We start from the raw sequence: 41,081 nt of genomic DNA on the forward strand, positions 1-41,081 counted from the left end.
AGGATTCGGCGGGGCGCCGAAGTTCCCGCCGTCCATGGTGATCGAGTTCCTGCTGCGCCGTCACGCGCGCACCGGCTCCGAGGGCGCGCTCCAGATGGCCGTCGACACCTGCGAACGCATGGCCCGCGGCGGCATCTACGACCAGCTCGGCGGCGGCTTCGCGCGGTATTCCGTCGACCGTGACTGGGTCGTCCCGCACTTCGAGAAGATGCTCTATGACAACGCCCTCCTCTGCCGCGTCTACGCGCACCTGTGGCGGGCCACCGGGTCCGCGGCGGCGCGTCGTGTCGCGCTGGAGACGGCCGACTTCCTGGTGCGGGAACTGCGCACCGCCGAGGGCGGGTTCGCCTCGGCCCTGGACGCCGACAGCGACGACGGGAGCGGCCGGCACGTCGAGGGCGCGTACTACGTGTGGACCCCCGCGCAACTGCGCGAGGTGCTCGGGGAGGCGGACGCCGAACTCGCCGCCCGGTACTTCGGCGTGACCGAGGAAGGCACCTTCGAGGAGGGCGCCTCCGTGCTTCAACTGCCGCAGCAGGAAGCGGTGTTCGACGCCGAGAAGATGGCCTCCGTGCGGGAGCGGCTGCTCGCCGCGCGCGCGGAGCGGCCCGCGCCGGGACGGGACGACAAGGTGGTCGCGGCCTGGAACGGCCTCGCGGTGGCCGCTCTCGCCGAGACCGGCACCTACTTCGACCGCCCCGACCTCGTGGAGGCCGCGATCGGTGCCGCCGACCTCCTCGTACGGCTCCACATGGACGAGCACGCGCGGCTCCGGCGGACCAGCAGGGACGGCCGGGCCGGGGCGAACGCCGGGGTGCTGGAGGACTACGCCGACGTGGCCGAGGGGTTCCTCACCCTGGCCTCCGTCACGGGGGAGGGGGTCTGGCTGGAGTTCGCCGGTTTCCTGCTCGACCACGTCCTGGCGCTGTTCACGGACGCGGAGTCGGGGGCGATGTACGACACGGCCGCGGACGCCGAGCGGTTGATCCGCCGTCCGCAGGACCCCACCGACAACGCCACGCCCTCCGGGTGGAGCGCGGCGGCCGGGGCGCTGCTGTCGTACGCGGCGCAGACCGGTGCCGAGCCGCACCGTGCCGCCGCCGAGAAGGCGTTGGGCGTGGTGAAGGCGCTGGGGCCGCGCGCGCCGCGGTTCATCGGCTGGGGGCTCGCGGTCTGCGAGGCGCTGCTCGACGGCCCCCGGGAGGTCGCGGTCGTGGGTGACGCGGGTGATCCCGCGACGACGGCCCTGCGCCGCACGGCCCTTCTGGGTACCGCGCCCGGCGCGGTGGTGGCGTCCGGGGGGCCGGGGAGCGATGAGTTGCCGCTGCTCGCCGGGCGGCCTCTGGTGGACGGCGGGCCGGCCGCGTACGTCTGCCGGCACTTCGTCTGCGACGCCCCGACGAACGATCCCGAGGTGCTGCGCGCGGCCCTGGGCGGCCGGAACGCCTGACGTACCGGGCGGGTCGCGGCGTCCGGCGGTGGCCGTGGGGCCGCGCGAGCGGGGCGGTCAGCCGCCGAATTCGGCGAGGGCGCGCTCCACGACGGCCTCCAGCCGGTCGTGGTGTGCGCCCTTCCAGTAGGCGCGCCCGCACTCCTGGCACTGGGCGAACACGTCGTAGGACCGCTGGGTGCCGTCGGCCAGCCGGTCCGCGACCTGCTCCTTGGTGGCCTGGGCGAGCAGGCCGTTGCAGGCGGTGCAGCGGGTCCACGGTTTCAGGGTGGGGGCGAACCTGCCCAGTACGTCGCGGAGTTGCTCGTCGGGCCGGGTGCTGTAGACGAAGGCGCCGGCCCACGGTTCGCGGCGGCGCAGCAGTCCCCGGTCCCGGCTGAGCAGGACGCGGCGCTCGGTCGCCGACCGGGTGGCGAGGGCGGCGTCGCCGATGTCGGTGGACTCGTAGGCGGTGTCGACGCCGAGGAGTCTCATGCGGCGGGCCAGGGTGCCGAGGTGGACGTCGAGCAGGAAGCGCAGTGGTGCGCCGGGCACGGGCTGGGGGCGGCGCACGGCCTGGACGAGGACCGACTCGCCGACGGCCGGGACGTGGGAGAAGGGCACGGGGGTGCCGTCGACGAGGAGGGCGCCGACCTCGGTGAGCGGTACGCCGAGCGATTCGACGACGTGTCCGAGACTGGAAGAGCCGTCGGTGGTGGCGGTGGTGGCGCCGCGGCGGCGGTGGTGCGGGACGAACACCCCCAGTTCGGGGGCGAATTCGATGTGGATCTCGGGTCCGTTCACGCGGTCAGGATGGCATGGGGGGCGGGGTGATGGCGTCCGGTTTTCCCGTGGGCGGGCCGTGTTCCAGGACGCCGACGGTCCGGTCGACGAGGTCGGCCGGGTCGTCCCGGTGGCCGGTCTCGGCCCAGTAGAGCGAGGTCTCCGCCAGGGCGCCGGTCAGGCCGTCGCGAAGACGCGGTCCTCCAGGCCGTCGGGGTCGCGGCCGGCGCGCTCGGCGAGGGCCCGGCCGAGCAGGCGCCCGGTGGCCGAGGCGTTCTCCCTCATGCGGGACCGCACCGCGGGGACCTCGGTCAGGAGCCGGGTCCGGAGGCGGGACACGTCGGGGTCGTCGGTGTCGCCGAGGGTGATCGCCGTGCGGAGGACGTGGCGCAGGGAGTCGCGCCAGGGTTCGTCGGCCGGGCGTTGCCGTAGTTCCCGTTCGAGCAGTGGATCATGCGGGTCGGTGAGGACGATGTCCTCTTTGGTGGGGAAGTACCGGAGGACCGTGGAGGGGGAGACCTCGGCCGCCGCGGCGATCTGCTCGACGGTCGTCGCGTCGTAGCCCCGGGTCTCGACGAGGCGGTAGGTCGCCTCGCGGATGGCGGTGCGGGTCCTGGCCTTCTTCCGTTCGCGGAGCCCGGGCCGGGGCTCCGCGTCGGGAGCGGAACGCTGTGCGGTGGCGGCCATGATCCTCATTGTCCGTCATCGGCCGGGGCGGGGCCGCGGTGGTCGCCTCCGCGGAGGCGAGGACAGGGCGGATGGGGTGCGGGGGCGGGGCCGGCCGGGGCCCGGCCGCGGCGCGGTGGTGCCGGGCGCGCCGCCGTGCCGAGGCGGAGCGGAGCGGCGCAGCCGGGGAGGTGGAGGGCCGCGACGGCCGTCTCCGGCTCTCGCCGTCTCCGGCTCTCGCCGTCCCCGGCTCTCGCCGTCCCGGCGGGGGGGGCCCCCCCCCGGGGCCGGGGGGGCCCGGGGCCGTGGGGCGTCGGTGTGGGGGCGAGGGGAGCCGGGAACGCGTGGTGGCCGCGGCTCGGAAGCCGCGGCCACTGCCGGGATGTGGGGTCGGGGCGCCCTGCCGGAGCCCGGGGGTCAGCCGTGCTGGTAGGCCACCAGGGAGATGCCGACGTAGTGCGCGACGAAGGCCGCGAGGGTCAGCGAGTGGAAGACCTCGTGGAATCCGAAGTAGCGCGGCGAGGGGTTCGGGCGCTTGATCCCGTAGATGACCCCGCCCGCGCTGTAGAGCAGTCCGCCCACGATGACCAGGACCAGGACGGCGATTCCACCCGTGCGCATGAAGTCCGGGAGGAAGAAGACGGCGGCCCAGCCCATCGCGATGTAGCAGGGGGTGTAGAGCCAGCGGGGGGCGCCGACCCAGAACACCCGGAAGGCGATGCCCGCCGCGGCGGCGGCCCAGATGCTCCAGAGCAGCCACTGGCCCTTGCTGTCGGGGAGCAGGAGCAGGGTCAGCGGGGTGTAGGTGCCCGCGATGATCAGGAAGATGTTCGCGTGGTCGAGTCTGCGCAGGACGCCGTCCATGCGCGGGCTCCAGTTGCCGCGGTGGTAGAGGGCGCTCACGCCGAACAGCAGGCAGGCCGTCAGGGCGAAGACGCCGCAGGCGATCCGGCCGCGGGACGAGTCCGCCAGCGCGGTGAGGACCAGTCCGGAGACGAGGGCGGCCGGGAACATGCCCAGGTGCAGCCAGCCGCGGAGCTTGGGCTTGATCTCTTCCGAGAGAGTGTGCGCGACGGACGCGTGGCCGGCGGCCGGCGAGTCCGTGGGCGCGTCGGGGACGGACGCAGTCATGGGCCGCATCGTACCTACGGAACCGTAAGTTACGCGTCAGTGCCGCATAAAGAGGCGGTCGGCCGTGCCCATGGCCATGGTCTCACGCGGCTGTCCGGGCGGCGCGGGGTACCCGGGGTGAACCCGGAGTGAGCGGCGGGCAACCCTGCGGCACGTGGCGATGCTCACGCCGCTCAGCTGTGAGGCCCTCTGGACATATGGGCGGTTCAGTCGGATGATCAAATGAGTGCGGTCGGCACCGGATGAGCGCCAGGGGCTCCATCACCGTGAAGCATCCGGGTCGCAGCCCCCACGGGGCACAACAACACACCCTCATTTAGGAGCAATCGTGGCGCGCGACATCGCGGCTCCCGTCCCGACCAACCACAAGGAACTGATCTCGTGGGTCAACGAGATCGCCGAACTGACCCAGCCGGACGACGTGGTCTGGTGCGACGGATCCGAGGCCGAGTACGAGCGACTGAGCGAGGAGCTCGTCCGCAAGGGCACCTTCCGCAGGCTCGACCCGATCAAGCGCCCCAACTCCTACTACGCGGCCTCCGACCCCACCGATGTCGCGCGGGTCGAGGACCGTACCTTCATCTGCTCCGAGAAGGAGCAGGACGCGGGCCCGACGAACCACTGGAAGGCGCCCGCCGAGATGCGGGAGATCTTCGCGGGGGAGAAGGGCGTCTTCCGCGGCTCGATGAAGGGGCGGACGATGTACGTCGTCCCGTTCTGCATGGGCCCGCTCGGCTCGGACCTCTCCGCGATCGGCGTCGAGATCACCGACTCCGCCTACGTCGCCGTCTCCATGCGCACCATGACCCGCATGGGGCAGCCGGTCCTGGACGAACTCGGCACCGACGGCTTCTTCGTGCGCGCCGTGCACACGCTCGGAGCGCCGCTCGCCGAGGGCGAGGCGGACGTGCCGTGGCCGTGCAACTCCACCAAGTACATCTCGCACTTCCCCGAGACGCGTGAGATCTGGTCCTACGGATCGGGCTACGGCGGCAACGCCCTGCTCGGCAAGAAGTGCTACGCCCTGCGCATCGCGTCCGTCATGGCGCGCGACGAGGGCTGGCTCGCCGAGCACATGCTCATCCTCAAGCTGACGCCCCCGCAGGGCGAGTCGAAGTACGTCGCCGCCGCCTTCCCGAGCGCCTGCGGCAAGACGAACCTCGCGATGCTGGAGCCCACCGTCTCCGGCTGGACCGTCGAGACCATCGGCGACGACATCGCCTGGATGCGCTTCGGCGAGGACGGGCGGCTGTACGCCATCAACCCCGAGGCGGGCTTCTTCGGTGTGGCGCCCGGCACCGGCGAGCACACCAACGCCAACGCGATGAAGACGCTGTGGGGCAACTCCGTCTTCACCAACGTCGCGCTCACCGACGACAACGACATCTGGTGGGAGGGCATGACGGAGGAGACGCCGGCCCACCTCACCGACTGGAAGGGCAACGACTGGACGCCCGAGTCCGGTTCGCCCGCCGCGCACCCCAACGCCCGCTTCACGGTGCCCGCCTCGCAGTGCCCGATCATCGCGCCCGAGTGGGAGGACCCCAAGGGCGTGCCGATCTCCGCGATCCTGTTCGGCGGGCGCCGCGCCACGGCCGTGCCGCTGGTGACGGAGTCCTTCGACTGGAACCACGGCGTCTTCCTGGGTGCGAACGTCGCCTCCGAGAAGACCGCCGCCGCCGAGGGCAAGGTCGGCGAGCTGCGCCGCGACCCGTTCGCCATGCTGCCGTTCTGCGGCTACAACATGGGCGACTACATGGGCCACTGGGTCGACGTCGCCAAGGACAAGGACCAGGCGAAGCTCCCGAAGATCTACTACGTGAACTGGTTCCGCAAGAACGACGAGGGCGCGTTCGTGTGGCCCGGCTTCGGCGAGAACAGCCGGGTGCTGAAGTGGATCGTGGAGCGCCTCGACGGCAGGGCGGAGGGCGTCGAGACCCCGATCGGCGTCCTGCCGACCCGGGAGTCGCTCGACACCGAGGGCCTGGAACTGGCCGACGCCGACCTCGACGTCCTGCTGACGGTCGACAAGGAGGTCTGGCGCGAGGAGGCCGCGCTGGTTCCCGAGCACCTCAACACGTTCGGCGAGCACACCCCGACCGAGCTGTGGGACCAGTACCGCGCGCTGGTGGAGCGCCTGGGCTGACGCCCGCCCGCCGCTCCGCGGCCGGTCCCGTTGCCCTGACCTGCGACGTCGTCCGGACCGGCCGCGGTGACAGCACCCGGCCGGGCCCCGCACACCACTGTGCGGGGCCCGGCCCCGCGTGCGGAGTGGGAGGTGCCCGGCGGCCGGAGCGCCGCCGCCCGCGCCCGGCGGCGCTCGGCACGGCCGGTGGCGAGTCCCCGTGGTTCGCGCGTCGCCCGTCGCGCGCCGGCCGCGAGGCGGACGGTCACGGCCGTGCGGACGCCGCGGTGCGGGGGCGGGAGTTCGTGGCACCCGGTCCGCGCGTCACTGCGGGAGCGCGCGGACCGAGGCCGTTCGAGGGGCGCCCGGGGCCGGCGCGGGGGCTCAGTGGGCGGCGAGCTCGTGGGCCCCGGCGGCGGCGTGCGCGTCCATCCGCTCGGCGGAGAGGATCGCCGCGGCCGTGTCGGCGCGGGAGGCGGCGACGAGGAGAGCGCGGCCGGCGAGGTCGTGGGCCCGCCGGTGGAGCGTGGCGAGCCGGGTCTCGCCGAGGGCCCCGGCCGGTGCGCGCACCGGTGTGGAACCGCCGCGCAGCCGGGACACCTGTCCGGTGAGCCGCTCGGCGGCGGCGTCCAGGTCGGCGGACGGCGCCAGCGTGCGGATCTCGTCCGTCACGGCGAGCAGCGCCGCGAGGTGGCCGGCGAGCTGGATGTCCAGCTCCTCCTCCCGCGTCCGGTGGGGGAAGTCGGAGGTGGGGGTGCCGGCCACCGTGTGGACCGACTTGGTGCGGATCGGTTCGTACATGGGAGGGCCTCCTGTGCCTGACAGGAAGCCATCCTAGCTTGGATTTCGTCTAAAGTTGAGTCCGTTCGCGGAACCGGACGGCGTGCGCACGGAGGGTGAGCGGCGCCTCCGCCCGGCCCCGGGTCACGGCTGGCCGTAGCCGTCCAGGAAGTCGCCGATCCGCGTCACGGCGTCCGTCAGGTCCCCGACCGTCGGGAGCGTGACCACCCGGAAGTGGTCCGGCTCGGGCCAGTTGAAGCCCGTCCCCTGCACCACCATGATCTTCTCGCGTCGGAGCAGGTCGAGGACCATCTGCCGGTCGTCCTTGACCTTGAAGACCTTCGGGTCGAGGCGCGGGAAGAGGTACAGCGCCCCCTTCGGCTTCACGCAGGTCACGCCCGGAATCCGGGTCAGCAGCTCGTGCGCGACGTCCCGCTGCTCCTTCAGGCGCCCGCCCGGCAGCACCAGGTCGTCGATCGTCTGCCGGCCGCTGAGCGCCGCGACCACGCCGTGCTGGCCCGGCATGTTCGCGCACAGCCGCATGTTCGCGAGGATCGTGAGCCCCTCGATATAGGAGTCCGCGTGGCCGCGCGGTCCCGAGACCGACATCCAGCCCACGCGGTAGCCGGCCACCCGGTACGCCTTGGACATGCCGTTGAAGGTGAGGGTGAGCAGGTCGGGGGCGATCTTGGCGGTCGCGGTGTGCGTGACCCCGTCGTAGAGGATCTTGTCGTAGATCTCGTCCGAGCAGACCAGCAGGTTGTGGCGGCGGGCGATGTCGGTGAGCCCGCGCAGCACCGCCTCGTCGTACACCGCGCCGGTCGGGTTGTTCGGGTTGATGATCACGATCGCCTTGGTGCGGTCGGTGACCTTCCGCTCCACGTCCGCGAGGTCGGGCATCCAGTCGGACTGCTCGTCGCAGCGGTAGTGCACGGCCGTGCCGCCGGACAGCGAGACGGCGGCCGTCCACAGCGGGTAGTCCGGCGCGGGGACGAGGACCTCGTCCCCGTCGTCCAGCAGGCCCTGCATCGCCATGACGATCAGCTCGGAGACGCCGTTGCCGATGAAGACGTGCTCGACGTCCGTCTCGATGCCCAGGGTCTGGTTGTGCATGACCACCGCCCGCCGGGCGGCGAGCAGGCCCTTGGCGTCGCCGTAGCCGTGCGCCGAGGAGACGTTGCGGAGGATGTCCTCCAGAATCTCCGGCGGACAGTCGAAGCCGAAGGCGGCGGGGTTGCCCGTGTTGAGCTTGAGGATGCGGTGCCCGGCCGCTTCCAGCCGCATCGCCTCCTCGAGAACCGGGCCCCGGATCTCGTAGCAGACGTTGGCGAGCTTCGTGGACTGGATCACCTGCATGCCCGTGAGCTTACGGCCGTGCACCGGGGACCGGGGCGTGTTTTTCACCACGTGAGACGTGTCGGTTCGTGATCCTTTGTCCGCCGGATGCGACGGAAGCGCTGGTGATCCCTAGAATGCGCGGTCATGTCCTGGCAGAACGGTGATCGCGAAGCCCGGCCGACCGTCTACCTCCCGCAGGGGGAGGAGGGGACCCGTCCGGCCTACGAGTCGTACGCGGACCCGGCCGAGGCGCATGGCTGGCGCACCGCCGACGGCGGTGACGACGACACCGCCGTCCTGCCCCCCGTCCCCGGTGGCCGCGCCGCCGGGGGGCGCAGGGGCCGCCGCCGGCCGTCCCCGCTGGCCCGGCCCTGGGTGCTGGCGGGCGGAGCGGCCTGCGCGGTCGCCGTCGGCCTCGCGGTCGCGCTGGTCCCGGGCTCCGGGCCGGACGGCGACGGCACCGGAGCGCCGGAACGGCCGCGGGTGTCCCCGCGTCTGGCGACCGGGGCGCCGGACACCGCCGAGCCGCCGTCGCCCGCCGCCTCCGCGAGCCCGGTGCCGCCGTCGTCCGCGGCCTCCGCCTCGGCCTCGGACACCGGGTCCGGCACGCCCTCGGCCACGGCGGCGCCCGGCGGCGACGGCGCGGGCGGGGGCGGCTCCGAACCCGTCTCCACCCCGTCGGCGTCCGCCTCCTCCACGGACCCCGCCCCCACCACCTCGGCGCCGGGCGTCGGCCACGGCCACGGCCGCGGTACCGGCGGACGGCCCAAGTAGCCTGCCCGCCCGGTAGGTTGGCCCGCCGTGAGGGGAGGCGGGGCGTGGACTTCTCGCTGTTGAACGACGAACCGGTGACCGGCCCGCAGGACGATCTGCTGGGTGCCGGCCGGGCCGCCCGGGAACTGGCCCGGCTGGTGCACGACTCGCGGGCCGCGTCCCCGTTCACCCTCGCGGTGGACGCCGGGTGGGGCATGGGCAAGAGCAGCCTCATGCGGCTGGTGGACGCCGAACTGCGGGCCCGGCAGGGCGTGCACACCGTCTGGTACAACGCCTGGACCTCCACCGGCGCCGACGCGCTGGAAGGGCTGATCACGTCCGTCCTCGAACGGTTCGACCGGCGGGTGCTGCGCCGCGCCCTGCGGCGCGTCTCCGGACGGCCGGCGTTCGCCGGTGTGCTCCGGGCCGCGCTCACCGTCCTGGCCGCGCCGCTCGGTGCCGCCACCCCGGTGGACCGGCTCTGGCAGGACCTGTCCGCCGACGCCCGGTCCCGCAACCGGATGCGCGAGGCGCTTCGCGAGCTGACCGCGGAATGGTCCGCCTCCGCCGCGCACGACACCCGCCGGCTGCTCGTCGTCTTCGTCGACGACCTCGACCGCTGCTCCGAGGAGACCGTGCTCGCGGTGTGCGAGGCGGTGAAGGTGTACCTCGACGTACCGGGGCTCGCCTTCGTCATCGGATGCGACCGCTCGGTCCTCGGCCCGAGCGGTCTGCTGCGCGACCTGTCCCCGGCCGGATCGGCCTTCATGGAGAAGGTCTTCCAGACCGGCTACCGGGTGCCGGTCCCCGCGGCGTCCGAGGTCCGCGCCTACGTCGAGGCGTGCGCGCGCCGCGCCGGCATCCGGGACCTGCTCGGCGACCACCTCGCCGAGGTGATCGCCCAGCGCTCCGCCCGCAACCCGCGCCGGATCAAGCGCCTGATCAACGGCTTCTGCCTGGAGTCCGCGCTCAACCCCGTCTGGCGGTCCTTCGGCCCCGAGGCGGTGCTCCGCGTGCTGCTGCTCCAGCAGCTGTACCCGGACTTCTACCGGGTGCTGCTCGCCCGCGACGGCGCCGACGTGCACGCCGCCCGCGAGTTCCTCCGCTACCGGGCGGCCCGGCGCGCCCTCGCCGTCCCGCCCGTCCGCCCGCCCGGCGAGGACCAAACCGCCGACCTGGACTGGCTGCGCGCCTACGGCCTCGCCGTACCGGGCCCGGACGGTGCCGGGAACCCGGGCGACCTGCTCGCGCGGCTGGAGGAGCAGTTGCCCACGGGCTTCCCGGAACTGGCGCTCGACGCGGACTTCGGCCGGCTCGTGGAGGAGCTGATGGCCCTGGACGGGGCGGACGAGCTGGTGGAGAGGCTGCGGCAGGGCGTTCCGCAGCCGCCCGTCCCGGCCGGGCCCGGCCCCGGCGAGCCCGGCCGCGCCGGGGGCGTCCCGCGGCCGTACGCGGGGATGGAGATCCTCTGGGTCGACGACCATCCCGAGCGCAACGCCCGGTTCGCCGACGTGCTGGAGGAGCGGGGCGCCCGCGTCCGGGTGGCGGCCGACCGGGCCGGCGCCGAGCGGGCGTTCGCGGCCGACCGGATCGACCTGCTCGTCTCCGACGTGCAGCGCGGCCCGGACCGCGGGGCGGGGCTTTCCGATCTGGCCCGGTGGCGCGAGGGCGGGCACTACCGGGGGCCCGCGGTGTTCTTCACCGGCCGGGTCACCCCGAGCCGCGAGGCCAGGGCGCGAGCACTCGGCGCCCGGGTCGCCACGAGCGCGGAGGCCCTCTTCCGCCGGGTCGGCGAGGCGTACGAACAGGCCGCTCCGTAAAGGGTGGTGTTCGGGACACCTCCGGCCGGAAACCGCTTCTTGTCCCCCCGCCTCACCCCCCTCACAATGCGCATGACAAAACAGAAGGCGGCGGGAAGACCTCCTGCCGCCCCACGTCGCAAGAGGGGACCCCCACATGAGAAAGCCTCTCGTCGCCGCACTCTTCGCCCTGGTGATCGCCGGGGCGGGCGCGGCACCCGCGGTCGCGGCACCCGCCCCCGAGGCGGCTCCCGCCCGCACCGCGGCCTCCGCCGGCGCGTCGGGCACCCGGGCGGCGCCGGCGGTGCAGGCCGTCAGCCTCGCCGGGACCGTCGCGCTCAGCAACTGCTCCGGCTCCGTGATCCGCTTCCCCAACTCGGCGGACACCGACCCGGCGCTCGTGCTCTCCAACGGGCACTGCCTGGAGACCGGCTTCCCGGAGCCCGGCGAGGTGATCGTCGGCCAGGCCTCCAACCGGAGCTTCAGCCTGCTCAACTCCCGCGGCAGCAGGGTCGCCACGCTGCGGGCCTCGAAGGTCGCGTACTCCACGATGACCGACACGGACATCACGATCTACCAGCTCACCACCACCTACGCGACCATCCGGAGCGCGTACGGCATCAGCGCCCTGACCGTGCAGAACACCCACCCGACCGCGGGAACGGCCATCACCGTGGCCTCCGGCTACTGGAAGCGGCTCTACAACTGCTCCATCGACGGGTTCGTGTACCGCCTGAAGGAGGGCGACTGGACCTGGAAGGACTCGGTCCGCTATACCTCCGCCTGCAACACCATCGGCGGCACCTCGGGCTCACCGGTGATCGACCAGGCCACCGGCAAGGTGGTGGCCGTGAACAACACCGGTAACGAGGACGGCGAGCGCTGCACGGTGAACAATCCGTGCGAGGTCGACGCGAGCGGCAACGTCACCGTCCGCCAGGGCATCAACTACGCCGAGGAGACCTACCAGATCCCGGCCTGCTTCACGACCGGCAACAAGCTGAACCTGGCCGCGAGCGGCTGCGTCCTGCCCAAGCCGTAGCGCCGGCGGGGCGGGCGGTCACGCCGTGCGGCGGACCGCCCGTCCCGCCAGGACGTCCGTCCTGCGGCCGTCCTCGACCACGAAGCGGCCGTCGATCAGCACGTGCGGGATGCCGGTCGGCAGGGTGCGCGGCGCCTCGAAGGTCGAGCCGGCCGCCACCGTCGCCGGGTCGAACAGCACGAGGTCGGCGCGGTAGCCCTCGCGGACCAGCCCGCGGTCGGGCAGCCGCAGCCGGGCGGCGGGCCGGCCGGTGAGGTGCGCGACGCACTCCTCCAGCGACAGCACGCCCAACTCCCGCACGTAGCGGCCGAGATAGTGCGGAAACGTGCCGTAGGCCCGCGGGTGCGGCTTGGCGCCGCGCAGGATGCCGTCGGACCCGCCGGTGTGCGCCGGGTGCCGCATGATCGCCCGGACGTTCTCCTCGTGGCCGACGTGCTGGAGGATCGTCGGACCGAGGGCGTCCTCCACGAGCAGCCGGCGCGCGGTGACCCACGGAGCCTCGCCGCGCAGGTCGGCGGAGTCCTGGACGGACCGGCCGACGTAGCCGCCGAGGCCCGGGTCGCCCACCCCCGAGATCTCGATCGTGCGCCACTCGACGGGGACCCCGTGACATCCGTCGGAGCCCACGACCTCCAGGTGGTGCCGGATGCGCTCGGCGGTCGCGTCGTCCCGCAACCGGGCGAGGACCGCCTCCGGACCGCCCTCGCCCGCCCAGCTCGGCAGCAGCGCCACCAGCGTGGTGCAGCCGGGCGTGTACGGATAGGTGTCGAGGGTGATGTCGGCGCCGTCCGCGACCGCCCGGTCGAGCAGGGCCAGTAGGTCGGGCGCCCTGCCCGCGTTCACGCCGAAGTTCATGGTGGCGTGCGCGAGGTGCAGCGGGCAGTTCGCCGCCCGGGTGAGGTCCACCATCTCCTCGTACGCGGCGAGGGCACCCGCCCCGTAGGAGCGGTGGTGCGGGCAGTAGTAGCCGCCGAAGTCCGCCACCACCCGGCACAGGGCGGTGAGTTCGGCGTCCGCGGCGTACATCCCGGGGGTGTACGTCAGCCCGGAGGACATGCCGACGGCGCCCTCGCGCAGGCCGTCCGCCACGAGCCGCCGCATCCGTTCCAGCTCCCGGGGGGTGGCCTCGCGGTCCTCCCAGCCGACCGCGAGCATCCGGACGGTGCCCTGCGGGACCAGGTACGCGGCGTTGACCGCGATCCCCTCGCCGCCGAAGCCGTGGTCCAGCCGGTCCAGGTACTCGCCGACCGAGCGCCAGGTGAAGTCGACGTCGTCGCCGGGGCCGTTCCACCCGGTGATCGCGCGGCGGACCTCGGCGAGCGTCCGGTCGTCGACCGGCGCGTACGACAGGCCGTCCTGGCCGATGACTTCGAGCGTCACGCCCTGGGCCGCCTTGGCGCTGTGGTCCGGGTCCCGCAGCAGGGCGAGGTCGCTGTGCGCGTGCATGTCGACGAAGCCGGGGGACAGCACGAGCCCCTCCGCGTCGACCTCCCGCGTCCCGCGCGGCCGCTGACAGCCCGCGGCCGCCGCCTCCTTGACGATCGAGACGATCCGGCCGCCGCGGACGGCCACGTCCGCCCGGTAGGAGGGGGCACCGCTGCCGTCGGCGACGTCCGCGTCCCGGATGACGAGATCGGCGTGATCCATGGAACGCCCCACTCCTCTAGAAGAACGTGCGGACGTAGTCGACGACCGTGCCGTCCGCCTCGACCAGCGGGATCAGCTGCCACTTGTCGAAGGACGTGCACGGGTGCGACAGGCCCAAGCCGATCCAGTCGCCCACCTCCAGATCGGCCTCCGGCCCGGTCCGCAGCCAGGCGTGCTGGTCGGAGAGCCCGGTCACCTCGACGCCCTTGGCCGGGCGCTCGACGCCGTCGCGGCGCACCACCTGGGCGACGGGCAGGTCGAGGTCGTGGGCCGCGTCCCGCTTGCCCGCGTTCGCGAACGCCTGCTCGGCACAGGGGCGGGAGACGACCTGCGCCCAGAGCCGGAACGCCGGGTGCAGCGCGCCCTCGTCGGGGACCCGGGTGAAGGGGGTCAGCCTGCGGTAGTGCCCGTCGTCGTGCGAGACGTACGCGCCGGAGCGCAGCAGCTTCACCACCGGCACGGAGAGTTCGGGCAGTTCCCCGAAGACGTCGGCGACCGCGTCGAACCAGGCGCTGCCGCCCGCGCTGACCACCACCTCGTCGAGGCCCTTGAAGCGCCCGGCGCCGTCGAAGGCCACGGCGAGCGCGGTCAGCCGGCGCAGCCAGGCGCGCACCCGCTCCGGGTCCGCGTCCGGCACCTCGCCCTCGTAGCCCGCGACGCCCACCAGCCGCAGCGTCCCGGTGGCCGCCACCGCGTCCGCGACGGCCGCGCACTCCGCCTCCGTGCGGACCCCGGTGCGGGCGCCCTCGCCGGCGGCCAGCTCGACGACCACGTCCACCGGGCGGACGCCGCCCGCCAGCGCGGCGTCCATCAGCTCCACCCCGCGCACCGAGTCGACGTAGCAGACGAAGCGGAAGCCGGGGTCGGCGGCCAGCTCGGCGGCGATCCAGCGCAGCGCCGCCGCGTCCACCAGCTCGTTCGCGAGGAAGATCCGGTCGATGCCGAACCGCCGTGCCACGCGCACCTGGTGGGGGACCGCGAGGGTGATGCCCCAGGCGCCGTGCTCGATCTGCCGCCGGAACAGCTGCGGGGCCATGGAGGTCTTGCCGTGCGGGGCGAAGGCGAGACCGTGCCGGGCGGCGTAGGTCTCCATCAGGCCGAGGTTGTGCTCCAGGCGCTCGGCGGAGAGGGCGAGCACCGGGGTGGTGAAACCGTCCGTGAACAGGTTCCGGCGCCGGGCGGCCAGCTCGCCCACGGTCAGGCCGTGGGCGTCCGGGGGGAGGCCCTTGAAGCGGTGGTCGACGCGGTCCGCCGCGAGAGCGGCCAGGGATGCGGCGGCGGTGTCGGCGCTCATGGGGCCTCCTTGGTGGGTGTTCCCGGCTGCCGGGCGTACCGTCCCGGCGCGTTGCGTGCTGTGCAACGGTCATTGCGTAGGGTGCACACTGCTGTCTAACATCCCAGCCGACGCAGGGTCAACGGTGCCGTTCGCCGCCGTCGGCCGCCACAGCGAGGAGCCTCCACCATCGTGACCAGCAACGGACCCGCCGACGCCGCGCCCCGCGACGCCGCAGCCCACGACACCGTCGACGTGGCGGCGCTCGGCGAGTCCATGGTCGCCTTCCTGCCCACCCGGGCCGGGCGCCTCGCCGACGTGCCGTCCTTCGAACGCGGCATCGGCGGCGCCGAGTCCAACGTGGCCTGCGTCCTCGCCTGCGCCGGGCACTCCACCCGCTGGGTCGGCCGGGTCGGCGCCGACGGCTTCGGCGACCACCTCGTGGAGGCCGTCACCGCCCACGGCGTCGACACCTCGGCCGTCCGCCGCGACCCCGGCCGCCCCACCGGCGTCTACTTCCGCACGGCCGGCGACCGGGCCGGCGACACGCACGAAGTCGCCTACTACCGCGCCGGATCCGCCGCCTCCGCCATGACCGCCCGGAACACCGACCTCGCGGCCGCCCGGGCCGCCCGGGTCCTGCACCTGTCCGGCATCACCGCCGCCCTCTCCGCCGACTGCCTGGCCCTGATGCGCGAGCTGACCGCCCCGCACCCCGGCCGGCCCCTCGTCTCCTTCGACGTCAACCACCGCCCCGGCCTGTGGCGCGACCACCCCAACGGCCCGCGCGTCCTGCTCGACCTCGCCCGCGGCGCCGACCTCGTCTTCGTCGGCGACGACGAGGCGAGCGAGGCCTGGGGACTGCACGGGGCGCGGGCGATCCGCGACGCGCTGCCCGAGCCGCGGACGCTGGTCGTCAAGCACGGCGGGGACGGGGTCGAGGTCTTCGACGGCGACCGGCCCGCGGGAACCGGCGGCGGGACCGGCACCGGCGCCGCGACCTTCGTCCCCGCCCTGCACGTCGACGTCGTCGCCGCCGTCGGCGCGGGCGACGCCTTCGCCGCCGGCTTCCTCTCCGCCACCCTCCGCGGCCTCCCCGTCCGCGACCGCGCCCGGCACGGCCACCTGACGGCCGCCGCCGCCCTCACCGTCCCCGGCGACCTCGCCCGGCCGCCCGCCCGCGGGCACGCCGACCGGCTGGCCGCCCTCGACGACCGGGCGTGGGAGAGACTGCGACTCGGCCCCGGCTGGACCGAAGCCGACGCACGGGCCGCGGAGGAGGGACGAACGCCATGAGCCAGACCGTCGACCGAGCGCTGAGCATCCTGCCGCTCCTCGCCGAGGGGCCCGCCGACCTCGGGCAGGTCGCCGACCGCCTCGGCGTCCACAAGTCCACCGCGCTCCGCCTGCTGCGCACCCTGCACGAACACGGCCTCGTCCACCGCCAGTCCGACCAGCGCTACCGGCTCGGCGCCCGGCTCTTCGCGCTCGCCCAGGAAGCCGTCGAGAACCTCGACGTCCGCGAGATCGCCCACCCCCACCTCGTCCGGCTCAACGAGAACTGCGGCCACACCGTCCACCTCGCGGTGTACGAGGAGAACGAGGTCCTCTACATCGACAAGGTGGAGAGCCGCTACCCGGTGCGCATGTACTCGCGGATCGGCAAGCCCGTCGCCATCACCGTCGCGGCCGTCGCCAAACTGCTCCTCGCGGACCTGCCCGAGGCCGAGCGGCGCGCCGTCGCCGAGAAGCTCGACTACCCCCTCTACACGTCCCGTTCGACCCCCGGCGCCGCCGCCTTCCTGAAGGAGCTGGCCGCGGTGCGCGAACAGGGCTGGGCCACCGACCTCGGCGGCCACGAGGAGTCCATCAACTGCGTCGCCGCTCCCGTCCGCGGCGCCGACGGCCGGGTGGCCGCCGCGATGTCGGTCTCCGCGCCCAACGTCGTCGTCACCGCCGACGAACTGCTCGCCCTCCTGCCGCTGGTGCGCCGTACGGCGGACGCCATCAGCCGCGACTACTCCGGCAAGGCCCCCGAGAAGGAAACACCGAAGGAATGATCACCGCATGACCGACAAGACCGCGCTCACCCCCTCCACCCACACCACTCCGCCCGCCGCGTTCTCCCACGGCGTGCGGAAGGGGAACATCCTCCAGGTGGCCGGCCAGGTCGGCTTCCTGCCCGCCGAGGACGGCAAGCCCCCCACGCCCGCCGGTCCCACCCTGCGCGAGCAGACCCTCCAGACCCTCGCCAACGTCAAGGCGATCCTCGAAGAGGGCGGCGCCGGCTGGGACGACGCGATGATGATCCGCGTCTACCTTACGGACGTCGACCACTTCGCCGAGATGAACCGCATCTACGACCGGTACTTCGAGGAGCAGGGCCTCGGCGCGCCCCCCGCCGCCCGCACGACGGTCTACGTCGGCCTGCCGGCCGGACTCCTCGTCGAGATCGACGTCCTCGCCGTCCTCGGCTGACCCCGCCCGCGGGCCCCGCCCGCGTCACCCCCCCGCACCCGCACGCCGTCACGGTGCGGCGCTCCCCGATCCGGGGCGGCGCCGCACCGCGATCCCCCCTGCCCGAAAGCACGATGGACCGACCGGAACGAGGCCCTCCACCCATGTCGCCGTACCCGCTCGCCGCCCCGGCACCCGCCACGCCACCCCACACCGGTGGCCTCCTGCTCCTCCTCGACGGCACGGCCGGACTGCTCACGGTCGCCGCCCTCGGCATCGCGCTCCTCCTCTTCCTGATCATCAAGGTCAGGCTCCAGCCCTTCGTCGCCCTGCTCGCCGTGTCCATAGCCGTCGGCCTCGCCGCCGGACTCTCCGTCACCGAACTGTTCGGCACGGTCCAGCGGTCCGACGCCGTCTCGGTCATCGAGTCCGGCATGGGCGGCATCCTCGGCCACGTCGCGATCATCATCGGCCTCGGCACCATGCTCGGCGCGATCCTGGAGGTCAGCGGCGGCGCCGAGGTCCTCGCGACCCGGCTGCTCTCCCTCTTCGGCGAGCGGCGCGGTCCGCTCGCCATGGGCCTGACCGGCCTCATCTTCGGCATCCCGGTCTTCTTCGACGTCGGCATCTTCGTCCTCGCGCCGCTCGTCTACGCCGCCGCCAAGCGCTCCGGCAGGTCCATCCTGCTCTACTGCCTGCCGCTGCTCGCCGGCCTGTCGATGACCCACGCGTTCCTGCCGCCGCACCCCGGGCCGGTCGCCGCGGCCGGGCTCCTGCACGTGCAGCTGGGCTGGGTGCTGCTCATGGGCATCGTCTGCGGAATCCCCTCCGTCCTCGCCGCCTGGGCGTACTCCGCCTGGATCGGCCGCCGCATCTTCGTCGCCGTACCGCAGGACATGGTCGAGACGGCCGAGGAGGCCAGGCGGTCCGTCGTCGAGGAACAGCGCGCGCAGGGCGTCGAGCCGCGCGAGCAGCCCGCCCCGCTCGGCACCGTCCTCGGCATCATCGGAACACCGCTGGTGCTGATCCTCGCCGCCACCTTCTCCTCGATCGTCCTCGACCCCTCCACCGCCCGCTCGGCCATCGAGTTCTTCGGCAGCCCCTTCGTCGCCCTCACCATCGCCCTGCTCCTCGCCTACTACCTGCTGGGCGTCCGGCGCGGCTGGTCGCGCACGTCCCTGGAGAAGGTGTCGACCTCGTCGCTCAAGCCGGTCGGCAACATCCTGCTCGTGGTCGGCGCGGGCGGTGTCTTCGGCGCGGTGCTCAAGGCGAGCGGCGTCGCCCAGGCGCTCTCCGACACCTTCCACGGCGTCGGCCTGCCCGTCATCGTGCTCGCCTACCTGATCTCGCTCGTGCTGCGCGTCGCGCAGGGCTCCGCCACGGTCGCCATCGTCACCACCGCCGGCATCGTGGCCCCGCTGCTCTCCGAGGGCGACCACTCCCAGGCGTTCGTGGCGCTCGTCATCATGGCGATCTCGGCCGGTTCCATCTTCGCCTCGCACGTCAACGACGGCGGGTTCTGGATGGTCGCCAAGTACTTCGGCATCAGCGAGCGCGACACCCTGCGGACCTGGACGGTTCTCGAATCGGTGCTGTCCGTCGCGGGGTTCGCGGTGGCGGCCGTGGTCAGTCTGTTCGTCTGACGGGTCGGGGCCGCGTGTGTAACAGAGGCATAGCCAAAGCGGGGGCGGCTGTGTCCGGCACAGGATCTTCGACCATACTTCGCGCTGTGGAGCAGCGCATAGGTTCGAAGAGCCAGCCCCTGGACGCCGCCGCGGTGAACCCGGCGTACATCCCCGGGCTTACGTCACCCGTGCCCGCGGAGCCGGAGGGCGCCGCCGAGGAGCCCGCGGAGGCGGTCGCGGAGGAGACTCCCTCCGCGACGGCCTCCGCTCCGGCGGCCCCCGGCGACGCGGAGTCCGGCGCGACGGCCGCCGACGCGGTCGAGGAGGCCGGGGCCGCGGAGTCCGCCCCCGACCCGGAGGGCCCCGTCTTCGAGGCGTCCGACCGGCGGGCCTCGATCAGAGCCGACCACGGCGGCGTCCGGCTGCGGCTGGACGACCAGGAGGCGGAGTTCCGCTGGGACGAGATCGGCGCCGTCGAGACGGCGTCCCCGCGCTTCGGCAAGCGGTTCACCGTCACGGTGCACACGCCCGACAGCCGCTGGTACCCGATCGAGATCGAGGCCGCCTCGCGGTCCCGCTTCGCGGAGTGGGAGGAGCAGCTCGACGCCGTCCTCGACCGGTACTTCGAGGACGACGACGCCGAGGCCGGGGCCTCGACCGAGGCCGAGGACGACGGCGGCCGGGACGAGCCGGAGGCGGAAGCGGAGGACACCGCGGCCGGTGAGCCGGCGGCGCCCGAGGAGTCCGCGGACGCGGCGGCGGAGGAACCTGCCGGGCGCTCGGCGCAGCCCCGGGCGGCCGGGACGGCCGAGAGCACGGACGCGGCCGGCGAGGCCGAGGGCCGCTAGCGGCCGGTGCGGCCGGGCCCGACCCGGCCGCACCGGCCCTCTGCCACGCGTCGCGCGCCTCGGGACTTCTCGGCACTCGACGGGACTCTCCGGGTCCGGGTGCGGCTCGAAGCCGGAGTGCCCACGAAACGGTACCCGCGGCCCGCGTCCGCCGGCGCACCGCGTCCCGGCTGCGCGGGATCGCGCGCTCGGCGGCCCCGCGGGACGGGGCGCGACCGCACCCGGTGTAACACGGACGTGCCCCGCTCCCGCGGAGGCGGGAGCGGGGCGTCCGGCGGCCCGGGGAGGGCCGGGGCCGGCGGAGGGGAAGCGGCGGGATCAGGGGTCCGCCGGGTCCGCCGGTGGACCGGTCACATGGCGTGGACGTGCGGGCCGACCGCGTTGGACCAGGCGTTGCCCGCCGTCGCGTCCCAGTTGGTGGACCAGGTCATCGCGCCGCGCAGCCCCGGGTAGGTCTTGGAGGGCTTGAACGAACCGCAGTTGGTGCCCTTGGCGAGGCAGTCGAGGGCGTTGTTCACGACGGTGGGGGAGACGTAGCCGCTGCCCGCGCCGCGGGTGGAGGCGGGGAGGCCGAGGCCGACCTGCGAGGGGGCGAGGCCGCCTTCGAGCTGGATGCAGGCGAGCGCCGTCAGGAAGTCGACCGAGCCCTGCGAGTACACCTTGCCGTCGCAGCCGAGCATCGAACCGCTGTTGTAGTACTGCATGTTGACGACGGTGAGGATGTCCTTGATGTTCAGCGCCGTCTGGAAGTAGGCGTTCGACGTGGACTGCATGTCGATCGTCTGCGGGGCCATCGTGATGACGAGCGAGGAGCCGGCCTTCGCGGACAGCGAGCGCAGGGCCTGGGACATGTAGGTGGCGTTGAGGCCGTTCTCCAGGTCGATGTCGACGCCGTCGAAACCGTACGTCTGCATCAGCGCGTGGACGGAGTTCGCGAAGTTCGCGGCCGAGGCGGAGTCGCTCACCGAGACCGTGCCGTTCTGGCCCCCGATGGAGATGATCACCTTCTTGCCCGCGGCCTGCTTCGCCTTGATGTCGGCCTTGAACTGGTCGACGGTGTAGCCGCCGAGACCGGCCGAGTCGAGGTGGAAGTCCACCGCGCCGGGCGTGGACGTGGCGTCCGCGAAGGCGACCGCGATGATGTCGTACTGCGACTGCACCGCGGAGAGCTTCTGGACGGTCGCGCCGTTGTCGAAGTTCTGCCAGTAGCCGGTCACCGCGTGGGCGGGCACGGTGCCGCCGCCCCCGCCGCCACCCGAGGAGGCTGTCGTCGTGCCGGTGACGGTCGAGGACTTCACCGACTCGCCGGCCGCGTTGGTGGCCGTGACCTGGAAGGTGTACGACGTCGACGCGGCGAGCCCGGAGACGGTGGCGGAGGTGCCGGTCACCGACTGGACCTTGGAGCCGCCCCGGTAGACGTTGTAGCCGGTCGCGCCCGACACGGTGTTCCAGGCGAGCGAGACGGACGAGGAGGTCGTGCCGGACACGCCCAGGCCGCCCGGGGCGGACGGGACCGTCGGGGCCGGGCCGCCGCCCCCGCCGCCGTCCGGGCCGAGCACCGAGAGGTCGTCGGCGAAGTAGGCGGCCTGCCCGTACCAGCCGTGCGTGTAGACCGTCACCGAGGTGGTCGAGGCGCCGGTGGTGAAGGTGGTCGTGAGCTTCTTCCAGGAGGCGGAGTCCGGAGTCCAGGTGGACACGTCCGTGGTGCCGGTGCCCGTCGCGCCGAGGTACGCGTAGCCGCCCTGCACCCACGCGCTCAGCGTGTAGGTCGCGTTGGGCTTCACGGCGACGGACTGGGTGCACCGCGCGTTGTCCTGCCCGGCCGGCGTGGCCTTCAGCGCGGCCGAGCCGCCGTGCACCGGCGAGGAGACGGTCGTGCCGCTGCCCGCCGAGCAGGTCCAGTCGGCCAGTCCGGACTCGAAGCCGCCGTTCCCGGCGTTGTCGACGTCCGCGGCCTGGGCCTGGCCGGCCAGACCGGTGAGGGAGAGGACGGATGCGGTGACGGCTGCGGCGAGGGCCGCCGCCCATCTCCGCCTGGGCATGCTGGTGACGCGGTCCACTGGGTCCTCCGGGGAGAGGTGGGGGAGGGGATCGGAACGGTGGCCACCGCCGGTGGGTACAAGTTGGTCCAGACCAATCCTGTTGTCAAGACCTCCGGCGCTCCCAACCGCCCTTTCGGCGAGCGGAGTTGCCCGGCGGGCGACTCACTCTGTGTTGATCACTTCCGCACCTTCGGTGAGATGATCTCGTCGATTCGGTGTTGGGCGGGCCACACCGTGGATATGGTGCTGATGCAAGAGGACGTCACCGTGACGATCTGAGGCCGTTCGTGGTCGTCCGTGACGCTCCATGGTGATAAAAGGGGCGATCTGAGGCGGTGGTTGACCACTCCGCCGCAGTGAACGGGGTGTGTGCAGCGTGCCGACCGCGATAGCCGTCACCAGTCCCGACCTGGTGCTCCCGCCGCACGACCGGCAGACCCCGCCCGCCGTCGTCCAGCCCCTGGACACCCTGGAGGGCTCCCTCACCGGGATGCACGCCCTCATCGAGCAGCACGGATACGTCATCGCGCTGTACCCGTCCTCCGTCGACGGCGCCGTCGTCCGGCGGCTGCGCACCGTCCGCTCGGTCCTGGAGAGCGACCGCGTCGCGCTGCTCGGGCTCGACCTCCCGCCGCTCGGAATCGCCCTGCTCGCCGAGCAGTTGCGCCAGCTCTCCGTGTGCGACTTCAGCCCCGGCGTGCTGGCCTCCGCCGCCCGGCTGCTGGCCCACTACATCTACGCGGGCGCCCTGCTCGGCTCGGTCGCCAAACTGGACCGCGTCCCCGTCACCCTGACCTCGCACGCCAGGTCCTGGGTGCCCGGCGCCCAGTTCGCGGTCCTCGCCAACCCCCGGCCCGAGATCGTCAGGATCGGGCAACAGGAGCTTTCCGGACCGGAGTTCGGCACCCGGCTGCTGTCCGCCGAGGGGCAGGCGCCCTCCGCCTGGGTCACCGAGACGCTGGCCCCCGCCTGGCGCGTCCAGAGCGCCGCGGCCGTCCCGCTGCCCGCCGAGTCGCCCCGATGGTGGGGAACCTCGCGGCTCGTCGAGTTCGCCGCGGGACTGTACGACGTGTCCGTCCTCTACCAGCTCGTCTCGTCGGTCCGCCGGGACGACTGCCACTGGTGCGGCCTCGAACTCATCGGCGACCGCTGCGGGTTCTGCGCCGCACCGCTGCCACCACCCGCCGCGCAGGAGCTTCCGGCCGCCGTCGTCCGGGCAGCCTCTCCGGTACGTGCCCTGCCCCGAGGCGCCACGTAGGCCACCCGAGCACCACCCGGACCGTCCGCACAGCACCAGGCCCCACCGCACGACCCCGCCGGCCGCGGCGGCCCGAAGCGTCCCGTACCTCCCGGGACGCCCACGGGCCCCGGGCGCATCCGACCGGCCGTCCCCGTCCCCGGCCCCGCTCCACGAGGTGAGATTCAGTGAACTCGCGCCAGCGCCGCGGCGTCATCCTGCTGGTCCTCTCGGTGCTGTGCGCCCTCGGCGCCTTCGCCGGAGTCCTCTCGGTGATCCGCGACGTGAACTCCAAGGTCGGCCCGGAGGTCACGGCGTACCGCCTGAAGGACGACATCGCGCCCTACAAGGAACTGACGGCCGACCAGTTCGAGAAGATCTCGATGCCCGAGCGCTGGCTCTCCTCCACCGCCGTCACCGACCTCGCCCGGATCCGCGGCAAGATCGCCGTCACCCGGCTGGAGAAGGGCTCGCTGCTCCAGACCGACATGATCGTGGACCGGCCCCGGCTCGCCGCCGGGCAGCAGGAGATCGCCATCATGATCGACGCGGCGACCGGCGTCGCGGGCAAGATCAACCCCGGGTCGCGGGTCAACATCTACGCCACCTTCAAGGCCGAGAACGACAAGGGCGCCGACCAGTCCAAGGTGATCGTGCAGAACGCCCGCGTCATCGACGTCGGCCGACTCACCGCCCTCGACCCCGGCCAGTCCAGCTCCGACCGGCGCACCAGCGCCACCCAGGCCGTCCCCATCACCTTCGCCCTCGGCACCGCCGACGCCCAGCGCGTCGCCTACGCGGAGTCGTTCGCCGAACACGTCCGCCTCGCGCTGGTCGCGGGCGGCTCCGACGCGTCCGTCGCGCCCGGCGACCGCACGTACACCCTCGACGAGGACAAGTAGGAGGCCGCGCATGACGTCCATGCCCACGGGGCGCCGCCGAAGCCCCCGCCCGCGGCCCGGCCGGACGGCACCCGGTCCGTGGCCCGCCCCGCCGCGGCAGGGCTCCGCACGGCCCGCCCGGCCCGGCACGCCCCGCGGCGAGACGGAGGGCCGATGACCGTCCGCATCCTGTCCGCCGTCGGCGACATCGACTCGGCCCGCGCGCTCACCACCCTGCTGAGCCAGCTCGCCGACGCCGAGCCCGCCCCTCCGGTCCCGGACTCGACGGCCCTCCTGGACACCCTCGCCCGCCTCGCCGCCGACTCCCTGGACGAACTGCCCGAAGTGGTCCTCATCCACGAACGCATCGGCCCCGTACCGGCGCTGGACCTGATCCGCGACCTCGTGATGCGCTTCCCCGCCGTCGGCGTCGTCCTCATCACCGCCGACACCAGCACCGGCGTGCTGACCGCGGCCATGGACTCCGGCGCCCGCGGCATCATCGGCCTGCCCCTCGGCTACGACGCCCTCGCCGAACGCGTCCAGGCCGCGGCCTCCTGGTCCGCCGGCATGCGCCGCCACCTGCACAGCGGCGCCCCCGCGCCGTACGCGGGCCCCGGCGGCACCGTCGTCACCGTGACCGGCGCGAAGGGCGGGGTCGGCGCCAGCGTCACCGCCGTCCACCTCGCCCTCGCCGCCCAGGCGTCCGGCCGCAAGGTCGCCCTGCTCGACCTCGACCTCCAGTCCGGCGACGTGGCGTCCTACCTCGACGTGCAGTTCCGCCGCTCGGTGGCCGACCTCGCCGCCATCACCGACATCAACCCGCGCGTCCTCCAGGACGCCGTCTACGTCCACGACAGCGGCGTCGGCCTGCTGCTGGCCCCCGCCGAGGGCGAACGCGGCGAGGAGGTCACCGACCGGGTGACCCGCCAGGTGCTCGCGGCGCTCCGCTCCCGGCACGACGTGGTCGTCGTCGACTGCGGCTCCCAGATGAACGCGGCCACCGCCGCGGCCGTCGAACTCGCCGACCAGGCGCTGCTCCTGGTGACCCCCGACGTCGTGGCCGTCCGCGCCGCCAAGCGCATGGTGCGCATGTGGGACCGCCTCCAGATCCGCAAGGCCGAGGAGACCACCACGGTCGTCAACCGGTACGCCCGCGGCACCGAGATCCAGCCGTCCCTCGTCGAACGCGTCACCGGCACCAGGATCGCCCGCGCCACCGTCCCCGCCGCCTTCAAGGAACTCCAGGCGGTCGTCGACGCCGGCCGGCTCCAGGACCTGGACGCCCGCTCCACCGTCAAGCAGGCCCTGTGGACGCTGGCCGGCGAACTGGGACTCGTGGAGCCGCAGGAGGGCGGGGGCGGCGGCCGGCGGCGCAAGGCCCCGGTCGCCGACCGGGGCGCACCGGGCCTGCGCCGGCGCGGCGCCGACCGGGGAGCGGTCACCCTCGAATTCGCCGGGATGTTCCCGCTGCTGCTCGTCGTGATGACGATCCTGTGGCAGTGCGTGCTGTACGGCTACTCGTACTCCCTCGCCGGCAACGCGGCCGACGAGGCGGCCCGCGCCGCGACCGCCGCGTACGCCGTGCGCGGCGACGTCGGCGGCGCCTGCGCGGCGGCGGGCACCCGACACCTCCCCGGCTCGTGGAAGGACGCGGGCATCGCCTGCGCCCCCGCGGGCGCGGTGATGAGGGCCACCGTCGACGTCGACGTACCGCTGTTCTTCCCCGGCTTCGACGCCGGCTTCCACGTGAAGGGCACGGCGGGTGCGGCACTGGAGGGGGACGACGGATGAGCACGATCCCCCGCGTACGGCCACGACGCGCCACCCGCCGCGGACGGGGCACCGCCCCCGGCGCGGCACACCGGTCCCGGCTCGACGACCGGGGCGTGTCCATCCTCGAATTCACCGGATTCCTGCCCATCCTGCTGCTCGTCGGGATGGCCGCGATCCAGCTCGGACTCATCGGATACGGGGCGAACCAGGCCGGTTCCGGCGCCCGCGCAGCCGCCCGGGTCGCCTCCCGGGGCGGCGACGGCGCCGCCGCCGGGCAGGCCGCCGTCAGCGGCTGGCTCGACCCGCGGGTCGCCCCCGCGCGCGGCGCCGACCTCACCACCGCCACGGTCACGGTCCACGTGCCCGGCGTCATCCCCCTCCTCGGCGGCTACGACCTGTCCCGCGAGGCCACCATGCCCACCGACGACTGACCGGGAGGAGCCGACACCATGAGCCTGCGTTCCCGCATGGCGAGCCCTGACGAGCAAGGACCCTCCCGGGAGGACGGGCACCTCGTCGCCGTCTACCGCGCCAAGCTCCTGGAGGAGATCGACCTCGCGGAGATGTCCGGCCTGGCCGCCGCCGAACGCCGGGCCCGCCTCGAACGCGTCCTCGGCCACATCATCAGCCGCGAGGGCCCGGTCCTCTCCTCCGCCGAACGGTCCCAGCTCATCCGCCGTGTCGTCGACGAAGCCCTCGGACTCGGCGTCCTGGAACCCCTCCTCGCCGACGCCTCGATCACCGAGATCATGGTCAACGGCCCGGACTCGATCTTCGTGGAGAGGTCCGGGCGCGTCGAGCAGCTGCCGCTGCGCTTCGCGTCCGTCGAACAGCTCATGCAGACGATCGAGCGCATCGTCTCGACCGTCAACCGCCGCGTCGACGAGTCCAACCCGATGGTGGACGCCCGCCTGCCCACCGGCGAACGCGTCAACGTCATCATCCCGCCGCTCGCCCTGACCGGCCCCACCCTCACCATCCGCCGCTTCCCGCGCGCCTACACGCTGCCCGAGCTGATCGGGCTCGGCTCCCTCGACGAACAGATGCTCATGCTGCTCGCCGCCTTCGTCCGCGCGCGCTTCAACGTCATCGTCAGCGGCGGCACCGGCAGCGGGAAGACCACCCTCCTCAACGCCCTGTCCGGGCTGATCCCGCCGCACGAGCGCATCATCACCATCGAGGACTCCGCCGAACTCCAGCTCCAGCAGGAGCACGTCATCCGGCTCGAATCACGGCCCCCGAACGTGGAGGGCAAGGGCCAGATCACCATCCGCGACCTGGTCCGCAACTCGCTGCGCATGCGCCCCGACCGCATCATCGTCGGCGAGGTCCGCGGCGGCGAGACGCTCGACATGCTCCAGGCCATGTCGACCGGCCACGACGGCTCGCTCGCCACCGTCCACGCGAACTCGGCCGAGGACGCCCTCATGCGCCTCCAGACCCTCGGCTCCATGTCCGAGGTGCAGATCCCCTTCGAGGCGCTCAAGGACCAGATCAACTCCGCCGTCGACGTCGTCGTCCAGCTCTCCCGGCACGCCGACGGCTCCCGCAAGATCACCGAGATCGCGCTGCTCGTGTCGCACGGCCGCGAACAGTTCCGCGTCGCCCCCGTCACCCGCTTCGTGCCCCGCCCGGTCGGCCCGGACCGGGTCGTCCGTGGCCACTTCGAGCACCTGCCGCTGCCGCGCCAGGTCGCCGAGAAGCTGTACGTCGCCAACGAACCGCTGCCGCCCGCCTTCGGCGTCGCCGAGGCCATCGACCCCCTCACCACCCGGCAGGCCATCGGATGACCCCGCCCACCCCCGAAGGGAGGCCGCGATGAACGACCCGGCCCTGCTCGCCCTCGGCGGGACCGTCCTCGGCGGCGTGCTCGCCGTCGCCGGCGTGCACGCCTACGCCTCCGGACGCGCCCAGCGCCAGGCCCTCGTCGACCGGCTCTCCGGCACCGGGCCGGCGCACACCGCCCCCGGCCGGGCACGCCGCTTCGCCGCCGTCGACCGCCGGCTGCGCCGCACCCGGCTCGGCCGCACGATCCACCTGCGCCTGTCGGCCACCGGACTCGACCTCAGCGCGGGCGAGTTCTTCAGCTACGTCGCCGCCCTGGTCGTCGCCCTCTGGCTGATCGCCGCCGCCACCCTCGCGCCGTTCTTCGGCCCGATCGCCGCCGTCCTCGGCGTGTGGAGCGCGGCCGTCTTCCTCAACTGGCAGCGGCAGAAACGCATCGAGGCGTTCATCAACCAACTGCCCGACGTGGCCCGGCTGCTGGCCAACGCCACCGCGGCGGGCCTCGCCCTGCGCACCGCGCTCGCGATGGCAGCGGAGGAGCTCGAAGCCCCCGCCGGCGAGGAACTCGCCCACGTGGCGGACCAGCTGATGCTGGGCCGCACCATCGACGACGCCCTCGGCGAGCTGTCCGAACGGCTGCCGTCCCGCGAGCTGATCGTCCTCGTCACCACCCTCGTCCTCGCCAACAAGGCGGGCGGCTCCGTGGTCAATTCCCTGCGCAACCTGACCCAGACCCTGGAGGACCGCAAGGAGACCCGCCGCGAGGTCCGCACCATGCTCTCCGAGGTCAACGCCACCGCCTTCACCGTCCCGTTCCTCGGCATCGGCTCGCTGGTGCTGATCAACTCCTCGAACGAGGGCGCCCTCGCCCGCGTCACCGGCTCCCCGCTCGGCCAGGGCCTCGTCCTGCTGTCCCTCGGCCTCTACACCGTGGGCTTCTTCGTCATCCGCCGGCTCGGCAAGATCGAAGTGTGAAGGGAGGGACCACCATGCTGCCGCTGCTGCTCGCCGTCCTGATGGGCGCGGCCGTCGCCGGCGTCCTCCTCGGCGTCCGGATGATCCGCGCCGGCGCCAAGCTCCCGACCGACCTCCAGCTCGCCCTGGAGGTCGGCGCCACCCGCGTGTCCACCGCGGAGTCGGCCGTCGACCGCCTCGGCATGCGCTTCGCGCCGACCGTGCTGCGCCTGATGGGCCCGCGCAGGGTGGACGCCAAGCGCCGCCGCATCGACATGGCCGGGAACCCCGGCGGCCTGACCCTCAACCGGTACGCGGCCCGCCGCGCGGTCTACGGGATCTTCGGCGTCGTCCTCGGGCTGGTCTTCCTGACCAACGGCCAACTCCTGTTCGCCGTCCTCACCCTGGCCTTCGGACTGGTCGCCGCGGACGCGCTCATCTGGCAGGCCGTCCGCGAGCGCAAGGACGTCATCGACCGGACCCTGCCCGACTTCCTCGACGTCCTCGCCGTCGTCGTCTCCGCGGGCCTCGGCTTCCGCCAGGCACTGGACCGCGTCGCCGAGAAGTACGAGGGCCCGTGGGCCGACGAACTGCGCATCACCCTGCGCCAGATGGACATGGGGGTGAGCCGCCGGCAGGCCTTCGACGAACTGCGCAGGCGCAACTCCTCCGAGCAGGTCGCCCAGTTCGTCTCCGCCCTCCAGCAGGGCGAGGAACTCGGCTCGCCGATCGCCGAGACCCTCATCCAGCTCGCCACCGACATGCGCCGCACCGACGCGCAGAACGCGCGCCGCCGGGCCGCCAAGACCATCCCCAAGGCGACCATGGTGACCCTCGTCTTCATGCTCCCGGCGACGATGATCCTCATCGCGACGGGCATGTTCCTCGGCTCGGGCACGAACTTCGGCTCGATCCTGGGGCGCTGATGGGCGGCATCCCGCACAGCCTCGGCGGACGCGCCGGCCCGGCGGCCCGGAAGCGGCCCGCCCCGCTCACCCCGCCCGGCCGCGAACGCGGCACCGGCTACCTCGCCGACGACGTCCCCGCTCCCGGCGGCGTCCGGCTCCAGCTGAACGCCCTCCAGGCGCTGTGCCGGCAGGCCTTCGGCGTCCGCCTCGCCGCCCTCGCCGTCGGCGCCCCCCTCGCCATGGCCAACGCCGCCGACGGCCCGCCGCGCTACGCCGTCCTCGCCGCCGCCGTCCTCGGCGTGATGGGCTCCTACGCGATGCTGCGGGACTGGGACCGCCTCGGCCCCCGCCTCCTCGCCCACCCGAGCCTGATGGCCCTCGACCTCGGCTTCGGCGCCGTCCTGCTCCTCACCGCCTCCCCGGCCTCCCCGCTGGCCTACGCCACCGTCTGCACCCCGCTGCTGTCCGGCCTGCTCTACGGCTGGCGCGGCGCCGGCGTCTTCACCGGTCTCCAGTTCGTCGTGCTCCTCACGGTGTTCCGGGCCTGGGAGCACCGGCCCGGCGCCGGCGCCAACACCCTCCTCGTCGCGGGCTTCTGCGTCGGCGCCGGCATCATCGGCGTCACCCTGCGCAACCTCATGTTCCGCTTCGGCACCGCCAGCCAGGCCCTCTCGGAGGCCACCAGCAGACTCGCCGTCGCCGAGGCCGTCGAATCCGAACGCGCCCGCCTCGCACGCGAGATGCACGACTCCGTCGCCAAGACCCTGCACGGCCTCGCCCTCGCCGCGGACGCCCTCGCCGCCTCGGCGGACACCGCGGCCCCGGCGACCCTCCGCCGCCAGGCGACCACGGTGGCGGACGCCGCCCGCCGCGCCGCCGCAGAGTCCCGGGTCCTGCTGTCGGACCTGCGCCGGCACACCGACCTCGGCGCCACCGACGTCGACCTGCTCCCCGAACTCCGGTGCCTGGCAGCGGACTTCCAGGCGCGCACGGGTACCCCCGCACCGGTACGGCACCGGGGCGCGCCCCCCGTCCTACCCCGGCCGGCGGCCCGGCACGTCCTCGCGATCGCGTCCGAGGCCCTGGAGAACATCCACCGGCACGCCGGGGCGACCCGGGCCGCCGTCGAACTCACCGTCACGGAGACCGAGTTCTCGCTCCGGGTCCAGGACGACGGTGCCGGCCTCCCGGAGGCCGGCACCCCGGAACCGCTCGGCACCTGGACGAGTTCCGGCCATTTCGGCCTGCTCGGTCTCACCGAGCGGGCCGCCTGCCTCGGCGGACGGCTCGACCTGGGCCGGGCCCCGCAGGGCGGCGCCGAGGTCCGCCTCACCGTTCCCCTCCACGGAGCCGCCCCCGCCGTTCCCCCCTCCGACCAAGAGGAGGCCGCACATGCCTGACCAGGCACCTTCCGGCCCGCCCCTCCGCGTCCTGGTGGCCGACGACAACCCGGTCGTACGGGCCGGCCTGACCGCACTGCTGGAGGCGCACCCCGACATCGTGGTGGTCGGCGCGGCCCGTGACGGCGAGGAGGCCGTGGCCTGCGCCCTGCGCCACCGGCCCGACGTGGTCCTCCTCGACGTCCGGATGCCCGGCACCGACGGGCTCACCGCGCTGCCCGACCTCACCCGGCTCGCCCCGGTCATGATGGTCACCTACAGCCGCGAACCCGAGGTCGTGGCCCGGGCCCGGCGCGAGGGCTCCTGCGGATACCTCGTCCACGGCGAGTTCACCGCGGCCGAACTGATCGCCGCCGTCCGGGACGTCCGCGACGGCCGCCCGGCTGTCCCGGATTCGCTCGGAGCTTCCTACCAACCGCGGCCTTTCTCTTCGCACCTGCAATCCTCTGTGTCACATTCGTCGGAGGCTCGGCCCGCGTCACCGGCGCAGGCTCCCCGCCGCGCCCCCAACCGCCGTGGTTTCGGACTGAGTTCAAGGGAGGTGGAGGTCATGGACCTCATCGCCGCCGGCATGAGCAACCGCCAGATCGCCGCCACCTGCTTCATCACCGAGAAGACGGTGAAGAACCACATCAACCGCATCTTCGCGAAGCTGCACAGCACGTCCCGCAGCGAGGCGATCGCGCACTGGCTGGGCACGGCCCCCGAGGGGTGGGACCGATGACCCCCCGACGACGAAGTTGGGCCCCTGGGCCCACCCGGAGTAGGCGGCACATCACGTACGGTGCACGGGTCGCAAGTGGCGTCGGGTGGGAGGGCAGTGCTGATGGACAGGTTCGCCATGTGGACACGAACCGTGATCTCCCGCATGCGGGACACCGACCGGGACGCGGGAGCGGGCTTCGTGGAGTACGCGGGGCTGATGATCATCATCGCGGGGATCTTCACGTTGATCGACCAGATCGGGCTCGACGGACTGATCTCGGGCGCGATCAGGACGGCCGTCACCTCGGTGACGGGCGGCTGAGCCGCCCGCTTCGCGGCGACCGAGGGCAGACCCTCCCCCTCTACATCTGGCTGACGGGGATTCTGCTCTTCGCCGCGTTCGCCTTCTTCGCGTTCGCCCAGGCAGCGTCCGCCCGGAATGGAGCACAATCCGCGGCGGACGCTGCTGCGTTGGCTGCGGCACAGGAGGCCCGCGGTGAGCTGATCGAGGGTCTGACCGCCGCCATCGGCACGGACGACGCCTGGCTGAGCTGGCTGGACGGAGCTCAGCTCTCCGGGCGAGGAGCATCGGCCGCCGCCGGCCGGTTGGCCGCCGAGAACGACTCGACCCTCCAAGGCGGCGCCCAGCCCACTGTTGTCGACGGATACCCCGGCTATCACGTCGCGATCGAGACCCGCTACACGGTCGGACGCTCGATCATCCCGGGTACGGAGTCCCGGCATGCGAAGGCCGGGGCGACGGCGGTCATCGAACCGCGCTGCTCGTTCGCCGCCGACGCGGATCCCGCGAAGCTCGTGCAGTTGAACTGCGGTGGGCGTCTTGTGGACATCGATCCCGAAGATTTCGATTCGGACGACCTTCCCGACCCGTCCGTGCTGTTCTCTGTGCATCTGGCCGAGTGAGAGGAAGCGCTACCGATGGATCTCCGGCATACCCTGAAGGGCCACTGGACCGTGGCCGTGGTGGCGATCACGACTGGGCTGCTCCTCACGGTGTCCGGATGCGGCGGTGGAGACGGCGATGGCGACTCGAAGGCTTCCGCACCCCCTGTCTCGTCAACTCGGGGCGGAGGGGCCGGTGATCGGAAGGAGTCGCCGTCGGAGAGCCCCGATCAGGTACTGGCCGAGGTCAAGGGTGATGACGTGACGCTGACCATTGCCTCCGCCGTCCGCGACGACGGCGGATTCGTGACCGTCAGCGGCCGGGTCACCAACAACGGCGGCCAATTCTGGATCGCCTCCAACTGGCGCGGTGACGAAAGGGAGCTGAGCAGGAACGGCGCCTCCCTGGCCGGCGCCGCGCTGGTCGACAGCAAGGGCAAGAAGAAGTATCTGGTCCTGCGCGACACGCAAGGCCGCTGTCTGTGCACCAAGTTCGACGGTGGCGGCGTGGACGTGGGGAAGTCGGCGGACTGGTTCGCCCAGTTCCCCGCACCCCCCGCCGACACCGGCACCGTCGACTTCCAGGTGGGCTCCATGCCACCCGCCTCCATCGAGATCTCCGAGGGCTGAGCCATGGCCCTCGCCCCCCGTGCAGCCGCCACGACGTTCACGGCCCTGGCCGTGCTGGTGACCCTCGGCCTCCCGACCCCCGCCCACGCCGACGACGACCCCAGCGCCCCGCCCGGCAGTGTCACCACCTCGCCGCCCCCCGACGTCGACGCCAACAGTCCGGGGCTGAAGCTGGCCGACGGGGCCACGCTGGCCGCCGCCAAGGTGCTGGACATCAAGTCGGTCGTGGAGGACCTGGGCGGCGAGGAGCGGCGGGAGGACACCAACGCGGACGTGACGTTCGCGCTCCAGGCCGAGGTCCTCTTCCCGAAGGACAGCTCGAAACTGAACCCGGACGCCCAGTCCCGTATCCGGGCGATCGCGGACGAGATCACGGCGCAGAAGGCGACGACGGTCCGCGTCTTCGGCTTCACCGACAACCTCGGCTCGTACGCGCACGGTCTGACGCTGTCCAAGAACCGTGCGGAGCAGGTGCACGACCGGCTGGCCGCCGCGCTCGGTTCGACGGACGCGGACATCACCTTCGAGGTGCGGGGCTACAGCGAGGACTACCCGATCGCCGACAACACCTCCGAGCAGGGCCGCCGCAAGAACCGCCGGGTGGAGGTCTCGTTCCCGCGAGGCTCGTCCGGAGGCACGTCCTGACCGGCTCGTCCCCCGCGCCCCTCGCCCCGAAAACAAGTCGCCATCGGGCGTCACCCTTGCGAAGATCCGTCCCATGAGCACCCCGCGTACCTTCGAAGACCTGGTGGCCGAGGCCGAGGCCGCGTCCGTCGACGGCTGGGACTTCTCCTGGTTCGACGGGCGGGCCACCGAGGAGCGCCCCTCGTGGGGGTACGCGCGGGCGATGGGGGAGCGGCTGGCCCGGGCCCGGGCGGCGCTCGACATCCAGACCGGCGGCGGCGAGGTGCTGGACTCCGCCCCGAAGCTGCCTGCGCTCACGGCCGCCACGGAGGGCTGGCCGCCGAACGTGGCGAAGGCGAGCGCCCTGCTGCACCCGCGCGGCGCCGTGGTCGTCGCCGCGGCGGAGGACGCTCCGCTGCCCTTCGCGGACGGTGTCTTCGACCTGGTGACCAGCCGGCATCCGGTGGCGACGTACTGGGACGAGATCGCCCGCGTGCTGAGCCCGGGCGGAACCTACTTCTCCCAGCAGGTCGGGCCCGCCAGCGTGTTCGAACTCGTCGAGTACTTCACCGGTCCGCAGCCTGCCGCGGTCCGCGACGCCCGTGACCCGCAGGCAGCCCGCCGCGCGGCCGAGGCCGCCGGGCTCGACGTCGTCGACCTGCGCTCGGAGCGGCTGCGCATCGAGTTCCGTGACATCGGCGCCGTCGTCCACTTCCTCCGCAAGGTGATCTGGATGGTTCCCGGCTTCACGGTCGACGCCTACCGGCCCCGGCTCCGCGCGCTGCACGAGCGGATCGAGGCGGAGGGTCCGTTCGTCGCCCACAGCAGCCGCTTCCTGATCGAGGCGAGCAAGCCTCTCCCGGCCCCGGCGTCCCCCCTCTCCGGGCGGTCGTCCGGCTAGAGCGTGATGCGAGAGCGGTCCCGAGGGCGCTCCGAGGGCCGCCCGAGGGCGTTTCTTGCCCCTCTCCTTCGGATTGACCGAAAACATCCCAATGAAGGGCACTCTGTATGAGATGTCCGTCCGGATGTCGGACGGGGGTGCGGTGGGGCGCCGGGTCCGGCCAGGCGGATCTCCGTGCGGTGTCCACATCGTTATCGGCGGTGACTCGCCTCGGGCGTATGCCTGACGTAAGTTCAGACCAAGGTAGTTCGCGTGAGCAAAGCTGCGCGTGTGGCACCGCGCAGTGGAGGGGGCTGCGCGGTGCTGCCTCCGTCCCGTGACGCGGCGTCAGCCCTCCCGGACCGTGACCCGCACTCCGCGCCGCAGGCCCCAGCGGGCCATCGCGCCGGCCTCCGCCTCCAGGACCGCCCGGGCTCGCGGCCGTGGCAGCCCCACCCGCCCCGGGCGCATCGTCCGCACCGCGAGGACCCGCGACGCGCGGTCCAGGTAGGCCACGTCGATCGGGAACCGCATCCCCAGCGTGTGCACCGAGCGCGCGGGGGCCAGCAGGAGCGCGCCGTCGATCCCGTCCCGGCCGAGGAGTCCGCGGCGCCGGGCGCGTGACGTCACCGCCCGTTCCAGCGGGACCGGTTCGGATGTTCCCTCCGTGGAGAAGGTCGCCATGGCCGTGACGTTAGCGACCGCGTCAAGCGGTGTCCGCCACGCTCGTCACCCGCCCGGGGTACGCCACCCCGGCCTCGGGTGACTCCCCTCAATCCGCTCCGAACCCATGGGATCTTCATGAATCCTTCGCGATCCCCTTGGAATCGGCCGTGATTCGGCCATGATCACACCCGGAATCGATGGTTCCGCGCTCATCGGGGCGTCGTCGGGCAACTCCGGAGAGTAGTTGTGGCACGCGGATGCACGCAGCATCACTTACGAAGGGTTATGGTGGAAACCCCCCCTCGGGCCGGTCCGTCTCCCCCCCCACGGACCGGCCCGTTTTTTGTGCTCGTGACGGCCCGTGCGGCGGGCGCCCCCGTGCGCCCCCGCTCGGGCCGTCCCCGCGGTGCGGGCGATTGGGTGACACAGCGCCGCCCGCTCCGGGTCCGTCGCCCGGCCCGCTCGGGTGCGGACCTCTCGCCGTCGAGGAAGGGGCCTCGCTTCCGTGTCCGGACCGTCCGCGCAGCGCCCCGCGGGCGCCGCCCGAGGCCCGCCCGGAGCCCCCTCGGGTCTCCCGCACCCTTTGGGGGCCACGGGGTTTCGCGGGGGTAGGCTTCGCCCCGGGGGACCGCCAATAGGACAGGGACTGTGCCCGGGCGCGCCTGTCCCATCCGCACGGAGGGGCTGACAACACGTGACCTTGCGCGACAACCTGCGCCGTCTGCTGGTCAGGTTCTATGCACGCAGGGTGGAAGGCCACCTCGACCACGACCAGGTGCCCAAGCACATCGGGGTCATCATGGACGGCAACCGCCGCTGGGCGAAGGCGGCGGGCTCCACCACCGCCCAGGGCCACCGCGCCGGAGCCGACAAGATCGAGGAATTCCTCGGCTGGTGCTCCGAGACGGACGTCGAGGTCGTCACCCTGTGGCTGCTGTCCACCGACAACTTCGACCGCCCGCAGGAGGAGCTCGGCCCGCTGCTCGGCATCATCGAGGGCGTCGTCCGCACCCTGGCGGCCGACGGGCGCTGGCGGGTCCACCACGTCGGCACGCCGGACATCCTGCCCGCGCCGATGCAGGCGGTCCTCAAGGAGGCGGAGGAGAGCACCGCGCACGTCGACGGCATACTCGTCAACGTCGCCATCGGTTACGGCGGGCGGCAGGAGATCGCGGACGCCGTCCGCTCGATGATTCTGGACGCCGCCGACAAGGGCACCTCCATGGAGGACCTCGCCGAGGCCGTCGACGTCGACCTGATCGGCAAGCACCTCTACACCGGGGCCCAGCCCGACCCGGATCTGGTGATCCGGACCAGCGGGGAGCAGCGGCTGTCCGGATTCATGCTCTGGCAGACGGCCCACTCCGAGTACTACTTCTGTGAGGTCTTCTGGCCGGCCTTCCGCAAGGTCGACTTCCTGCGGGCACTGCGCGACTACGCCGCGCGACACCGCCGCTACGGCGGCTGACCAGGAGGGTCTCCCGAGGAGGTCCGGGGGCCCGAGGGACGTACGTCATCAGGAGTTAACGCGCGCGCCGTGCGCTCCCCTTGCATGGCTTGGCGCGTTCGAGGGCATAACGCATGCAGGTCGACGCCCGAACCACGGGTGTCGTATCTCAGCGGACGGCACGGGGCCGTCCGCCCGGGAGGCCCTTTGCACCAGCCCGACCGTGCGGTCCGTACGGACGAAGCGGAGGGTCGGTTCTCGGCCCGTGCATCGGTGCCCGAGACCGGCCCAGATCTCCTTCGTCGCTCCCCGACCTCATCCGAGGGGGTACGTCCTTCCGTGGTGACCAGCACAAAGCGCCACAAGCCCGACCGGCGCACCTATGTTCTCGACACCAGCGTCCTGCTGGCCGATCCCCACGCCCTGAGCCGCTTCGACGAGCACGAAGTGGTGCTCCCGATCGTCGTGGTCACGGAGCTGGAGGCCAAGCGGCACCATCCCGAGCTCGGCTACTTCGCCCGGCAGGCGCTGCGCCTGCTCGACGAGTTCCGGGTCCGGCACGGCCGCCTCGACTCCCCGATCCCGGTCGGGGACCTCGGCGGGACCGTTCGCGTCGAGCTCAACCACTCGGACCCCAGCGTCCTGCCCAGCGGGTACCGCCTGGGGGACAACGACTCCCGCATCCTCGCGGTCGCCCGCAATCTGCAGGCGGAGGGATGCGACGTCACCGTCGTCTCGAAGGACCTGCCGCTCAGGATCAAGGCGTCCTCCGTGGGCCTCCTCGCCGAGGAGTACCGCGCGGAGCTGGCCATCACCGGCTCCTCCGGCTGGACCGGCATGTCCGAACTGACCCTGCCGGGCGAGCAGGTGGACGTCCTCTTCGAGGAGGGCCACGCCTACGTCCCCGAAGCGGCCGACCTGCCCGTCCACACGGGGCTGACGATCCAGTCCGAGCGGGGCAAGGCCCTCGGGCGTGTCACCGCCGACGGCAACGTCCGGCTGGTGCGCGGTGACCGGGAGGCGTTCGGCATCAAGGGGCGCAGCGCGGAGCAGCGCATCGCGCTGGACCTGCTGCTCGACCCGGACGTCGGCATCGTGTCGATGGGCGGCCGGGCCGGCACCGGCAAGTCCGCGCTCGCGCTCTGCGCGGGCCTGGAGGCCGTCCTCGAACGCCGCCAGCACCAGAAGGTGATGGTCTTCCGGCCGCTGTACGCGGTGGGCGGCCAGGAACTGGGCTATCTGCCCGGGTCCGAGTCCGAGAAGATGAGCCCCTGGGCGCAGGCGGTCTTCGACACGCTGTCCGCGGTCACCAGCCGCGAGGTCATCGAGGAGGTCACGGCGCGCGGCATGCTGGAGGTCCTGCCGCTCACCCACATCCGCGGGCGGTCCCTGCACGACGCGTTCGTGATCGTCGACGAGGCCCAGTCGCTGGAGCGGAACGTCCTGCTGACGGTGCTGTCCCGGATCGGCGCCAACTCCCGGGTCGTCCTGACCCACGATGTGGCGCAACGGGACAATCTGCGCGTCGGGCGGTACGACGGAGTGGTGGCGGTCGTCGAGAAACTGAAGGGTCATCCGCTGTTCGCGCACGTCACCCTGAATCGTTCCGAGAGGTCCCAGATTGCGGCACTCGTGACCGAAATGCTGGAGGACGGGCAGATCTGATCCCTGCCGTGCCGCCCGGCCAAAGGGTGGTGCATACATGCTGGTTGGCGCCGTCCGGCAAAGGCGAAAGAGCCTAGCCGGGCGGCGTCGCGCTGCGCGCCCTTTTCCTGAAAACAGGCGTGGCAAACGAGGTGTGAGCTTTCACACGCAACGCAGAATTGCCGAGCGGCGTCCGGTTACGGCTAGAGTCTCACTCCTGTCAGGCCCCGCATACGACACACCTGTACCCCCAGCGGTACGGCACCACCGGAACCTCAGAACTCCATAGAGCAGTCGTATGCCGCCCGCGCACCACGCGGCGCTCCCCGAGCGGGAGTTGCCCACCGGGCCCGTGCCTCCCGTGACCCCGCAGTTGGGAGGCCAGCGCCAAGGGGCACGATTGCGTCCGCGAGGGTCACCTAAGCGGGCGATGCTGGAAGGAAACCGTGTGAGCCGGATTTCGGTCCGGGGATTCGCAGTGGCTTCGGCCACCGCGGTCACCGCCGTCGGAAGCGTCGTCGGAGTTGCCTCGGGCAGCACCGCTCAGCCCTCGATCGACGCCGAGGCGACGGCCAGCGACTCGACCCTCCTCGCGGACATCCCCACGGGTCAGCAGGCCCAGGTGCAGACCGCGTCCCTGACGCAGCAGGCCGACGCACAGGCCATCGCCGCGGACGCGAGCGCCAAGAAGGACGCGGAGGAAGCCGCCCGCAAGCAGGCGGCCGACGACGCCGTGGCCAAGCAGAAGGCCGCGGAGAAGGCCGAGAAGGAGGCGAAGGAGCGCAAGGAGGCCGAGGAGGCCGCCAGCCGTTCCGCCAAGCGCGAGGCCACCACCTTCAGCGTCCAGTCCTCGTACACCGTCGCGCAGATCCAGGCGATGGCGCGCCAGATGGTGCCGAGCGGTCAGTTCCAGTGCTTCAGCAACATCGTGAACCACGAGTCGAGCTGGAACTACAAGGCCGTCAACGCCTCCTCCGGTGCCTACGGTCTCTTCCAGGCCCTGCCCGGTTCCAAGATGTCGTCCGTCGGTTCCGACTGGCAGACGAACCCGGCCACGCAGATCAAGTGGGGCCTCAACTACATGAACAGCCGGTACGGCAGCCCGTGTGACGCGTGGTCGTTCTGGCAGGCCAACAGCTGGTACTGAGCAGCACGCCGCCCGTCGGCCGCTCAACCTTCCGAAGCCCCTCCCCGTCCTAGGGGGAGGGGCTTCGGCCCTGTACGGTCGGATCCGACGACTCCCGGGGGGAGTGGTGGGGAGCAACGGGGGAAAAGGACGCAGCATGTCGCGAGTACCAGGGTGGCTCGGCAAGCTCGGCGCAGGACTCACCGAGCTCTCAGAGCGGTTGGACGAACGCCGGGCCGAGGTGGAGAAGGGGTCGCGGGGCTCCCTCGACGAGGCGGACACGCCCGTCGGACGGGACCCCGTCGCGGAGCCGGCCGACGCCCGCCCCGCATCGGCCGCACCGTCCGGGACACCGCCCGGGCCCGACGCCTCCGAGCCGGCCGCGCCGGACGCCGACCTAGCCGCGCCGGACGCCGAACCGGCCGCGCTCCCGGCCCGGCGCCCCACGCAGCGGGTCGCCGCGTACGTGCCGACGCCGCGCCCCGACCCCGCCCTCGCGGTGCCGTGGGGTGTCCGCGTCGCCGCCGAGGCCGGCTGGCGGCTGCTCATCCTCGCGGGCACCGTCTGGGTGCTGATGCGGGTGATCAGCGCCGTGCAACTGGTGGTGCTGGCCTTCGTGGCCGCCCTGCTCATCACCGCGCTGCTCCAGCCCACCGTCGCCCGGCTCACCCGGCACAAGGTGCCGCGCGGTGTGGCCACCGCGCTCACCGCGATCCTCGGCTTCGTCATCATGGGCCTGATCGGCTGGTTCGTGGTCTGGCAGGTGCAGGAGAACATCGACAACCTGTCCGGGCAGATCCAGGACGGCATCGACGAGCTGCGCAAGTGGCTCCTCAAGGGCCCGTTCCACGTGACGGACAAGCAGATCAACGAGATAGCGAAGAACCTGCGCGAGGCGGTCGGCGCCAACACCGACCAGATCACCTCGGCGGGCCTCCAGGGCGTGACGGTGATCGTCGAGGCCCTGACCGGCATCCTCCTCACGATGTTCTCGACGCTGTTCCTGCTCTACGACGGCAAGCGGATCTGGCAGTGGTCGCTCAAGCTGGTCCCCGCCGCCGCCCGCCCCGGTGTCGCCGGCGCCGGCCCGCGCGCCTGGCGCACCCTCACCGCCTACGTCCGCGGCACGGTGATAGTAGCCATGATCGACGCCATCTTCATCGGCCTGGGCATCTACTTCCTCGACGTGCCCATGGCCGTCCCGCTCGCCGTCTTCATCTTCCTGGGGGCGTTCATCCCGCTCGTCGGCGCGGTCGTCTCCGGCGCCCTCGCGATCGTGGTCGCCCTCGTCACCCAGGGCGTGTTCACCGCCCTGATGACCCTCGCGGTGGTCCTCGCGGTCCAGCAGATCGAGGGCCATGTGCTGCAGCCGTTCATCCTCGGCCGCGCGGTGCGGGTGCATCCCCTCGCGGTGGTCCTGGCCGTCGCCGCCGGCGGCCTGATCGCGGGCATCGGCGGCGCGGTCGTCGCGGTCCCGCTCGTCGCGGTCACCAACACCGTCGTCACCTACCTGCGGTCGTACGCGAGCGAGGCGGACCTGCGCCACGCGCCGGACCCCCGGGGCGCCACGGCGATCGACGCGTCGGCGGCGCGCAGCCTCACCCGTTAGGAGCCCCCCGCCCGCCCCGCCCCGCCCGTCGGCGCGGCGGGGCAGGCAACGCACAGGGCCCCGCCCACCGGGACTTGGGTTCTAACGGTCCTCGCAACACCCGCGATCTGTGGGAGTTGCGAGGACCGTGGCCGTTGAACGCGATGATCTTGCGGGGGTGCGGGAGCG

The 41,081-nt window shown here is 72.9% G+C and carries 37 protein-coding genes and 1 pseudogene (1 of these 38 running past the window's edge); 29 read left to right on the plus strand and 9 right to left on the minus strand.

All coding sequences use genetic code 11. The annotated features are described in order from the left end of the window. On the plus strand, positions 1-1,450 hold the 3' portion of the coding sequence (locus ACGFS9_RS19185) for a thioredoxin domain-containing protein (protein ID WP_393254604.1). 587 nt of this gene lie to the left of the window's left edge; only the last 1,450 of its 2,037 coding nucleotides appear in the window; its start codon lies beyond the left edge, outside the window; it ends in the stop codon at positions 1,448-1,450. Positions 1,451-1,507: 57 nt separating this feature from the next. Here the strand turns inward: ACGFS9_RS19185 and ACGFS9_RS19190 are convergent, their stop codons facing one another. The 3 genes and pseudogenes from ACGFS9_RS19190 to ACGFS9_RS19200 form a co-directional block, all read right to left on the minus strand. Then, a complete protein-coding gene (locus tag ACGFS9_RS19190) occupies positions 1,508-2,233 on the minus strand; it encodes a Mut7-C RNAse domain-containing protein (protein WP_393254606.1) in 726 nt (241 codons plus the stop codon). Between the two features lie 4 nt (positions 2,234-2,237). After that, positions 2,238-2,908: pseudogene (locus tag ACGFS9_RS19195) on the minus strand (TetR/AcrR family transcriptional regulator). Positions 2,909-3,295: 387 nt separating this feature from the next. Further along, a complete protein-coding gene (locus tag ACGFS9_RS19200; RefSeq protein ID WP_393254607.1) occupies positions 3,296-4,009 on the minus strand; it encodes a hemolysin III family protein in 714 nt (237 codons plus the stop codon). A gap of 328 nt (positions 4,010-4,337) precedes the next feature. Between ACGFS9_RS19200 and ACGFS9_RS19205 the strand changes: the two genes are divergently transcribed. Continuing rightward, on the plus strand, positions 4,338-6,155 hold the full coding sequence (locus ACGFS9_RS19205; RefSeq protein WP_393254609.1) for a phosphoenolpyruvate carboxykinase (GTP): 1,818 nt from the start codon (positions 4,338-4,340) through the stop codon (positions 6,153-6,155). A gap of 363 nt (positions 6,156-6,518) precedes the next feature. On the opposite strand, the gene ACGFS9_RS19210 is transcribed toward ACGFS9_RS19205, so the two are convergent. Then, positions 6,519-6,935 (minus strand): hypothetical protein, encoded by a 417-nt coding sequence (locus ACGFS9_RS19210; RefSeq protein WP_393254610.1) that lies wholly within the window; start codon positions 6,933-6,935, stop codon positions 6,519-6,521. A 123-nt stretch (positions 6,936-7,058) separates the two neighbouring features. Further along, a complete protein-coding gene (locus tag ACGFS9_RS19215) occupies positions 7,059-8,270 on the minus strand; it encodes a pyridoxal phosphate-dependent aminotransferase (protein WP_393254611.1) in 1,212 nt (403 codons plus the stop codon). A 126-nt stretch (positions 8,271-8,396) separates the two neighbouring features. Here ACGFS9_RS19215 and ACGFS9_RS19220 point away from each other — a divergent pair, with 126 nt between their 5' ends. The 3 genes from ACGFS9_RS19220 to ACGFS9_RS19230 all read left to right on the plus strand — a co-directional run bounded on the left by ACGFS9_RS19220 (position 8,397) and on the right by ACGFS9_RS19230 (position 11,846). After that, positions 8,397-9,026, plus strand: coding sequence for a hypothetical protein (locus ACGFS9_RS19220; protein WP_393254612.1), 630 nt, complete (start codon positions 8,397-8,399; stop codon positions 9,024-9,026). Positions 9,027-9,070: 44 nt separating this feature from the next. Then, a complete protein-coding gene (locus ACGFS9_RS19225; protein ID WP_393254613.1) occupies positions 9,071-10,825 on the plus strand; it encodes a P-loop NTPase fold protein in 1,755 nt (584 codons plus the stop codon). Positions 10,826-10,961: 136 nt separating this feature from the next. Continuing rightward, positions 10,962-11,846 carry a serine protease gene (locus tag ACGFS9_RS19230; protein ID WP_393254614.1) on the plus strand — a complete coding sequence of 295 codons (885 nt, stop codon included), beginning with the start codon at positions 10,962-10,964 and terminating at the stop codon, positions 11,844-11,846. 18 nt (positions 11,847-11,864) lie between these two features. On the opposite strand, the gene ACGFS9_RS19235 is transcribed toward ACGFS9_RS19230, so the two are convergent. Both ACGFS9_RS19235 and ACGFS9_RS19240 read right to left on the minus strand, forming a co-directional pair. Next, positions 11,865-13,493 carry an amidohydrolase family protein gene (locus ACGFS9_RS19235; RefSeq protein ID WP_393254615.1) on the minus strand — a complete coding sequence of 543 codons (1,629 nt, stop codon included), beginning with the start codon at positions 13,491-13,493 and terminating at the stop codon, positions 11,865-11,867. Positions 13,494-13,509: 16 nt separating this feature from the next. Continuing rightward, positions 13,510-14,787 carry an amino acid deaminase gene (locus ACGFS9_RS19240; RefSeq protein ID WP_393254616.1) on the minus strand — a complete coding sequence of 426 codons (1,278 nt, stop codon included), beginning with the start codon at positions 14,785-14,787 and terminating at the stop codon, positions 13,510-13,512. A 171-nt stretch (positions 14,788-14,958) separates the two neighbouring features. Here ACGFS9_RS19240 and ACGFS9_RS19245 point away from each other — a divergent pair, with 171 nt between their 5' ends. The 5 genes from ACGFS9_RS19245 (at position 14,959) to ACGFS9_RS19265 (ending at position 19,696) form a co-directional block, all read left to right on the plus strand. Further along, on the plus strand, positions 14,959-16,062 hold the full coding sequence (locus tag ACGFS9_RS19245) for a sugar kinase (RefSeq protein ID WP_393254618.1): 1,104 nt from the start codon (positions 14,959-14,961) through the stop codon (positions 16,060-16,062). Beyond that, positions 16,059-16,826: an IclR family transcriptional regulator gene (locus ACGFS9_RS19250; protein WP_393254619.1), complete on the plus strand. Its 768-nt coding sequence runs from the start codon at positions 16,059-16,061 to the stop codon at positions 16,824-16,826. The genes ACGFS9_RS19245 and ACGFS9_RS19250 overlap by 4 nt, the downstream gene beginning before the upstream one ends. A 7-nt stretch (positions 16,827-16,833) precedes the next feature. Then, a complete protein-coding gene (locus tag ACGFS9_RS19255) occupies positions 16,834-17,244 on the plus strand; it encodes a RidA family protein (protein WP_393254620.1) in 411 nt (136 codons plus the stop codon). 143 nt (positions 17,245-17,387) lie between these two features. After that, complete coding sequence (locus ACGFS9_RS19260) at positions 17,388-18,866, plus strand: GntP family permease (RefSeq protein WP_393254621.1); 1,479 nt, start codon at positions 17,388-17,390, stop codon at positions 18,864-18,866. An 86-nt stretch (positions 18,867-18,952) separates the two neighbouring features. After that, positions 18,953-19,696, plus strand: coding sequence for a hypothetical protein (locus ACGFS9_RS19265; protein ID WP_393254622.1), 744 nt, complete (start codon positions 18,953-18,955; stop codon positions 19,694-19,696). A 350-nt stretch (positions 19,697-20,046) separates the two neighbouring features. Here the strand turns inward: ACGFS9_RS19265 and ACGFS9_RS19270 are convergent, their stop codons facing one another. Then, positions 20,047-21,738: a chitinase gene (locus tag ACGFS9_RS19270; RefSeq protein WP_393254624.1), complete on the minus strand. Its 1,692-nt coding sequence runs from the start codon at positions 21,736-21,738 to the stop codon at positions 20,047-20,049. Positions 21,739-21,795: 57 nt separating this feature from the next. On the opposite strand from ACGFS9_RS19270, the gene ACGFS9_RS19275 reads away from it, so the two are divergent. The 15 genes from ACGFS9_RS19275 to ACGFS9_RS19345 all read left to right on the plus strand — a co-directional run bounded on the left by ACGFS9_RS19275 (position 21,796) and on the right by ACGFS9_RS19345 (position 34,442). Further along, entirely contained in the window at positions 21,796-22,017 is a 222-nt protein-coding gene (locus tag ACGFS9_RS19275) for a hypothetical protein (protein WP_393254626.1), read from the plus strand. Between the two features lie 97 nt (positions 22,018-22,114). After that, on the plus strand, positions 22,115-22,996 hold the full coding sequence (locus ACGFS9_RS19280; RefSeq protein WP_393254627.1) for a hypothetical protein: 882 nt from the start codon (positions 22,115-22,117) through the stop codon (positions 22,994-22,996). 167 nt (positions 22,997-23,163) lie between these two features. Further along, positions 23,164-23,877 (plus strand): Flp pilus assembly protein CpaB, encoded by a 714-nt coding sequence (gene cpaB, locus ACGFS9_RS19285; protein WP_393254629.1) that lies wholly within the window; start codon positions 23,164-23,166, stop codon positions 23,875-23,877. 153 nt (positions 23,878-24,030) lie between these two features. Next, positions 24,031-25,650, plus strand: coding sequence for a CpaE family protein (locus tag ACGFS9_RS19290; RefSeq protein ID WP_393254631.1), 1,620 nt, complete (start codon positions 24,031-24,033; stop codon positions 25,648-25,650). After that, on the plus strand, positions 25,647-26,063 hold the full coding sequence (locus ACGFS9_RS19295) for a TadE/TadG family type IV pilus assembly protein (protein WP_393254633.1): 417 nt from the start codon (positions 25,647-25,649) through the stop codon (positions 26,061-26,063). Before ACGFS9_RS19290 ends, ACGFS9_RS19295 begins: the two co-directional genes overlap by 4 nt. 18 nt (positions 26,064-26,081) lie before the next feature. Next, positions 26,082-27,422 (plus strand): CpaF family protein, encoded by a 1,341-nt coding sequence (locus tag ACGFS9_RS19300; RefSeq protein ID WP_393254634.1) that lies wholly within the window; start codon positions 26,082-26,084, stop codon positions 27,420-27,422. Positions 27,423-27,450: 28 nt separating this feature from the next. Then, positions 27,451-28,392, plus strand: coding sequence for a type II secretion system F family protein (locus tag ACGFS9_RS19305; RefSeq protein ID WP_393254635.1), 942 nt, complete (start codon positions 27,451-27,453; stop codon positions 28,390-28,392). A 14-nt stretch (positions 28,393-28,406) separates the two neighbouring features. Beyond that, positions 28,407-29,297 (plus strand): DUF5936 domain-containing protein, encoded by an 891-nt coding sequence (locus ACGFS9_RS19310; RefSeq protein WP_393254669.1) that lies wholly within the window; start codon positions 28,407-28,409, stop codon positions 29,295-29,297. Next, positions 29,297-30,679, plus strand: a complete 1,383-nt coding sequence (locus ACGFS9_RS19315) for a sensor histidine kinase (protein WP_393254636.1) — start codon at positions 29,297-29,299, stop codon at positions 30,677-30,679. The genes ACGFS9_RS19310 and ACGFS9_RS19315 overlap by 1 nt, the downstream gene beginning before the upstream one ends. After that, the gene (locus tag ACGFS9_RS19320; RefSeq protein ID WP_393254637.1) at positions 30,672-31,403 is read left to right on the plus strand and encodes a response regulator; all 732 of its coding nucleotides are present in this window, start codon (positions 30,672-30,674) and stop codon (positions 31,401-31,403) included. Before ACGFS9_RS19315 ends, ACGFS9_RS19320 begins: the two co-directional genes overlap by 8 nt. 102 nt (positions 31,404-31,505) lie before the next feature. Then, positions 31,506-31,706 carry a hypothetical protein gene (locus ACGFS9_RS19325; protein WP_393254639.1) on the plus strand — a complete coding sequence of 67 codons (201 nt, stop codon included), beginning with the start codon at positions 31,506-31,508 and terminating at the stop codon, positions 31,704-31,706. Then, positions 31,703-32,308 carry a pilus assembly protein TadG-related protein gene (locus tag ACGFS9_RS19330; RefSeq protein ID WP_393254671.1) on the plus strand — a complete coding sequence of 202 codons (606 nt, stop codon included), beginning with the start codon at positions 31,703-31,705 and terminating at the stop codon, positions 32,306-32,308. The genes ACGFS9_RS19325 and ACGFS9_RS19330 overlap by 4 nt, the downstream gene beginning before the upstream one ends. 15 nt (positions 32,309-32,323) lie before the next feature. Then, positions 32,324-32,917 (plus strand): hypothetical protein, encoded by a 594-nt coding sequence (locus ACGFS9_RS19335; RefSeq protein WP_393254640.1) that lies wholly within the window; start codon positions 32,324-32,326, stop codon positions 32,915-32,917. A gap of 3 nt (positions 32,918-32,920) precedes the next feature. After that, on the plus strand, positions 32,921-33,562 hold the full coding sequence (locus ACGFS9_RS19340; protein WP_393254642.1) for an OmpA family protein: 642 nt from the start codon (positions 32,921-32,923) through the stop codon (positions 33,560-33,562). 73 nt (positions 33,563-33,635) lie between these two features. After that, positions 33,636-34,442 carry a class I SAM-dependent methyltransferase gene (locus ACGFS9_RS19345; RefSeq protein WP_393254644.1) on the plus strand — a complete coding sequence of 269 codons (807 nt, stop codon included), beginning with the start codon at positions 33,636-33,638 and terminating at the stop codon, positions 34,440-34,442. Positions 34,443-34,769: 327 nt separating this feature from the next. On the opposite strand, the gene ACGFS9_RS19350 is transcribed toward ACGFS9_RS19345, so the two are convergent. Next, complete coding sequence (locus ACGFS9_RS19350; RefSeq protein ID WP_393254646.1) at positions 34,770-35,105, minus strand: DUF192 domain-containing protein; 336 nt, start codon at positions 35,103-35,105, stop codon at positions 34,770-34,772. 676 nt (positions 35,106-35,781) lie between these two features. Here ACGFS9_RS19350 and ACGFS9_RS19355 point away from each other — a divergent pair. The 4 genes from ACGFS9_RS19355 to ACGFS9_RS19370 all read left to right on the plus strand — a co-directional run bounded on the left by ACGFS9_RS19355 (position 35,782) and on the right by ACGFS9_RS19370 (position 40,913). Beyond that, a complete protein-coding gene (locus tag ACGFS9_RS19355) occupies positions 35,782-36,555 on the plus strand; it encodes an isoprenyl transferase (protein WP_393254648.1) in 774 nt (257 codons plus the stop codon). 318 nt (positions 36,556-36,873) lie between these two features. Further along, positions 36,874-38,199 (plus strand): PhoH family protein, encoded by a 1,326-nt coding sequence (locus ACGFS9_RS19360; protein ID WP_393254650.1) that lies wholly within the window; start codon positions 36,874-36,876, stop codon positions 38,197-38,199. Positions 38,200-38,608: 409 nt separating this feature from the next. Beyond that, complete coding sequence (locus ACGFS9_RS19365; protein ID WP_393254651.1) at positions 38,609-39,325, plus strand: transglycosylase SLT domain-containing protein; 717 nt, start codon at positions 38,609-38,611, stop codon at positions 39,323-39,325. 136 nt (positions 39,326-39,461) lie between these two features. Continuing rightward, complete coding sequence (locus ACGFS9_RS19370; RefSeq protein WP_393254652.1) at positions 39,462-40,913, plus strand: AI-2E family transporter; 1,452 nt, start codon at positions 39,462-39,464, stop codon at positions 40,911-40,913. Positions 40,914-41,081: the final 168 nt, after the last annotated feature.

Source organism: Streptomyces sp. NPDC048566 (genome assembly GCF_043199735.1).
GTDB lineage: Bacteria > Actinomycetota > Actinomycetes > Streptomycetales > Streptomycetaceae > Streptomyces.

Excerpts from the sequence above, each read along its gene's own strand:
- ACGFS9_RS19270 (WP_393254624.1), bottom strand. The coding sequence starts at position 21,738 with ATGCCCAGGCGGAGATGGGCGGCGGCCCTCGCCGCAGCCGTCACCGCA.
- ACGFS9_RS19295 (WP_393254633.1), top strand. The coding sequence starts at position 25,647 with ATGAGCACGATCCCCCGCGTACGGCCACGACGCGCCACCCGCCGCGGA.
- ACGFS9_RS19315 (WP_393254636.1), top strand. The coding sequence starts at position 29,297 with ATGGGCGGCATCCCGCACAGCCTCGGCGGACGCGCCGGCCCGGCGGCC.
- ACGFS9_RS19220 (WP_393254612.1), top strand. The coding sequence starts at position 8,397 with ATGTCCTGGCAGAACGGTGATCGCGAAGCCCGGCCGACCGTCTACCTC.
- ACGFS9_RS19250 (WP_393254619.1), top strand. The coding sequence starts at position 16,059 with ATGAGCCAGACCGTCGACCGAGCGCTGAGCATCCTGCCGCTCCTCGCC.
- ACGFS9_RS19260 (WP_393254621.1), top strand. The coding sequence starts at position 17,388 with ATGTCGCCGTACCCGCTCGCCGCCCCGGCACCCGCCACGCCACCCCAC.
- ACGFS9_RS19230 (WP_393254614.1), top strand. The coding sequence starts at position 10,962 with ATGAGAAAGCCTCTCGTCGCCGCACTCTTCGCCCTGGTGATCGCCGGG.
- ACGFS9_RS19215 (WP_393254611.1), bottom strand. The coding sequence starts at position 8,270 with ATGCAGGTGATCCAGTCCACGAAGCTCGCCAACGTCTGCTACGAGATC.
- ACGFS9_RS19345 (WP_393254644.1), top strand. The coding sequence starts at position 33,636 with ATGAGCACCCCGCGTACCTTCGAAGACCTGGTGGCCGAGGCCGAGGCC.
- ACGFS9_RS19320 (WP_393254637.1), top strand. The coding sequence starts at position 30,672 with ATGCCTGACCAGGCACCTTCCGGCCCGCCCCTCCGCGTCCTGGTGGCC.
- ACGFS9_RS19370 (WP_393254652.1), top strand. The coding sequence starts at position 39,462 with ATGTCGCGAGTACCAGGGTGGCTCGGCAAGCTCGGCGCAGGACTCACC.
- ACGFS9_RS19365 (WP_393254651.1), top strand. The coding sequence starts at position 38,609 with ATGCTGGAAGGAAACCGTGTGAGCCGGATTTCGGTCCGGGGATTCGCA.
- ACGFS9_RS19310 (WP_393254669.1), top strand. The coding sequence starts at position 28,407 with ATGCTGCCGCTGCTGCTCGCCGTCCTGATGGGCGCGGCCGTCGCCGGC.
- ACGFS9_RS19255 (WP_393254620.1), top strand. The coding sequence starts at position 16,834 with ATGACCGACAAGACCGCGCTCACCCCCTCCACCCACACCACTCCGCCC.
- ACGFS9_RS19290 (WP_393254631.1), top strand. The coding sequence starts at position 24,031 with ATGACCGTCCGCATCCTGTCCGCCGTCGGCGACATCGACTCGGCCCGC.
- ACGFS9_RS19340 (WP_393254642.1), top strand. The coding sequence starts at position 32,921 with ATGGCCCTCGCCCCCCGTGCAGCCGCCACGACGTTCACGGCCCTGGCC.
- ACGFS9_RS19300 (WP_393254634.1), top strand. The coding sequence starts at position 26,082 with ATGAGCCTGCGTTCCCGCATGGCGAGCCCTGACGAGCAAGGACCCTCC.
- ACGFS9_RS19210 (WP_393254610.1), bottom strand. The coding sequence starts at position 6,935 with ATGTACGAACCGATCCGCACCAAGTCGGTCCACACGGTGGCCGGCACC.
- ACGFS9_RS19325 (WP_393254639.1), top strand. The coding sequence starts at position 31,506 with ATGGACAGGTTCGCCATGTGGACACGAACCGTGATCTCCCGCATGCGG.
- ACGFS9_RS19350 (WP_393254646.1), bottom strand. The coding sequence starts at position 35,105 with ATGGCGACCTTCTCCACGGAGGGAACATCCGAACCGGTCCCGCTGGAA.
- ACGFS9_RS19200 (WP_393254607.1), bottom strand. The coding sequence starts at position 4,009 with ATGACTGCGTCCGTCCCCGACGCGCCCACGGACTCGCCGGCCGCCGGC.
- ACGFS9_RS19240 (WP_393254616.1), bottom strand. The coding sequence starts at position 14,787 with ATGAGCGCCGACACCGCCGCCGCATCCCTGGCCGCTCTCGCGGCGGAC.
- ACGFS9_RS19235 (WP_393254615.1), bottom strand. The coding sequence starts at position 13,493 with ATGGATCACGCCGATCTCGTCATCCGGGACGCGGACGTCGCCGACGGC.
- ACGFS9_RS19305 (WP_393254635.1), top strand. The coding sequence starts at position 27,451 with ATGAACGACCCGGCCCTGCTCGCCCTCGGCGGGACCGTCCTCGGCGGC.
- ACGFS9_RS19335 (WP_393254640.1), top strand. The coding sequence starts at position 32,324 with ATGGATCTCCGGCATACCCTGAAGGGCCACTGGACCGTGGCCGTGGTG.